Raw genomic sequence first — 57,671 nt, 5'->3', positions numbered from 1 at the left:
GAAGCAGAAGGGCGCCCGGCAGGTCAATGTGCTGCTGGCCACTCTGCCCAAGAGCAAGACCGGACCCATTGAGCGCATGAAGCAGAAGATCGATTCAGCCGTGGGCCGCCACACCTACAGCATGCGGTTAGGAATCGTCGAGCCGGTCTTCGGCAACATCCGCGAGACCTTGGGCCTCAGGCGCTTTTCATTACGGGGCAGGGCAAAGGTTAACGGTCAGTGGAACTTGATGACGATGCTGCACAACATCTTCAAGATCCATCGATACGGATGGGCGACATAAGGGGAGGCAAGGGCCGAAAAGCGCCTTGAAAGGGGCACCGCCCGGGAAAAACTCGCGGGATATCAACCATAAGGTGCTCAGGGTTGAACAGGTGGTTTTCGCGCAGTGAATTTCAAATTTTCCCGAGGAGGGATAAGACGGCCTCTGCCGGGATGGTTTTTCTACAAACTCGTTAGGGATCGCCTAATAAAAATGGCCAGCTCGGATTTCAGAGTTGGCCATTTTGCTTTTTAGGTCATCAGGTTATGGGAAAATATAAAAGTTCTTACAAATTTTCCTGGTCAGTAAAACATAATGCCTCCATCAAGCCAAGAGGCACGTTGGGGGGCATTTTCTTTTTCAGGCACTTACTGTATTTGGAAAATAAAGTCGGGAAATGAAAAATAAAGTTGGAAATGGCCATCCCGTGAGTTCGGGATGGCCATTTTTCTATTCAAGACATCAGGGCGCTTCGTTCGATGAAGAATTAGCCCCGAAACTTAGTGCTCCTCTGCCAGTTCAAGAAGCGGAAGAACTGGTACTGCACTTCCTGCGATTCCTTTCACCGATCCGTAAAAGCCGATGGCATTGTTGAGGACCTTGTCCAGTTGCTTTTCGCGCTCCTTCCAGATTTTTTCCATGGCGCGACGCTCTTTTGCGATGCCTTCTTGCATGTTGCTGAACCCCTCGACAATGGCCTCAATCTGCATCTTGAATTCGGTTCCGGTCAGGTAACCATAGAGGATCTCCATCTTGTCGCCCTTGTTCGTCTGGGCTTTCTGGGCCTCGCCAACACGGCAGATACTGCTCCGAAGAGCTAGTGCCAGACCCTTCATGCTCGGGTAGTCACAAATCCAAACACCATTAATCTCGCCAATTCGTTCTACTCCTTCAGGTAGGACTTCCGTGACAAGAACGGCAATGTCGGCGCCGACACTTTGTTGGTCCTGTTTGAGCTTTTCGATCCAGTTCTTTTGGAAGGCCTTGGTGCGCTTGCTTTCGTAGATGATTTTGCCAATCGGATCACAGTTGCGATCCTGGACGGTGTGGATCGAATCGGCGCCTGTGCAGCCTTTGGGGACTTCCTGTATGTTGTCCAGAAGGAACAGGTTGCGCAGGGTTTCCTCGATGGCCAGTTCTTGGACTTCACCCTGGATCTGCATAGATCCCTGCTCGGCCTTACGCTTCATTTCGTCTAACTGCTTGCGTAAAACATTCAACTGCTCGTCTTTTTCCGCCAGCTTGAATTGGATTTTTTCACCTTCCTGAAGGCGGATCTGTTCTTCTATCTGCTGTGCAAAGTGGTTTTTCTCGCGTTCAAAGCGAATTTCATATTCTTTCTCGCGCTCTCGGTCTTTGCGTTTGAGCTTCTCAAGTTCCAGTTCTTTGTCCTGGAGCTGTTGAATTTTTTGCGTTCGCTCTTTAAGTTCCTCTTGAAGCGTCTGCAGTGCGGTCGCATTCTCGTTTTGAAATTCGGTCTTAAGTTCTTTTCGTAATAGATGTTCGCGTTCGGCTATTTTGGCCCGGACCTGTTTTTCCTGCTCTCGTTGCCGTCGGGCGAGGTCTTCTTCTTGTTTGTTCAGGGCTTCCCGCTCTTGTGCGGCCTGTTGCTCCATCTCGGACTTGGCCACCGCAATTCGCTGGGCAATCTCTTCCTCCATCCGATTCTGAATGACATCTTCAATATTGAATTGGTTATGGCACTTTGGACATTCAATCGTTTGCTGGTTTTGGTTCATGGCAATCTCCTCTATGAAAAATATGGATTATTGTTTTGACTGCTGGGACTCAAGAGCGGTTCCGGCAGTCCCCCCCCTCCAACTGTTGAAGGTATTTTTCTGTTTAGCAATCATAATGCCAAAACTGTAACCATCTGTTATTGAATGCGAATGTGTGCTTGTGGTTGTTTTTTGAGTTTTCTGTATGGAATTTTATTTATAAAATTGTAAATTTATTTATACTTGCTGCAAACATCGGAAGGGATCATCTATGTCTAGAGTTATGTTTGCGTGGATTGGGGGGCATGATTTTGATGCTGCGAGAGGTGTCGGCGAGGGGCTTGGGCCCATAGCGGGCGCAGCTATCGCAGAGCATTTTCATGAAATCGCCTTGTTGAACAACTACGGACCCGATCGAGATGTAGATGGTTATGTTGAATGGCTTAAGGGGAAATGTCAGAGCGATATATTGGTGACCCCGGTCACACTGTCCAGTCCGATTGATTTTGGGGCGATCTACGTCGCCGCAAAGGCCCATGTTGAAAAGATACTTAAGGCCAGTCGGCAGAAGAGCACGCCCGTGTTCCATCTGAGTCCAGGGACTCCAGCCATGTCTGCGGCGTGGATCATCCTGGCCAAGGGCCCCTTTCCTGGCGCCGAGCTTATTCAGACCTCGGTCATGCGTGGACTGGAGCAGGTCGAAATGCCTTTCAATATTTTTACTGAGTTTATTCCGGACTTGGCGAGGGGGGCTGACAGTCGCCTTGTTCAACTGAGTGAGGGGTTCCCGCCAGAAAGCCCAGCCTTTGAAGCCATTGTTCACCAGTGTGCCGATATGAAGGATATCGTCAGTCGGGCCAGGTTGGCTGCAAGAAGAGATGTTCCTGTTCTGATTGAAGGTGAAACGGGGACGGGAAAAGAGCTTTTCGCGAGGGCAATCCACAACGAGAGTCCTCGCGTTGCAGGGAGTTTTGTGGCAGTCAACTGCGGCGCGATCCCCCGAGACCTTTTTGAGTCAGAGTTTTTTGGGCATAAGAAAGGGGCTTTTACTGGGGCCCACCGGGATCATGCTGGTTACTTTGAGCAGGCCAACGGGGGCACGCTTTTTCTGGACGAAATAGGCGAAATGCCACTTGATGCGCAGGTGAAGATTCTTCGAGTATTGAATGACGGCATGTTGAGGCGGCTTGGGGATGGGCAAGAGAGGTCGATTGACGTCAGGATAATTGGTGCTACCAATCGCAGTCTCCTGTCGGAGATTGCTGTAGGGCGATTTCGTGAAGATCTTTTTTATCGACTAGCCGTTATTGTGCTCGGGCTTCCACCGCTCAGGGAGAGGCATGGAGATCTCAGCCTTCTTCTGGATGCAATCCTGGGGCAGGTCAACAAGAAGTTGTCTGACGGTCCAGACTACAGTCATAAGAAATTTTCTGTAAATGCAAGAAATATTATGATTCGGCATGGTTGGCCCGGAAACGCAAGGGAGATGTTTAACACAATTATGCGCATCTGCGTCTGGTGTCAGGGCAAAACGATAAAAGAAGAAGATGTTCGCCAAGCACTTCTTCCTAGCCCTCAGAAACAGAATGCTGATATGCTGCAAAAACCTTTGGGGGAGGGGTTCAAACTTCAGGAATTACAGGCTTTTTTGTCTTCACATTACATCCAAAGAGCCCTAAAAGAGTCGGGCGGCAATAAGAGCAAAGCCGCAACCTTGCTGGGGCTCAAAAACTATCAAACCCTCAACAATTGGATCGAAAAATATGGTCTTGATTGTTGATTGGCACAGCCGTTGCTCAAAAGGGTCTGCAAGAGAGGGAAATGCGAATGGCAAGAAATGAACGGACAACTTGTAAGGATCTGATTGAACCCGTCCTGACCCGAGTCGGGTGGGACTGGGAAGAACAGCTCCACATAGGCCCAGGACGGGTTAATATTACCGGCGAGAGCATGTACGATGAGTCGCAGGCGATCATTGCTGATTACCTGCTCCGTCACCGCGGCATTCCGCTGGCAATATTGGAGGCCAAGGCCGAAACTGAGTCCGCTGCCGATGGTATGCAGCAGGCGTCTCGGTATGCACGGCGCTTGATGATCCGCTTTTCCCTTGCCAGTAACGGTGCGGATTGGATTCTTACCGATAATGACTCCGGTGATTTCGAGACATTTTCTGCTCCACCCAGTCCCGAAGACATTATCAGGCGATTGGGTGTAGAGGTCGATTGGGACCGCTGGGGCGAAACCTTCACAGCCGGCTATCACGTCGATCAGGTTACCCGTAAAAATGTACGCCCCTACCAGGAAATGGCTATCTCAAAAGCACTCTGGAGTTTTGCTCAGGGAGACGACAGAGCCTTACTTCTGATGGCCACCGGCACCGGCAAAACCTTCACCGTGTTCCAGCTAATCTGGAAGATGATGAATGGCGATGCTCTGCCCAAGCAGCATGTATTGTTTCTGACCGACCGCAACAGCCTTAAGGGCCAGGCATTCAGAGCTTTTCAGGCATTTGGTGCATCTGAGCGTGTAGCCATCGATAAAGAAACTGTCGCCAAAGGCAACCACTTGGTGGGCAAGATCTTTTTTGCCAACTACCAGACTCTTGATGAAGAACTGGATGGCAAGAAGGTCTATGAGCACTATGATCCCGATTTTTTTGATCTGGTCGTTATCGACGAATGCCATCGCTCCGGCTTCGGCGACTGGTTCGGTGTTTTTGAGCACTTCGAGAGTGCTCTCCAGCTCGGCCTTACCGCTACGCCACGAGAACTTGAAGAGGTTAAGCGCGAACTCTCCAGTGAAGAGCAGCGTCGCGATACCTATCACTATTTCGGTGATCCGATCTATACCTACAGCCTCAAACAAGCCGTAGAGGATGGTTTTTTAGTTCCCTACCTGCTTGAAGAGCGCATCACCAATGTCGATGAAGAAGGATTCGTCGGTCCTGATGGGAAGCACTACAAAACCCAGAATTTTGAGCGCGAAATCCGCATGCCGGATCGTACCAAAGCCATAGCCAGTGACCTGTGGGAAACCCTGGGTAAATACGGTTTGCGCGATGAAAAAACCATTGTCTTTTGCGTGGACGATACACATGCCGCCTTCATGGCTGCCGAGCTTCGTCGCCTTTCCGGAGATCCGGATTTCGCTGCACGCATTACCCGTGCCGAGCGCAACAGCCATCAACTAGAACGCAACTTTGCCATCGTTGGGCCAAGCAAGCCACGAGTGGCCGTTACCGTTGACCTGTTGACCACCGGCTTCGATGCCCCAGACGTGAAAAATGTGGTTTTCGTCCGGCCGTTGCGCAGTGCCATCCTTTACAAGCAGATGAAGGGGCGCGGAACACGCCTGTGTGAAGACATCAACAAGCGCTACTTTACGATCTTTGACTATTCAGGAGCCAGCCTGCTTGAAGATGCCGAATTTGATGGACATCCCGCCAATCAGCAGAAGCCCAAAAAGCCATCCAAGCCGAAGAAGACGACGAAACAGCCAGAAACCAAACTTGTCGGTGAGGGGATCTCGGTCATTATCTCGGATACCAACCGCTATGTCTGTCTGGCGGATGGAAGCAAGATCCCATTTGAGGAATATACCGATCAATCCCGTGAGTTCATTCAGAGCATCACCACCAAGAATCTCGATGAACTGCTTGGTATCTGGATTGATAAAAATGGCCGTCAGGACCTGCGAGAAGAATTGCGCGATCATGACATTTACCCCTCGGCTTTCCGCCACTACCTTGATCTGCCGAACACTGACGATGTCGACATCCTCGCTAAAATTGGCTTCGATCTGGTGCGGGTTCCGACCCGCCATCAGCGGGTGGATCGTATCTGGGATGAAGACATTCAATGGCTGGACTCGGAACTTGGCATCGTCGTTCCTGGTCGCGATGCCGACCGGTTTGACGGGAACCACCTGAAATATAATTTTTGGCAGACCGCTCTCGACCACTATGGTTTGTACGGAATCGATGACCTTGAGAAAGCCCGCACCTATGGTGCCCCGCAGTTCGCCGAGCAGTTCGGCAGCTTTCAAAACCTCACAGCCAAATATGGCGGGGCGCCTCAGCTTAAAGCTGACCTGGAAGCCGTCAAAAAACACCTTTACGTTTCAATGACAGTTTAAGGATAAGAACCCAAATGAACAAAATAATCGATAACCGTCGTCAAGAAGTTCAACAAATCGTCAAAAACGCCTGCGACGAACTTAACGTTGCCGGAGTTGACGCCCGCAATTATGTCGAGCAGCTCGCCTGGCTTTTCTTTCTCAAAGCTTTCGATGAGGCCGAGTCACGCCGCGAAGAAGAAGCGGCCTTCGATGATGGCTGCTACGAGAGGCGTCTTAGTGGCGAATTTGCTTGGCCGGAATGGACCAAGCGTAACCCGGATGACATGCTGGAGTTCGTTCAGGGTAAGCTCTGGACCAAGCTGACTAGCCCCGACCCCAAAAAAGGATTGGGGGATGACCTGCTGGCCCAGCGGTTCCGGCGCATTTTTGACAATGTCCGTAACTACTGTCGTCAGGGGGTCACCTTTGCCCGCGTTGTAGGGCAGGTCAACAAGCTCCACTTCGCCGACGATACCGACGTTCACGTTTTGTCGGAAATCTATGAAGATCTCCTCAAGCGCGTTGCCGCGGACTCGGCCGGTTATGCAGGTGAATTCTACACTCAGCGTCACGTCATCCGTGCCATGGTCCATGTGACTCAGCCTAAAGCTGGAGAGCGGGTTTATGATCCCGGATTTGGCACCGCAGGCTTTTTGGGCGAAGCGGCCGATTATATTCGCGCTCACGGCAATCTGTCCGGCAAGCAGCTCGATGAATTACAGAAGCAGACCTTCTACGGCATCGAATTGAAACCCCTGACATACCTGCTCGGTACTATGAACATGATTCTCCACGGAATCGAAGGTGCTAACCTGGAACTTGGCGACACCCTTGAACTCCACAGCCAGAACGTGAGCGAAAAGGACAAGTACGACGTTATCCTGTCCAATCCTCCCTATGGTGGCAAGATGGCTCAGTCGCTGCAAACCAACTTCCGAGTGAAGTCGAGCGCCACCGAGTGCTTGTTTGTTCAGCACATTATGGCCAATCTCGCTAAAAGCGGGCGTGCTGCGGTGGTGATTCCAGAAGGTGTGCTGTTCCGAGGCGGCCCCGACCAGAAGGTGCGGCAGGAACTGCTCGAACGTTTCAACGTCCATACCGTTCTGTCGCTTCCGGCGGGCTGTTTTTTACCCTATACGGGCGTTAAAACCAATATCATTTTCTTTGATCGCCCTAAAACCGATCCTAGTGGGGAGATGGCAACAAAGAATGTCTGGTTTTACGAACTGACTAACGATGGTTTTGAGTTAAAGCAAACCAGAAAACCGATTGAAGGCAATCAGTTTCCGGATTTCTTGGACAAGTGGGGTGAGTATATCGAGGGCGAAAATTCTTGGATTGTTTCAATCGAAGATATTGCCGAGCGGGGCTACGATCTTACAGCAAAAAATCCAAATCGCAAGGACGACTATGAGCACCGTCCCGCTTTGGAGCTGGTGCAGTCAATTAAGGCGAAAGAGGAACGGATTATGGATTTGCTCGGCGAACTCGAAGCGATTCTTGAGGACTGAAAATGTTCACTATGAGTAATGAGGTTTCTAGCTTTGAACTTAAACCACTCGGCGAATGCGTCGAGGTTCTAGATCGATTGCGTCGTCCAATCAATAACGATGAACGCCGTAATCGACAGGGAGATATACCGTATTACGGAGCAAACGGCCAGGTTGGAACAATCGACGAGTGGATATTTAATGAAGACCTTGTCCTGGTTGCCGAGGATGGCGGCTTTTTCAACGATCCAGTTCGTCCGATTTCATACCGCATTTCTGGAAAGTCATGGGTGAATAACCATGCACATGTTTTGCGACCCTTGAGCAATATGAACGTTGATTGGCTGAATTATTCAGTTGCTTTTCAAGATATTCGCCACATGATTAAAGGTTCAACGCTAAAAAAGCTGAATCAAAAAGAGTTGAAAAAGATTTTAGTGCCATGCCCGCCAATAGATGATCAAGTTCGTATTGTTGCCCGCATCAAGGGGGTGATGGAGCGGGTGGACGAAGTTCAAGGGCTTTATAAGGACTTGACTGCTGAAAGTAAAGTGCTGCCAGTGGCCAGTAAATATGATCTATGGAATGAATGCTCATCCGCATTTGCCATGACTCCACTCGGAGAAGCCGTAAGGTCGGCAAAGAATGGACTGTATAAACCCAAAAAGTTCCATGGTTCAGGCACTTTGCTTTTGCGGATGTTTAACATCCGGGATGGTGAAATGGACATTTCTCGATCCGAAAGGCTAGAGACAACTGAAAAGGAAACGTCCGATTTTGCCGTTCTAAATGGGGACATAATCGTCTCTAGAGTCAATAGCCGGGAGCTAGTAGGAAAGTCGGCACTCGTTCATGACTTAACCGAGCCTGCCGTTAATGAAGCAATGATTATTCGTCTGCGTATTGATAGCAAGAAGGCTGATGGTCGATTTCTCTCATGGCTCATGAATAGTCCGCAATTCCTTCATGACCTAAGGGGGCGGGCCAAGCATGCGATTGGGCAGTCGAGTATAAACCAGTCGGATTTGCTATCAACCTTACTTCCACTGCCATGCCTCGAAGTCCAACAGGAGATGATAAATATCAAGGAGCAATTTCTCCCCTTGGCCATTCAACTCCAAGATGAGATAGTAAAACAAGGACCGGCTATGGCGGGCCTTCAAGAAGCAATCCTCCGCAAAGCCTTCGCCGGAGAGCTGTAGCCCATGCCTCACGTATCGTCACAATCTCAGTTCTGGAAAGTCCTCGGCAACTTCAGGGCAAATTCTGAGTTTGGGTCGCATGAAATCGCCCCAAGGCTAGCAGCCCTGATATATTTGCGTTGGGCCGACTTTCAGGAAGCCGAGAAAGAAGCCATCGCGGCTTTTGATGACACCGATTATGAACCAGTTCTTCCCGCTGCAATGCATTGGCGAACCTGGCATTCCTATCCTCCTGAAAAGCTTCACGACCTTTTGTCCCATCAGCTACCCGCTAAGCTGGAAGCATTGGGAAATGTTCGGCATAAGCCCCTGGCCACTCATCTGCATCGTATGGCCGGTTCCGTTGCGCTATTTGGTTCGTTTAACCCGCGTTTCTTGGGACGTCTGGTTGACTGGCTAGCTGACCACCCCTTTGAAACTCCCGCAGATCGTTTAAAGCTCCTCAGCCTTTTCGATGAGTTTTTAAGTCAATCAATCAAGGGAACACAGGGTGGCGTTCGTGAAAGTCTGGACCCTAAATGGATCAGCCAATTGGTTGCGCTGCTGGGAGCACCTTCCTCAGGTGAGCGAATTTACGACCCATGTTTCGGCTCGGCGGGCTATCTGACAGCGGCCTGCGAACAAGTCACTGCCAAAAACGAACAAGGCTTTAGCCGCAGTGCTAGCCCACCGCTTTCCATAAGTGGCGTCGAGCTGAATGCCGATGCATTTATTATCGGCCTGACCCGACTCGCTCTCGCTGGAATCGACGATCCAAAGCTTGAACTTGGCAATAGCTTGGAACGGACCGCCTCCAATAATCCCAACAAGGAGGGGTTCGACTTGGTGCTGGCAAATCCCCCTTGGGGTATGCGTGTCAACGCCAACGGACTCGATCATTTTCCGGTAAAAACAAACGATGCCACTGGCTTGTTTATCCAACACTCCCTGTCGCAACTACGCCCAGATGGTCGGGCGGTTATTGTCGTTCCTCAGGGATTTCTCTTTCGAGGAGGGCAAGAGCAGAAACTGCGTCGTATTTTGCTTGAACAACACGCCGTTGAAGCTGTAATCCAATTGCCCGCAAATGCTTTTGCTCCATACACATCGGTCCGATCAAGCATTCTACTTTTACGCCGTAGTGGTCCGACAAAAAGCGTACGGATGGTCGATGCCGCGTCCTTTTTTGACGAAGGGCCGCGCAAAGAGCCAGCCATTCTTCGTAAAGATATGGCGAATGAGCTGGTAAGGCGAGTTCGTAGCCCACAACTTGCTAATAATTGTTGGGATGCCTCCATTGATGAGCTTGAAGAAGCAGAGTGGGATCTTTCGCCCCGTAACCGTGGCCAAAGTGGCCTTGAAAGTGTTCTAGAGTCCCTACGAGTTGAGACAAAGATAACCAAGCTGAGTGAATGCTGCCTGATAGTTTCTGGCCGCGCAATCAAGTCGTCAGAGCTGACTGATAATCCGCGAAGTGACATATCCCTTCCATACATCCGGATCAAGGACATTCACCGAGGACAGGCTGCAAAAGGGTCTTCATGGCTAAAAGCTGACTTTGCTCAAGAGATTGATCCGAAGTGGAAGCTTAAAGCCGGAGATGTTCTTGTCTCAAAGTCAGGGACTATCGGCAAAGTCGGTATGGTACGCAATGGTGCAGTAGGAGCTATTGCGGCAAGTGGTTTGTTCATTCTTCGTCCTGATCCAGGAAAGATCGATCCATACTACTTATCGGCATACCTGAACAGTGCCGAGTGTCGCGCTTGGCTTGAAAGCAAAACACGTGGGGCCGTCATCAATCACCTTTCAAAAAAGGTTGTCGATGAACTCCTTGTCCCTCTCCCCCCTCTGCAGATTCAGAAGCGCGTCGCTGAAAGTCACCTTGAGCACCAAACGGATGCACTGGCCTTCCTTTCCCAGCTATTGCTGGAAAAAGAAGGGGACCCAATCGTTAAGTGGATAGATGACGCACTCTTTTTTCTCAAGGAAGATTCCTCATCGAAACCCCATGACCTTATGCCTCTTCTGGTTGCTCTTGGTAGTGCCTTCAATAAAAAAAGCAATTTAGCTTCCCGGAACATTTCTGAACATCCCCTCTCTGTCTGGGTCCAATCTTTGGACAAAGTTTCTCAAATATTGAATGGCACAAATGGAGTTCCTCTCGGGCCTACATATTTTTCATTGCTTCAACAAACGTATGTGGCTCTCAAAGAGTCTTTAAATGATATCAAGGGGCACATGCCCGCGGACAACCGCGCACGGGAATTGTCTAAGTTTTTTGATGGTCGAATCCAGGCTGCGATTGCCTGGCTGGTTGAAGATATCAACGTGACCGTAAGTTGCGATACCTTAGCACTCTTCCGTGGAGACCATGAATCGATTGAAATTGTAATTGCAAACGAAAGTCCTCTTCCCGTACGCAATTTTTCTTTCAAGACAACACCAGATTGGGGCAGTGAAGAAATTGGCTACCTGGCTGAGAGATCTGAAAAGACAGTTCAGATTAGCGGAAAAGTACCCAATGAATGCGAATCATTCTCACTGTTTTTCGAACTTCAATACGTGTCAATGGATGGTCGACAGCTAGAGGGCGTGGTTGAGTTACCGTTTGAGTTGGGGGCAAGGCACTATGTCGAAAGAGAAGCTGCTCCTGATATGGGGGCTAGTCCGTATGTCTGCGGGGCGCCGATTACACCCAAACGAAGTGATGTTTTTTTTGGACGTGATGAGCTACTGGAAAGCATTAGACGGCAGATCAGGTTGACGGGTAACGTCGTTCTTTTGGAGGGAAACCGTCGCGCAGGGAAAACCTCTATTCTTTCGCACCTTTCCGGCAAAAATGGTGTCGAAGGATGGCTCGGAGTATACAGTAGTTTGCAGGGGGCTGCGGGGAGTGAAGACGGTGTAGGAGTGCCGACCGTTGAAGTGTTCAGAAGCATCGCGAGATCAATCGCAAAAACTACTTATGAACTTGGCCTTGATACTCCTTTGCCAAACGGAGAAATGCTACCTGCCGACAAAAAACCTCTAGCGCTACCAAAAGCTTGCCGCGAGGGGATATCGGCGGAGCCATTTGTCGAATTTGAATCCTACCTCAATGTCATACTTGATTTGTTGGAGGAACAGAATCTGGGCTTATTATTGATGCTCGATGAGTTCGATAAGCTCCAGGAAGGAATCGAAAATGGAGTCACTTCTTCGCAAGTGCCAGAAAATTTTCGTTATTTAGTTCAGACATATCCTCGCTTTTCGGCGATTCTCACGGGCTCGCGGCGCCTAAAACGATTACGGGAAGAATACTGGTCAGCCCTATATGGTCTCGGAACTCGGATTGGCGTCACCTCCCTTGATGCATCAGCGGCAGAGCGTCTGATTACGGAACCAGTCAAAGACCGACTGACTTATTCCCGAGAATCAATAAAACGGGCCATTTATCTCACTTCTGGCCAACCATTTTTGCTGCAATGCTTGTGCAATCGTATTTTCGAAATGTCCGCACAGCTCAAAACGCGTTCAATTACTCTGAACATTGTAAATCGTTCAGGCTTGTCGTTGGTCGAAGACAATGAGCATTTTGCCAGTCTATGGGACTACGCAGGATCAGACCGGCGACGCTTTCTTTTGGCCCTTTGTCATAAAGAAGCTGCAGGACCAGACCCGCTGCGTCTTGGGGTCATCCAAGAGCGGTTGCTGAATGCCGGTATTGAGGTGAGTGACGATGATATCATTTCCGATCTCGAATATTTACAAGAGTTGGAATTGATTGAGTGGGCTGGAGAATCCACTGGCAAGTATTACAGGCTCGCCATCCCGCTGATGGGCGTTTGGATTGATAAACAACGTGATATGGATGTGGTGTTGTCCAGGGCAAAGATCGAATCGGAGGGGTCGCATGATTGAAAATCAATTTCCCATTTGTACGCCAGAAATTCCCCCCATGTTGGGGCGCGACCAAGTTATGCATCGCCTGGTCGCTGAACTTACGAAGGTTAGCCCGAGCCATCTCTCGGTAGTTGGGGCCAGGTTCTCGGGCAAGAGCGTAATTTTAAAAGAATTAGCCAAAAGAATGCGTGCAGATGGGACACCGTACTGTGCTGTCATTGAATGGGACCTTGGTCACAAGACTCCAAAATCCGAACAGGAATTTATCAGTTCGTTATGCAGCCGCGTAGGGGAAGGGCTCAAGGATGCAGGTCAAGATGAATACGGAGACTATCTTCTTTCTGTGGAAGATGACCATTATGCGGAGCTAAGCAATGTCGTTGACTCTATAAATGGAGAAAACCTGAAGTTTCTTATGGTTTGGGACGGATTTGACAAGCCGCTGTCTGGAGGCAATCTAGGGAGAAACCTTTGGGACAACATGCGAGAGCTTTGTTTGAAGGACGCAGTCCGATTGGTTACAGCTACTCGTCGACAGTTGCATGATCTTATCCGAGATGAGAAATCGGTAACAAGTGATTTCTGGAACATTTTCAACGGCATCATCAGAGTCGCACCCTTTGATGACGCAGACATCGATTCAACCCTTCAGAGCCTTGGCTCCTACAGTTTTCAAAGTGGAGCAAAGACAGAGCTTAATAACTGGTCAGGAGGGAATCCACCTTTATTGTTGGCGCTACTTAATGGCATCTGCTCCCAAAAAACATCTGGGAAAATAGATAACAATGACATTAACAGGGCTGCTGAGTACGCATTGCCACAAGTCGAGCCAATCCTGAAGACACTTTGGGCGGATTGCTCCCCTGAGGCTCAAGATCTTTATGCTGCATTGGTAGAGAATGGGAACTTGGCTCTGGCTGATACTGGGAAGGAAGAGGATCAAGAACTTGCCGAGAAGGGCTTTGTTTCAGTAAAGGGGCAGAGGGTTACAGCTTCTTGCCGTTTGCTAGAAAGAAGCATTCATGGTGCAGGGCCAGACGCCGGCAGCATGGCACGCCTATTTGGTAGCTGGGACAGCTATCTGGCTAATATTCGAGCATTGTTGGAGCGCCGTCTGTCACACATCGCCAGATTTGATGAGCGTCTATTTCGTCTGGTCGCTCGTGCCATAGAGGACATCCCAGCGTATCCAGATGACTGCCTTAATAACTTGAACGGAATCAGAGAACGTGCACTAAATATTATTTGGCAGAGAGAATTTGGGTCCTCACTTGTTGTGCCACCTGAAGTAATTAGCTATTGGACCGAACCTGCTCGAAGCGGACTGCGGTTGATAAAGGATATGATGGACAGAAATTCCTGGGAAATCCCTGGAGACCTTGGGTTGCAGTTACGAATGCTTCAACTGCTCACGGGTAGCTATAATGGTTTTGCTCCTAAGGCTAAAAGAACAACAAAAGATACATATGTTCTGCTTAATGCAATTCATAGTTATCGAAATCGAAATCAACATGCTGATGGGCAGGATATAGATTTGGGGGTTGCTGTGGCGGCAATGATGACATGCATAGAGCTTCTTGCGTGTCTGGCTAGAGAACAGCCGCAGACCTAGTAATTATTTTAATCTTTTTGCACAGACATGTTCTTTGCGATCCAAAGGGAAGATGTCTCTTCGTTCGCGATACCTCGTCTACTGGCTTGAATTCGGTGGATTGAAGATATCCTCTAATGCAGAAACTACCTAGGTGCCCGAGCGCCGTTCAATCAGAATTGTCTTCCGGTTACCGAAGGAGTAGGTAGGTGTTGCTTCAGAGAAAAACGAAGGCCACCCCATCAGTTTGGGTGGCCTTTTGCATGTTTGAAATATGTCGTTGAAAAACGCTCGGCTTTTACGCCTATATCACGGGGGATGTGTTCTGCTCTCTCCGAGCAGAACACCAGAAGGCCCCAAAGGGGGGAACCGTCGAGCCCGCTAACTCAATTGGGTTAATTCTCCATTTCCGACTGAGGCAAAACGATACTTAATATCGCTATTAAGAGAGACAGTCGAATGCCCTTTTTTGTTTCTCCATATTGCTGAATGCCTCAAGCTCAAGGGTGTATAGTTAGGTGTGGCTGTTTGCGTTGAATTGGGGTTTGTCTCTCGTCTTAGACACCTATTTTAGAGTCTTCAGTGTCAGAATGGATAACGGTTTGCAGGTCGGCAATATGTGTTTTAGTGAAGTAAATGCTAGCATTTTTGTTAGCAAGGGTAATGTCTACATGATTGTTATTAGATTCAAAGAGGGAAGTTTTAATTGTTTCTATAGAACCATTAGCATGTTGGAACATAGCGGCATGGTTTGGACACAATGCTATATAGTTCTGTGGATATCTTTTTTTAAGTTCTGGTAGCAATTCCACCTTTTCAAAATAGTAACTGTCATCATGAAGCTTGAATGGCAATTCCTTTTTGCACACCTGGCAGATCGTCCGGTCGTTGTCATCGGTGTACTGCTGGCGAAGATACTGGTCAGCTTCTTTTTTTATCTCTCCTTGACCGATCGAAACGGTTCGTGTGCGTTGTTCCTTAGTGCGCTCCGGCGCACCCGCGGCCTGTTCCCCAAGTCGCTTAGCTCGGCGTTCAGGGTGTTGGGGTTCATGCTCAGGCAAGTCGGACACATTTCGACTATGATATTCCGCCTTGAAACTCTGTCGCTCCTCTTCGGAAAGACCGACAAACCATTTGGCATCTTCGATTGAATCGGGGTCATCAGTTCCAAGAACATCCTTCGCAACAGCTCGTTTTTTGATATGTTCTTCTGTTTGCTGGCGGATTTTTGCTCCAAAGCCTAATGCCTTGAGCCATTCATAGTCCTCATCGTAAGGAAACCCTTTCGGTAGCTTTTCACGATATGCATTTTCTGGAGTAACAAATTCTTCATTTCCTTGGGGTACCCAGCGCATTCGCCTTAATATCAAAACTAACGAAGATGGCTGTTCTCGAATGCGATACTGTTGGTTCGGTCTGAACTGTGCCTTCAGTATATTAGGGATAGCATTTACCATTGTTTTCCATAATAATCTTGATAAATTTTCTGAAGGATCTACCAGTAATTCCTCCAGATATTGAATCATCCAATCATTGTCAATGGCCGTGCTAGTCCATCTGACATAAGGTTGATAGTAGTCTTGACGAAGAACATCTTTAGATGTGTGCTTGTTGGTGGATTGTTGGAAAATAAGTAACTTATGCTGTACTCGGACTGCTTGAGCAAATCTTCCTATTCTTTCAATGTCGATTCCGGAGTCCTGATAGCTATTCGCCAATGCAGAGCGTAGCCCTTTTTCGCCTATTACCTTATAATAAGAGGAAAGGCCTGTGTTTTTAAAAGGTTTGTCTAAGTAGAGCTTTCTCGGCTGGCACCATTTGTGATTTTTTTGTCTGAAAATGTATTTATTTGTAAATAAGTCCGCCCTGTTAGGCTCTTTTTCAACGAGTTCAATGAATCTTTTCAGGTCAGTGAAATAGGTTTTTTCTTGAATAAAACAATTTTCTGTTGAATAGCGTTGGTCGAGTATTGACTCTATTTTTTCAACCTCTCCAATCTCTCGAACACCAATTGATTTGAGAAATTTTTTAGAGTTAGATTGCTGAGTTTTGCTTTTGCCTGAGGAATAGACTTCAGGGTCAACACAAGGAAAAATTTCATCAGGAACCATTCCATCCGTTACGAAATAACTCTTATATCCCACACCGTAGCTGCCATCGGTTAGACGAACTATTTTAACATCATTCAACCTGTCAAGAAAATCTTCACCTGCCTCTTGTTCCCTGTAAAGCATCGCATAAAAATGCTGGTGCCATTCCATAGGTTTTTTTCTAATCCAATCCATAAAATTTTCATCAACTTCGGCCCATTCCTCTCCGTATGCCCTATCCTCTAATAAGTCTACAAACTGCTCAATATTCCACTCGGTGATTGCTAGGGCCGATATAAAGCGGTCTTGAAAGCTGTTTTTTTGAGATGCAGTGATTGCCCACTGTGGTGGCACTGCGCCATAGTCAATCAGAAACTCAAGGTCCTGCTCTGACAATAGTGACTTGAGAGATAGCTTCGCTTGAACTAAGTGTTTGGCCTGAGAGTGGGTTTTAGAATAGGTTGGTGTTACCGGCTCGTTTATCATCTCCGTGATGATAGCCTCACGGATTGGTTGATACCGTTTAGGTAAAACGTCCTGCTGGTTAGGAAGAACCCCAAGGAAGTCTCCCGTCAGCATCTCCAAATCACGTATCGAGTGCAGCGAGGCTGCGGCAAGCGCAGCGAGTTGAAAAAATAACGGCTCGTTTGCGGGGGTCTCCTTGACACTGGCACGGCTGAGTTCTGGGACAAACGGGGCATGGAGATGAAAACGTAACCCTGAGACCTCTTTTTCTGCAGGAAAAAATACAGCGACTCGCCCGGGATTTGCTTGGACTATTTTTAGTTGCATGAAGAGAGGTTTCTTGGCCTCAAACTCAGTAATATTTGGCAAAAAATCGAGTTCAAAGGCAATGGTTACATTCTGTTTTTCCAAACCATCAACAGGGTTGCAGAAACGTAGGAAATGGGAAGCCCTCGTTTTTTTGCCATCGACCTGCTTCAGCACCTCAATATGGTTTAGTGAGTGTTCAATCCGCAATACCTCCCCAGCCGGCTTGCCTCTTACCTGCCAGCGGATTGATTCTAGATCCGAGAGGAACAAGAGGGCCGTCTCGGCCAATTCCTCAAGCCCTTCCTTGATCTCCTCATACGCATTTTGAGGCGCTTTTTTGGGATTGTTAAAAGGAAATTCGAAACACGTCTTATCGCCCACCCCCGAGTTCGTTTCCAGGGCAGCGGGCAGGACCAGTTCGGTTATTTCGAAAGAGAATGTGGGAGACCAGATTCGGGGGGTTTCCGAGTATGCAAAAACCGCCTTAAATCCGACACCGAATCTGCCGATTTTATCGTTATCGGCCGCTTTGGTCCCTTCCCCGATATCCGTAATCGCATATATGTCCGGGGGCTCAAATGGGCGGCCATTGTGCTCAAAGAAGAGACCATTTTCTTCCAAGCGAAAAGTGGTCTCTGTCGCCCCAGTATCTTCAGCATTTTGCAGAAGCTCGTAAATGAAATGAGCACTATCGGGGTAAAGGTCCTCAACAATTCTACGGATACCTTTGTGTTTCTTCAGGACTCTGGCTAAATCCACCCTTTCGCCTCGAATCTCATCAATGATGCTCATGACTGCCCCCCCCCCACAATTTCCAAAGTTCCGAACACCGCGGGTACTGCCAAAATGTCAGCTCGTTCGGCGGCCTGCTGAACCTGTTCCATGTGACGTGAAAAGTCAGCATTGGCGCGAGCAAGTTCCCCTTCTTTCATCAGCCGAATCTTGTCGTTTGTGGCTACCGCTAGCTGATCCCCTATGGCCTTGCATCGTGCTTGATGACTTACCGTCAGACTTTGTGCCCGCAGTTCCACGATTTGACGATTTTCTGCAATATGATTGCCGCGTGCTTCCGTCCACTTGAGGTGGTGTCGCATGTCTAGAGTATCGCGCTCGGAAATGCTCAGTGGGCTATGTTTTCTATTGTCTGAACCCATTTGGAGAAGCGTGAGCAGGGCATTTTCTATTTCTTGCCTTGCGGCTACAGCGATGAGTGTTTCGTCAGATTTAACGCCCTGCTTCTTCCAACGGTAGATGGCAAAATGATGCTCCCCTGGTGGAAGGTCGGTGTGTTGGACCGAAATTGCAACATCTACCGGGTCATCAAGCCTCAGGCAATGCGCGGCTTGCCTCACTAGGGGGTGAGCCACAGATAGGTGTATAGCTTTGGGGTTCTCTGCTGCTACCTCTTGGTCGAACGTTATCGAGATCGTCGGGTGGGCCCCCTTCAGCCACTTTTCCCATTCCCTGGCCATGGGCTCATTGGAGCGCTTCAGTTTTTTGTAGTCGGCAAGTAGTTTGTTGCGTGCTTGCTGGCTTATACGCAAAGTCTTCAGAGGTTTTTCTCCAAGCAAATGTTCGACCTCTTCTTCAAGCCGCTCCGCAAGATATGTGCGCACGCAGCCCTGTATGGCTTCTTGTGAAAGCCAGAAGGTTTCCGCGGCTTCAATTTCCTCTTGCCAAGTCTGTTTCGGTACATTTAAGCCAAAGAGTTCGGCCTGTTTGGTTTCAAGCTCTTGCTCTTCGCGCACCTGTCGGATTCCGTTGTCAGCAAGCTGCTTTAATCGCTGCTCACGCTCTTCTGTGGTCAAAACGAAACTATCTGCTATGTCATGTATTTTTTGAGTGATCTCCCCTAGGATTTCTTCGCTGCCACCGACAGCATGCTGAAATACACCAATTCGCCACAGGCAGCGCCCGTAGATGTCGGCATCGACTGTTCCGGGGGTGACGAAGTTGATAATGGCGACCGTCTCGCTCTGTTGCCCATATCGGTCAATACGGCCAATCCTTTGTTCAATTCGCATCGGGTTCCAAGGTAGGTCGTAGTTGACCAGGAAATCACAGAACTGAAAATCGAGACCCTCACAGCCGACTTCAGACGAAAGCAAGATGTCAATCGCCTCATCATGCTCTTTGGGCAATGCAAACCGGCGCCGCAGTTCAGCACGCTCGTCATCCGGCACGTTGCCGTGGATCAACCCATAGCGTAACCCTGTCTTTTCGGTGTGCACCGCAAGATAGGCCAGAGTATGTCGGAATGTGCTAAAGACCAGGGCTTTGTTGTTTTCCAGTTTGCTTTTGTCGACCAGTATCTCCATAAAGGCTTCGATCTTAGGGTCATACGGTTCCAGATGACGTGCCTTTTCCAGCAAATCTTCCACGTCAGAGCGAACCTCGCTGACAAAGCCTAAATCAATATCGGTATCGTTGTCGCTAGCCTCCATCGACTCAATCTGATCCAATTTGCCGACCAAAAGGTCTTGGAGCATCGGCGCCAACCCGTAAAGGCAGCTCGCAGCTTGTCGACGGATGGTAGTCATCATAAATTTCACATTCTTTTGGCCGTGGCAGAAGGTCAGAATGCGTGCGACTATGTCCAACAACTCATTGTGGAGTTCCTTTTGGTCCGAGGTGAAGTCAACAGTAACGGTTTCTGGCTTTCGGGTGGTGAACTCGCCGATGTCGCGGCGTCGCGTTCTGTTGATCAGCGGGCTGAAGGTGTAGAGAGACTCGATGGCGTGGGTGAGTTCAACCCGCTCTTTATCGCCAAGGTCGTCCTCCCCCAATTTGTCATAGACATTCTGAAAAGTGGGTGACTCACGCAGGAACAGTCTGCCCCATTCCGTCTGAGCGACATCATCCAGACAGCCGCGAGCATCATGCTGCCAACCATCTTGTCCTGTTCGGCAATGCTGAACCGCCTGATTGATCAGCCCGTTTGGCTCAGCCATCTGCCTGAAACTAGCATGGTCGATGATCAGGTCTGGGCGAAGGACATTCAGCAGGGTGAACAAATCCGAACTGCCAAGTTGAACCGGTGTCGCCGTGAGCAGCAGTACGGCCTGGGCATGGTCGCAGAAATACCGAACCCCTTGATGTAAAAAGGTGTCTGAGTTTCTGATGTGGTGCGCTTCGTCCACGATCACCAGATCGAACTTTGGGGGCGGTTCAAGGCTTAATAGCCCCTGGTCTCTTTTCTTTTTCCGGCCCTCTGGCCCAAAGACGAGCTTGGAGTCGAACAGGGAAAACGGGAGGATGGCTTTTGAATACTGATCCGGCCATTCCCCATCCAGATGTGTTTCGTTTAGGCAGTGGCGCAACAACGGACCGTCCAAGGCTGTGAAGTTTTCATCGAAGCGCTTCATTTCATTGGCCCACTTGCGCTCCGCCACCAGAGCCTTTGGGCAGATCACTAGCACAGAACTGAGTTCCATTCGGGCCCGCAACTCCTTGATAATCAGACCGGCCTCGATGGTCTTTCCCACCCCGACTTCATCTGCTATCAGCAGGCGAGGTCGATCAGACCGGATTAGCTTCATTACGGGCCTGTACTGATAGGGGACGAATTGAACGCGTCCCGAGCGGAGAGAAAAAAGATTTGTTGTGCTTGGTGAAAGAATTTGTAGGCTGGTCAAATGGGCCTGGAGTTGTTTGACGGTAAGGATCTTGTGTTCTTCAGAGGCCTCCACCGGGGTGAGCAACTGACTCTCATAATATGTGGTTTTAGAGTTGTTGTGAAAAACACTATAGCGGCATTCCCCGCCCCCTGGGATTATCTCAAGCACTGGCATCAGCTCGGAAGGGTTTGATCGTAATGCGACCAGGTCGCCCACCTTGAATAGGGAGGCCGGCTTTGCACTCATTTGCTCGGATGCGCTCACGGGTGTCATTTTCGATTCAGGAGCAATGGCAACAACTTGTTGAAGCGATGACGCAGATGGTTCTGGTGTCACCGAACAGATCGAATCTGCCATCGCAGCTACCGCTTCAGACTTGGTTGCTTCCACCGTGTCGATAGCAACCTGTCCAGCCCCCAACATTCCCATCAAACGTCCCAGGGTGTCGGCATCACGGTAAATCTCACTTGCCGGCATCGTTTCTGCCGAGAGATGGGCCCATTTGTTGCGCACGGTTTGCAACTCTTTCAACCACGTCCGCCCTTCTCGTGGCAAGTTAAGGGTGTTGGATAATTCAAACCAGTTCTGATCCATAATCCGCAGCAGTGCTGCGAAATCAAGTTCCTGTAGAGTCTTGAACCCGCGATTTTCAACCATTCGCTGCTGCTGGAAACTAAGGCGTCCAACAACATGTTTATTCCACCAGTCATCGGCCAATTCTGGTAATTGCACTGAAAGATATTGAGATAGTTCGACCGTGGCCATGTGAAGAAGGTTGTTCATAAATTTTAATCCCATTTTTCAATATGGTTTTTAAGAGTTTGAGCACTATGAAGGCGATTTATGGATTATTGAATTAACATATGGTCGTTGTGTTCGCTTTGGTTGGAATATTTTGTTATGCAAACAGGCTATTTTTGATTATCTTTGCGCTCATCCTTTAGCCAAGGTAAAAACCTCGGACTGACAAAACAAAGAGCCATACTTACACCATATTTTCAATCTTATCTGCTACTGCGGTTAGCTGCGAGGAGTCCAATCCGCCGTTTTCATCATCGAAGGTCGTAAAAAGATTGACGCCTTCAACAAACCCATTTTTCTGGTACCAAGCTTTCTTCCACTCCCAGGAGCGCTGATAATCAACTCTGAAAAGCATCCCCAGGTGTTCCCAGATGATGAGGTCCCCGGCCGGATCAACGAATGAAAAATCGGGTCGCAGGCGTCCTGGTTCAGATGTCCCTTCCAGGACCCGTTCATACTCATAGTTCAAATTCATTTGGAAAAGTTTGTTGGCTATGACAAGTTCCGACTTACTGCGAACCATATGCCCTTTATCAGTACGGTGAATAAGATGGTCGGCGTAGGGTATCAAGTCTGACCGCTCCCTTACGGCGCCTTGCCCAACAAAAAGATTGGTATTGCGTCGGGCAGTTTCGGACTTTTCTGGTCTCGTCAGATCGTAGAGGGCGCTGACGTTGTCACCTTCGATCAATAGGATCAGTTTTTCCTTTGCCCTCGTCAATGCTGTGTACAGTAGTTCCCTTGAGACTAATGGACAATCTTTAGGGAGGACGACGAATACTTTTTGGAATTCACTGCCTTGGGATTTGTGGATGGTTAAGACGTATGCGAGTTCCAGAGGCCCTTTCCCCCTGGGGAAATCCTTACCTCTGTATCCAAAGGTTTTGTTGGGGCGTCCTGCAAAAGCAATGTTGAGGAATTTGCTCGTTCCTGTTGCTGCCATTCCGATTTCGCCATTGGCCAAGTATTCCTCGCCTTCATTTTGACCATCAAAAAACTTTCTCTTCTGGTTTCGTGTTTGGATTATCTTGTCCTTGCAAACAATTTCCTCGTCACTTAAGGAAACCTTCCCCCAGCCTTGACGCGAGTTAAGCAATTCCTTTTTTCGAAAATGTTGCTGAATCCAGCGGTTCAGGGCATAAACTCCATAATAGTGCCTTCGAACCGGTGAAAGAACCTGGAAATTCTCTGAGCCATCAGGAGAATCGAACGGTACCCATCCTTTTTCATCCAAACCGAGCGCAGCGTTAAATCCGTCAACGTCTTCGGCTCCATTCAGATCAAGGTACTTTTGGAATTGAGACAACATTGTAGCCCGCAACTCGTCGGGAGAATTCCAGAAGCAAATTTCAAGATCATTGAATGACGAGCCCAACTCCATTTCACTTAGAACCCTGTCAGAGTCCACCATCTGTGGCTCCCGAGAAAACCAGGATGCCAGGCGGAGGGTGTCCGAGGGGGCCCCCACCGCAGTGCGCACTTCCACGAAAAGACGCGCTAGGGAAGAGCCCAAAACTCTTGAATTGGGATCGTCTTCCAGCGCCATCTTTTCAAGATAACCAACAAGGTCCGCGAAGGGCCTTCCAACCCCGATAGGTGGTAACTGGTTAGGATCACCGACAAGGATCAACCTCTGGACATGTGCTAGGTCAAGTGCTTCGAAAACGGCCAAAAGGTCATCCATGGTAAGCATTGAACATTCATCTATGACCACCGTCTTTTCTTTTCGGTATTTCTCCTTGCCTGAGAAAAGAGGACGCTGCCGAATGCCATCAAAGCGGCCTAGGCCGTAAAGAAACTGCGCGATCGTCATGGCCTCAGCGTCGGCAGCCTTGCCGAGGCGTACCCTCGCTTTTCCGGTAGGAGCCAACAAAAGGATTCCATCTTGGACAAGATCCTCGCACCTCAAAAGGGCGCCAAGAACCGAGGTTTTTCCTGTGCCTGCCTTTCCTGTCAACGCACTGAGCTTATGGGTTGTCAGCCTTTCCAATGCGTAGGATTGTTCTTTTAATGCCTGGATGTGGCGATCGTTTTTTTCGTCAAATAAACTCTTGGACTCTTCAATGGATTTTTTGACCAAGGCCGTCCAGTCAGATTTTAGGGAAGGGAGTTCTTTTCTTGCCCTTGCCGCGAGGATTTTTCTAAGACTTTCCTCCCTTCTCTTCAGATCACAAAGCTGCAATGCGGCAACTCCGCTCTTAGTGGAATCTTTGCTCGGGATTTCAAGGATCACAATCTCGTCAGATAGAAACTCCCGATTGGCGAAAATCCAATCCTGACCTATGTGGAAGCCATTTCCCTGGTTTATCAATTCGAGGAGTTCAAGGGTTTCTGTAATGCTCAGCAAGGCATCGCCTTCGACTGCCGCCTGGGATAAAACAGTGACCAGGGCGGCCCGAATTCTTCTGGCATCGCCCAAAGATCCTATATGGGATGGTTCAGGAACCGGGTGTTTTGCCCGAATGGTATCTTCTGGGAGTAAGGCACGATCAACCGTACCCAGAGTAACAGGCGGCTCTTTGTCATCGCCCAAATCGCATTCAACAATGCGATAAGGGTTGCCAATAATTTCGGCGTCATTTACAGGCCGCTTTGTGGCCCTGTTCCGTTCGTGTTCATTGAACCAACGCTTGGTTTGTTTGGGCGAAAGGTCCATCCGGGAAAGGAGCAGAAACAGCTCTTTTCTCTCGTCGGAAAGGTTGATCCAGGTTTGCCGGACAGCTTTCAGGTCCGCCTCATAGGCAGGCTGGGGAGGCTTCATCTCTCCACGGATAATTTGGTCGATTTTCCCCCAAGGGTTTTCTTCGGAGGATAATGCCCCAGACGCCATAAGCTCTAGGTGAAGCGAGGTGCCAAGCCGCATACCCAATGCTTCGAGCGCAGATCCCGTACCCGGAAACGCCCCCCTGCTCTCCCAGATAGAGGCGATTTGCTGGTTGAGCCATTCTTCCCGTTGGGGCCAGGGGCCTTTTGCGATGCCATGTTCGCGAATTTTGCGGACCGCTTCTAAGCACTGAACGATGGTAGCCAACGCAATATCTGCTCGGGCAAGTTCTGCGGCATAAGAAAAGGAACGGATTTGGGTTGATTCGGGTACGATGGCGATTTCTTTTAGAAGGCGGCGACGACGTTCATCTTCTTCAGAATCGCCTGTCGGTTCGAGGTACTCATGGTAGGGCATGAGGAAACCATCGGTTCCCTCTGGCCTGATGGAGTGGCGGACAACCCGGTCCCAAAGAGGGTAGGTGCTGCTCTGGTCTGATTCGTATAATGTTGTCTGCCCAACGGAAAGGATGCGACCAACCCCGACGACCAACCTTGAAATCGACTCGTCAACGGGCTGCCCTTCTTTGCAGTAAAAAAAGACCAGGGAATGTTCGGGGGATATTCGACCGAACATGAGATCTAGCAAAGCCTCTTGGCGTTCGCGCCCAAAAACCCAGGGAGATGGGAATGGTGACACCTTGTCGGATGGCAGGGGGGTTGGCAGGCCTTCCTCTACGGTTTTTTGATGCTCTCGGAGCATCCAGCCGAAGGGAACGGAAAATGTGGCAAACCTCGGCACTTTTACCGTAGTTGGTTTGAGGTGACCATGGGTGTCCTTGGTTTTTTTGTTTTTACTATACGGGTGGCGAAATTCCCGTGACCATTCTTGGGAGTTCATAAAACCAGCCGATTCGGCGATGCATGAGGGTAAATCATTTTGGGACAGATCCGACCAAGAGCAGCCTTGTGCTTTGTCTTCTTTTGCGCCCTCACGCTCTCCCCTGATCCTGTCAAGGGATATGCAATATGAGTTATTGGATGGCTTAAGACATATTGTCCCGGTCCAATTGCTGTCGTGCCAGGCTACACGTTGTGTCAAATGAAACATCGCATTCCCTCCCGAAGTTTGAAAACAAATTGCAATGGCACTCTTTCACAAAGCTGAAAGCGGTTAGGGTTCGACTATTTTAGCTCCCAGCCGGGGCTGGCTCCTCTAGGGCGACACTTGGCTTCCACTGAGACCCGAAAAACGAGTAATCGAATTTCTTGTTGCGCACAAAACTCAAAAGCGCAAAACCACAAAAAAGCCCCACAGCAAATTGCCGTGGGGCTTCTCGTTAAATCACCCTGCCAGACCCATCATCAGGTCCGGGACGTCTCTTTGCCAGGAAAGCTGCTCCTCAATATCACTGCGTTGTCCGGCCAACCAGGTCAGGACCTGACTCACTGCATAGAGGTTTTTGGCTGCTTCCGAAGAGCCGGGAACAGCATCTAGGAATTCGACCTCTTTCTCTGAAGGCGGCAGTTTCTCCGTGAATGGGACGACATGCACATCCTTGCCTTTTCTGGCGATGTGAAATGCCCTGGTCGCGGCTTTGATGCCCCACTTTTTCGCAAGGGGGCCATCGACCCATTCGACTAGCTTTTGTTCCCCTAAAGGCGTCTTAACCCATCTTTGCAGGTTGTCTTTTTCTTTTATGGCTCGATCAATCCCGTCCTCAAGCAGTTCATACAAGCCCTCGACTTGCAGGCTCTGGGTATGCCTGCTTCGAAAATCGGTCCGGGCTGATCCAACGATCATTCCATTGCTGCACACGAACCGAATCCATCCCAAGACGGCTCTAAACTTGGTGCTTCCATCAACGGAATTGAAACACCCGAGCCTCAGCGCGAGGCGGTGACCGTCGCCAGGGTCAAGGCCATATTCTTCTGGAAACTGGAGATGCAGGCCGACGCGCTCTCCGTACTTTGTGATTGTCAAATCTGCCTTGACCTTCTCAGGGGCAATGCCAGCCTTTTTAATTGCCTCGATAGCCTTGTCGAGAACCTCTGCGTGCTGAACAAGTTGGTATTGTTTGGACACAACACCGACCGGGATTTCTTCGTCTCCCTCATTCAGGGGGGTCCGGACGATCACATCGAGGAAGGCGTTGCTTGGCAGGTCGTTGGCTCCATCGACCGAGACGGTCGAGAACGGGCGGCGGACAAAGGTAGGAAGGAGCCCCCGGATTTCTGTAATGGTTCCGAAGTGGTTCACTGTAGGCGAACCAAGCCATTTCAATTCCCTCTGCAGCAAGTCAGGAGATGCCATGTTTCCCCTCCTCTTTAATATTGAAATCCTCCCGTGTTAATTGCACAACTTGAACCGTGCTCCACGCCTTTCACCCGTTTGAACAACTTCGCCCTCAAGGGGCTTGGTGGAATCGAAGTCTTTTGTTCCGACGACCCTCCAACCAGCGGCCTTAAGCTTTGGGTCGATGATTTTGCGACGAGTCAACCAAGCAGAATTGGATGGGGATGCAGGCCCTCTTTTAACCATTCCTCCCCCTTGAAAAATTCGAGTGAAAAAGACAAGGGTTTAATATGACACGAATTTTTATCATTCTGAGCGCAGAAAAGCAAGAAAATGATGAAATGTTTATTAAGTGGCGACAGTCCTGGATCTCTCGAATGGGGTTCCAGGAAAAAGTCGAATTTTCGCGCGGTCGATTTTGGAATAAGCGCGTATTCGGCGTGGAAAATGGTGTGAGGGGTTAAGGAGCTTAAGCTTCTCAAGCACGGCCGAGACCGCGAACGCGCCGTCGGTCAGTGTCTGGAAGACCTGCGACGCCAAGGCAACTATGTCTTCCAAGATGTCCTGGGCGACGGGATTACCTGGACAATGTCATCATCGGCCCGAAGGGTCTGTTTAACGTCGAGACAAAAACGGTCAGCAAGCCTCGCTGTGAAGCCAAGATTGTTTACGATGGGGAAGAAGTGCGAATCCTCGGAGCGCGGCCCGATCGCAACCCTATTGTGCAGGCCAAGGCCCAATCCAATTGGCTCAAAGGGTTCTTGATAGAAGAGACGGCGAGGATGGTTGCTGTGCAATCAGTGGTACTCTATCCCGGGTGGTTTGTTCAGGGGCCTCAGAAACATGCAAACGCTGCCGTTTGGACATTGAGCCCCAAAGTGCTAAATGTCTTCATATCGAAACGCTCCTGCCAGCATCTCCGATGTGGACATCCAGCTCTTCAAGTCCTACCTTGGCCGTCGCATACGAAAGCCATCCTGAGGCCCCCCTCGTAAAGGTTGAACCTCACCTCCACTCCACCACAGTCGGGCTTGGCCATGTGTTTAAAATCAGGGATTTGGGTTACGCACTTAACTCCACCACCCCCTACATCTTGTGGTTACAGTGACAGCTCTCTAAACCCATCGATTTCGATGGATTTAGAGAAGGGCCCCTAGGGCCGAATGTGGGTGGAAGGGGTGGCGGAAAGCGCTAGGTCTCGCCGGCAAACCGCCTACCTTTCGTGGGTACAGTTGCGCACTTTTCGGCAAGGGGCAAGCGAAAATCCCCCTGCCTCACTGGTGAGCAAAGGGGCGCTGTCGGGAGATTTTTCAAGGGAGCGCTACATGGTGGAATCTTGGTTGAAAACTGTTCAGTCTGCACCGCGAATATCCGCGAGCGTTATTTCAACCCATCTGACCAGTCTTACGCGAGTGTCCTCATCTACCGGGAGGGTCCTGATACGCTCAAGCAGGGTTTCCCCGTCTATGAGACTCTCAATCAAGAGGGTCGCAACAAAGACCCGATCCTTTTCCCTGTACGCAACGAGCTTGCTTGCGGCAAGATCATGGGCTTCGATACATAGACCTTTATGCCCCCTCGTTCCGACTGGATCAGAAACCGTGACCGTTCTATCGGCCCACCCCTCTGGGAGCGTGGCGGCTTCAATAGAAACGCCATGAACGTAGAAGCCATGCGTTACATGGAACTGAGAGTCTAGGCCTAGTGCCCCATCGATGTGGTCTGTCATTTCTGGTAGATTTTTTGACTGAACGTCGACCTCAATTGACGCCCTTAAACTCTCCGGCGCATCGGGGTAGCTACCAAGAATGGCCTGTGAACCGAAAATGAGAAGTTCATCGTCGCCTGAAACAGTGCAGGCGGCACGAATGGCGTGTTCAAGTTGGTCGTACCTCATCGTTCATCCTCTATCTGCTTGAGCATCCGATCGCGCTCAACCGGCGTCAGGACCGCGAAAAATGGAGAACTCCTTCTCAGGCGCTCTGCGCGAGAACTCCTAGAACCCAGTAGCTCCCTCAACCGCTCAGGCGAGTACGTCTCAAGAAGCTGTCGCCACTCACCTATGTCACTATCCGCAGTCCCTTGCCCCTCTTGTAGGAGCCGGCTTGTGTAATGGAGGGCCCGCCGAATTATTGACGGGTCGGATTTGATCAGATCTGCGATGGCCAGCGACATTCTCAGCGACCGCTCCGCTGACTCTGTATGACTCTGAAGGCCAAATGCTCGACCTGCATCTGGACTCGACCCCGCTCCCCACAGCATCACTGCACCGTCAGGAATCCCTGGGCTGTCTGCGCGGGTGAAAACGCCGAGTTCAACAATGAGATTGAACCGTTTTTCAAGGCCTATTAGTCGTGTTCGAAGTTCAGGTCCAATCCAGTTGATCGCCCGAGTTTCAGCAATCACCCCCACTTCAAGAGCATGGAAAGTCTCGGCTGGTTGGTCAAGCATCCAAGCAACTTGTATCTCGGGTATCCCCACTGCATCTCGGAGTTCACGGAGCAGTTCCTCGTGCTGGCGTTGCTCCATCATGAAAAGCTCGCGAAGAAAAGGTAAAAACGGATTCCCTTCCTTCGGCGCGAACTTTTGAGCACGTCCGGTGCCAAGCCTGGCGGCCACTCCAAGTCGCTCTAGTTTCTCCAGCGACCTGCGCGTGCCAGCCCGTGTTAGTCCTGCCATCTGTGCCGCATCAGTGACGCCAACAGGGCCGTTCACGTCATGAACCAACACTCGGATTAGGCGCACCATGGCGGGGGTGCCAAGCGCACCATCAAGGGGGTATCTGAGGGTACTACGCTGTAGAGGTAATGGCATTAATGTCTCTCCACGCCTAAGGGCACTAAAGTATCCAATTGGATACTGCAATACGCAAATGGATACTACATTATCCAATTGAAGATGTCAAGCCAAAAGAGATTCGTGTGAACCGGTAGGGATTGCGGCTCAAGTGGCAACGACTGCTGCTTACCTAGAAGATGAGAAAAACTCTCCCCCTGAGAGGCGTAAGGGCTTGCCCAGCCAGCACGGCGCTTTCTTGAATTGCGAGTGGAATCTTCGAGGAGCTTAGTGTCCACTTTGGGATGTAAAAAGGCGCCATGTGGGCACCGTGAAGTGGTTCTGTGGTCTGGGCTTAGAAAGGGATGTCGCCCAAGCCTTCCAACGCTGGGATAGCGCTGGGGAGGATCGTCGGATGGTTCTCGGAGGTGGCTCGTTTGGTGCCACCCCGCATGCGGCCCCGCATGTAGGTGCGCAGGCCTAACTCGATCTCCTTGGCCGGGAAGGGAGGATGGACGACCGCGTTCTGGAGCACGCGGAAGATCAGCAGCGTCCGGTGCCTTGCCGTACGGCGGTTGAAGCGGAAGGTGAACTCCTCCAGGTAGCGGTCGAGCTGCTCGGGATGAACCGCTCCCTGGTAAGCACCGAGGAGAACCCGCTTGACCAAGGAAATCACGCGGTGACACAGCGGCAGAGGTCCTTCCCCGACCTTTTCCTCACTCTCGCCGCCAACCAGGGCTTGATGGTCGAAGCCGTGGTCCTTGAGCCGGCTGTACCCGCGCCAGCCATCGGTGCGGATCAAGCTTCCTGGGGCGATGTTGGCCATGGCGAAGCCGGTCAGGCTCGCACCCGATGCGTCGGGGATGCGTTGAAGGCGGATGCGGCCGAAGCCCTCCTGCTTCCCCTTGTCCTCGACCGCCACGGCCACCAGTGCCTTATCCGCAGCCCCGCGCCCCGGTTTGCCGGGCTCTGGAGCGCCTACATAGGTCTCATCGACCTCGACCAGGCCCCCGAGCAGATCGCGGTCCGGCCGAATCATGGCCTGGCGCAGCTTGTGGAACCACTCCCAGGCGGTGTGGTAGCTGCCCAACCCCAGCTCGCGCTGGAGTCCTAAGGCGTTGCTGCCATGCTTTTGCACGGTCATGTACCAGATAGCCCGAAACCACAGGGCCAATGGCTTGCGGGTCTTGTGAAAGATGGTGCCGGCGGTCACCGAGGTCTGGTGGCGGCAGGCGGTGCAGATATAGCGCTCGCGGTTGGCGCTCCAATGTCTGTCGTGGCCGCACTTCGGGCAGACAAACCCGTCCGGCCAGCGTAGCTTGGCCAAGTAGTCGAGGCAGTCCTCCTGCTTGGTGAAGCGAGCCTCGAATTCGAGGCGGGTCTTAGGGAAAGAGCTGAACATGAATGCGGATTTTACATTGACTGCCGCCCATGTCAAGCAAGGTGCCTCCTTCACCCCAATATCTTGGGGGTGATGGAGTAAAGTGCATAACCCAATCAGGGATTTATGGTGAAAGGTGTGTCTTCCAGCGTAAGGGCACTATAGGCGTTTTGTTGGGTTTTTAGTGTGTCCTGTGCGGGACATGTCACCGAGTCTAGACTCTCATTTTTGAGGAATTCAAAAAAGTTGTTGACTTTTCACTCTAGCTGGCTATAGTAGTCCGCGAGGTGAGAAGACATGCAAAATGACGCTGCACAGAAAATCAAGAACGAACTCTTGGCCATTGAGGGTGGTGAACCCACCCATTGGGCGAAAATCGGTCGTTTGCTTGATGCGATCGAGAAGACCGAGTTCTGGAGGGCCGAGGCAAAATCGTTTACCGAATGGCTACGATCCCATGCCAGCATGTTTGGAGTCAAGGAAGCAACTCTTTGGAGGTATTTGTCTGCAGGTCGCTATATTGAGGAACTCGAAGGAAAATATCCTCTGTTTTTGGGGCGGGATGACTTGCCCATTGAGGAGCTTTTAGGGGGGGTAAGCCCTGAAAATATCGAAATTCTTTCAAAACTCTCCCGAGTAGCGCCAGAAGATGTTTGGGGGCCTCTTGTGCAAAAGGTAATTGAGGGGAGTATAACACGGGGTGAAATCAGATCCTTATGGAAAACCTTCCGGCCTGTTTTGGAAGGCCGTACCGCACGAGGAAAAGGGGTCAGTGCCCCTAAGTTTGATTCGAAGAGTGAAAGGCAAACGGGCAAGCTAACAGAAGCGATGATTCGCAATGCCCTCCTTAAGTCAAGTGGGGAGTGGACGGGAGCGGGACCGAAAGAATTCTTCACCATTTTGCCAGATGTGGAGCTGAAGAGCGAGGCGCCCATTACCCTTAGGAGGGCGATTGATTTTGTCGCCATAGTCGGAAAAGAGTCTGGAGTAGAGCTGCATGGTGTCGAAGTCCAAACAGGTCTTGGGCCGGGTTTTTGGCCAGACGCCGAATTATTCACCCTTTATTGTGATTACCTTTGGGTCGCATACCCGAGTGATTTCGGGGTCTCAACTCGGGAAATTCCCGAACATGTAGGGGTCCTTTCTGTTGGGAAAGAGCGAGTGGATATTTTGAGATTGGCGACCACCGTGAGGAAAGTTCGTGTCAAATCGGGTGAGTTTGCAAAGCAAATTTTGGTGAGAATTTTAGGGAAGTAAATTTTTTTAAGAAGGCTACTCTGGCCGGCTAAAGCATAACGCAAAATAAGGGCTCATGCCTCCCCCGAGGGTGAACGCGGGGTTGGCAGCAAGAAAGGGGGGGAGATGGGAAGAAGGCGAAAGGTTGACCAGGAGAAGGTACAAAAAAAGCGCCTTAAGGAAGGTCGGGGCCAAGGCAGGGGTAAAGATTATTTGCCCTACCTTAGGGTTCAAGATGTCCCGTCACTAGGTTTTGTTACTCGAGCGAAAGGTTGGAAAACAGGACGAGTTCATCACCTGATGTCCAATCATGAGTTCAACTATTTTTTACTTCTAGAATGGTCAGGCAATGTGGTCGATATCAGGGAACAGTATCCTTTACTCCCGATCGAGAGCACCATTGAGATAGCCGATAGGCTTGGTATAAAGCATCCGGCCGATCCAAGAACGAAGCAGCCGGTCGTTATGACGACAGATTTTGTAGTTGATTTGGAAGCGGATTCGGGCTTGGTTCAGTTGGCCAGGGCGATAAAGCCTGCAGCGGATCTGGCCGGTAAAAGGACTGTTGAAAAATTGGAAATCGAGAGGACCTTCTGGGCTGAAAGAAAAATCGACTGGGGCCTTGTCACAGATCGCCAAATTCCAAAAGTTTTGGCGAGCAACCTTCGCTCCCTACATGCTGCGTGGTACCGAAACAACCTTCCTAAGGATGCTATTAGGCAATTGGCGAGGATTGAAGTAACCCTTTTTGACAAGGTCGCCAAGGGGGGGCAGCAAATGGCATTAAGTGCAAAGCAAACAGATGAGCTCTTGGGCCTTGCTCCAGGATCTTCTCTGGCAACGGCCAAGTATCTTTTGGCTCGAAAGATGTGGAAGACGGATATGAAAAAGTCCTTGAACTACTCCTCGACACTAAATATTCGCAGGCGATAAGAGCGAGGCTCGTTGTGGAAGAACTGCTTAGTGTAAACGCAATAGTTGAGTGGCTGGCTCCAGACGATCGGAAGGGGGAAATGTTTCGTGTCCTCTATTTTGATAAAAAAGAGGACCAAATAGTCATTTTCCCTTTGCCGGGAGATAAAGATTTTCCATTTGTCTCAGACTTGAATTCAGTTTTGGAAGCCCTCAATAATGGCGAAGCGTTTATTAGGCCAAATGACCCATACGGTTCTCCGAAGCAGCAGGATTCGCAATTCAAGAAGAAAGATTTGGCTCGGAGGGATAGGGCCTGGAGGGCTATTGAGGAACTAGTTCACGAAGAGCCAGAAATTTATTGTTTTGAGGGGAGAGGAAAAAAAGTCGCGGCAGCGGCTAGGCGGGCCGAAACCACGAAAAAATACATCATTAAATGGATGCGTGCCTACTGGCGGAGAGGCAAGGTGAAGAATGCCTTATTGCCAAGCTATGAAAATTGTGGGGGGAAAGGCAAAGAAAAACCATGCCCTGAGGAATGCAAACGGGGTAGGCGTAGAAAGATAAAGACAAGCGAAGAAGATTTTGGTGTGAACATCACGGATCTTGACAAGTCTATAATCCTGTTATCCATTAATAATTTTTACAATTTAAAGGAAAGTCATTCGATCAGGAAAACATATGATTGGATGATGGCCGAGTATTACAATAAAGGTTACGAGGTAAAAAATGGCACAAAGTTTCCAATTTTGCCTCCTGTTGAGGAACGTATGACAATCGACCAGTTTCGATACTGGTTTAGGAAAATCTTGGATCTTAAAAAATCGCTTGTTTCGCGAAAAGGCACTAGGGGGTTTAATCTCCGTCACCGCGAAATATTGAAAAGCTCCACGTTGTCAACATCTGGTCCCGGGCACACTTTTCAGATTGATGCAACTATTGCAGATGTATATGTAGTATCAAGTTTAAACAGGACAAGAATTATAGGGCGGCCTGTTCTGTATTTTGTAGTCTGTGTCTTTACTAGAATGATTGTTGGGTTTTATGTTGGGCTTGAGGGGCCGAGCTACCTCGGCGCAGCAATGGCTTTATTTAATACGGCCGTAGACAAAGTAGAGTTGTGTTCAAGATATGGAATTGTAATAGAAAAGGGGGCCTGGCCCTCGTTCGGATTTTCACAGTACCTAATTGCCGATAGGGGCGAGATGATAAGCAATATCACGGATCAACTCGTCAACGGATTTGACACTAGAATAGTAAACACGCCTCCGTATCGAGCAGATTTCAAGGGCATAGTTGAGCAACAATTTAGGCGGGCAAATATAGACATGATCGAATGGGCCCCCGGATCAATCGATAAGCGTTTTCGAGAGCGCGGAGAAAGAGATCATCGCTTAGATGCCAAGCTGACAATTGATGAATTTACTACGTTGATTATTCACATGATATTGAACCACAATAAAAACCATTATTTCGAAGATTATCCCTTGTCGCCAGAAATGAATCAAGACGGTGTTAAGCCAGTGCCTTTAGATCTTTGGGACTGGGGCATGGAAAATTGCATTGGCCATATTCGTCACTGGACCACAGAGGAGCTGATTCGTGGCCTAATGCCTACTGATACGGCGTCAATCCAAGAAGGTGGAATTAAGTTCAAAAATTTATTTTATACATGTGACCGGGCCCATGATGAGGCTTGGTTTACATTGGCTCGGAATAGGGGGCGGGGCAAAGCGAAGGTGTCTTACGACCCCAGGCGGATGGATAGGATTTTTCTTCATGACCCGCACGGGAATGAATTGATTGAATGTCGGTTGCTTGAAAAATCAGAAGAATTTGGATTGCATCGGGTGGAAGATGTTGAGGAATTTTTCTTTGAGCAAAAGCCTAAAAAAAGAAAGCACAGCTCTCAGGAAATGCAGGGCAATGCCGAGTTTCTGGCAACGATGAAAGAAATAACTGGTCAGGCCGAAGCCTTAACAAACGCAGCCCTTGAAAGATCAGGGGATGTCAGCGATGCCAGTAGGGTTGCGAATATTAGAGAAAACCGTGCCGAGGAACGCAAAAATATTGGTGAAAAAGAGGCATTTGATCCAATAAAACAGGAAGAGGGTTCTAGGGAGTTTCCCGGTGAGAATTGCGCGGCTCGAGAAGATCATGACCATGTCGATGAGTCGGATGAATTGGATGTGCTTGGGGCCAGTAAAGCATCTGCTCTCGATATGCTGAAATCATTAAGGGGCTAGGGGGGGGCGATATGGGCAGCAAGAATCAAAATTTGGGTTCGGTTTTGAAGGGTAACAGGGTTAAAGCGGTGTATACAGAAAGCAGCCATTCTTCGTATCGGCACAATGCACTTATAGAGGCTCTCCACCCTATTCTTGGGCCGGACAAGGCCGCATTGTTGATGCGGAGAAAACCGATTTTCGATGAAAGTTCGCGCTTGCTCCCTGCGTGGGAGCGAGCGGAGATGGTGCAAGGGATTCTTCATTATGTTGAACCTCTTCCGTCCTTTATTGAGTTGGAGAGCCGGTTTTCCAAAATGATACGCAATGGCTATATGACAAGAAATCCCATCGAAACTGAATGGGTCAAACAGATCAACTCTGGTTTTGAGGATTTGAGATTTGACCGGGGAGGGGCAGACTATCTTCCACCAATTCGGTCTAATGCCGCAGGATGCGCAATAATCGGAGCTAGTGGTTCAGGCAAGACTACCGCTATCGAGAGCGTTCTGGGCCTCTATGACCAAGTGATAGAACATTCCAAGTACAATGGAAAGGCCTTCATCCACAAACAACTCGTTTGGCTGAAACTGGAGTGTCCTTCAAACGGGTCTACAAAGGCCCTGTGTTGTACCTTCCTCGGGGCTGTTGATGAAGTCCTTGGCACTAAGTACCTGAAAAAGCTAGGCCATGTGCGAAAAACAGAGGAGGACCTCATTCAGGAAATGGCTCGTATTGCGGCCCTCCATAGCCTGGGAGTTTTGGTGATCGACGAGCTGCAACGGTTAAATGAGGCACGAAGTGGCGGCGATATAAAAATGATGAATTTTTTTGTCCAGCTCTCGAATGCGATAGGGGTTCCCGTTGTGTTGGTTGGGACATTCCGGGCGTTGAAGCTTTTTCGAAAAAGCTTTTCGCAAGCCCGCCGGGCTACTGGGCTTGGTGATGAAATGTGGACCAACATGGCCCACGATGATATTTGGGATTTTTTCCTCGAGGGGCTATGGTGTTATCAATGGACAAAAACCAATACCCCTTTAACCCATGAGCTCAATGAAGCAATGTACGAGGCTTCGCAAGGAATTATAGATGTTGCAATAAAACTCTATATGCTTGTTCAATGGAGCGTCATTGGCCATGGAAAGGAAATAATCACACCAGCCATGGTTAGGAAGGTGGCTAAAGAGAAGATGAAAGTTATACAGCCAGCCTTGAATGCACTTAAATTTGGAACTGTTGATAACCTCGAAATCCTTGACGATTTGATGCCCGACAGAAAGACTATGAAGGCCTATCTTAAGGAAGCGCAAGAGAAGGTTTTGGTCGGTGAAACTCTGAAGACCCTTAGTGTGCAGCGCGAGAATGAATCAAAGGGAGGACAAGACGCCCTCCTGATAAAAACAGTGTCATTTTTGTCCATGGCAGGAATAGATTCAAAGGACTGCGAAGTGGCAGCTCGCACTGCGTTGGGGCGGTTTGCCGAGGATGCCGACGAAACCCTAGCCTTCCAGGAGGCGTTTCGGGTGGCCTGTGAGTTGATGGAAAAACGGCAAGCTGAAAAAGAAAGAAAAAGGGGGAGGGGCAAGGGGCGCAAAAAGACCGCTCCTGCTGTGTCGCTGTCTGGAGATTTGCGGGAAAGTGTAGAGCACTCCGGGGATAAGTCGCCTTATGACTCTCTGGAGGGGGCGGGCAATATGAGGCCCCCAAGTGAGTTTCTGGAGGAAGGAGGGGTGTTGTAGATGGCCATAGATACCTTTCCGGAGTTTCAACGGGACGAATTGTTTTACAGCGTGATTAGCCGGCACAAGGTTCGCTTAGGCTATCAAGACCCCAAGGATATAACCGAAGACCTTTTTGGGTCGAGGACGGCGGCAGCAACCTATGACTTTCCCTGCCGATTAAGGAGGTTTTGCAAAAGGTTGCCCAAAGATGCGGGGATTACGCCTTCCTCTATCATTAAGGACAATACGCTCTTTCCAATTTATGAGCCATTTCTGGCAAAGGCTAGGGCCAAAGATATTCGAAAAAAGATGGCCTGTTCTGATTTCGGTGGAGCCATCCATAACGCTCTTGGCGTTATGGCCAGTGGTGTTAGGGGGGTTAATGCTTTGCGCTGTTGCCCGGAGTGCGTCGACGAAGATCGAGTTGAATGCGGAGAGGCGTATTGGCACCGATCGCATCAATTTCCAGGTGTTGCTGTCTGCCACAAGCATAAAGTGCCCCTTCTTGAAAGTCATATTCGGGTAACTTCAAGGCAAAACAAGATGAATTTTCAGGCACTTGAAAAGGGGTATGACCGTGAGTGGAGGGAACTTGCGTCGGGCAACAGCCTGTCGCTGACAGACGTCTGGATTGCGGAAAAGGTTCATTGGATTTTGGGCCAAGAGCTCCCAATTTGGGGCCTTGGTGTCTTGAGAAAGAAATATGTTGCGCATTTAATCAGGCTTGGACTTGCGTCTCCACTGGGACGCGTCCGGCAACGTGAGTTTGAAAAGGAATTTGTAGCGGCCTTTGGGAAGAGCTATTTGAAGGAAGTGTGGAGTGATGTTGAGGGGGAATGCAACTGGCTCATAGCTCTGGTCAGAAAACCCCGTAAGGCCACACATCCCCTCCGGCACCTTTTGCTAATGAAATTTCTTGGGACAGAACCGGAAGAATTTTTTCCTGACTGTGGATTTGGGAATCAACCTTTTGGAATGCCCCCTTTCCCCTGTTTAAATCCTGCTTGCAGGAGTTATCGAAAACCTGCAATAGAAGAAGTGAAAATAACTCGACATACGAACAGTGGCGCTGTTGTCGGGAACTTTGAATGCGAGTGTGGTTTTGCCTACGCACGCACTGGTCCTGACACGACCGCCGAAGATAGGTTTAAGCGCACGCGGATTATTTCTATGGGGTCAGTTTGGGAAAAGGAGTTGCAGCGACTGGACAAAGACCCTTCGGTGGGATTGCGGATGAAGGCAAGATTTTTGGGGGTAGACCCTAATACTATTGTGAAATATCTGGCTAGGTTGAACGGTTCTGGTGAAATTCGCTCTCAGAAGAACGACGACGAAAAAGGTGAAAGGATAGCCGAGTATAGGAGCAGGTTGGTTTCTGCAATTGAAGAGAACCCTGAGAAAAGCCGGACTGAGATAAGGGGAATAGCGAAGGCAGATTATATTTGGCTATATAGGCATGACCGCGAATGGCTCATGGATAATCTGCCTCCAAGCATGCCAAGGAGTAAATCTTCCGACAACCGAGTCGATTGGGTCAAAAGGGACGATGACTTGTTTTCTAGAGCAAAGGAGGCCATCCCTTCTCTTCTTATTTCCACGCCCCCACAGCGGGTGACGAAAGGGAGAGTTGGCCAAATGATAAACAGCTTGGCCCTGTTGGAAAAGCACCTTGAGAAGTTGCCAAAAACGAAACAACTTATAGAAAGGAATGAAGAAACCCTTGAAGATTATCAGTTAAGGCGAGTCAGATTGGCGGCCCGCGAGTTGAGGACTCGGGGAGAAAATTTTGCACCATGGGCCATCGTGCGAAAAGCAGGATTGCGCCCAGGTTATTCAAAAAAGGTACTAAGGGAGATAGAGCGGCTGGCCTTTGCCGAGGTTTGAAAAAACAGGTTTTATCACCAAAAAACTTTAAGCTGGGTTGAGCAGCTCCTGCTGCTTGGCCCAGCTTTCGCAGAAAAGTTGGCGATTCCTAGGCAATGAAGTCAGCTCCCCCGATGGACTCGGTGGTCAAAATCCTCTTCTTACTTAAATCTATGTTACATGAAGTTATGTAGCGAATCCCAAATCCACCATATCAAAGCTGAGGGCTCCCTGATCAGTTTCACACCTCAGAATTCCCGTTTCACGGATATTCTCAAAGACCGGCTCGGCGATGCCGAGGCACCCGAACGCAGTATGATCAGAGGGCTCTTGCGGCTACCGAAGGCGTAAGTAATTATTGCTTCTAAGAAAAACGAAGGCCACCCCGTCGAATTTGGGTGGCCTTTTCTAGGTTTGAAATATGTTGTTCGAAAAACGCTCGGATTCTACACCTATAACAAGGGAGATGTGGTTCTGCTCTTTTCAAGTTGAGTTTTCCATGGGTTTCTCTTGCATGAATTTATGTAACCTCGAAACTTCCCCTAAAAATTATGAAAGTAGCTATTTCACGGAAGGGCAGAGGCTTGGGCAATATAAAATCAAGTCATAGGATCTAAGACGATTTGATATGTTTACGGACTACCTTCCAGATATATCTAAATAAGAAGTCAATCTCTTGTTTCTTAGATCTAACAAAGCGTTCGGAAACTTGACACATTGCAGGCCCGGTCAAAAAAAATGCGAAGGACCGCGAAAATATTTTTGCAAAACCAAAGGGTAATGCGTTAGGATTTATATATAGCAAGTTGTCGAAAAATAATAGTCATAACCTTTATATGAAAAAATGGGCTTGTTTAAATGAATGGGTTTGGTCTTAAACCAAAATCACAACAAAGGCAAATTGATGTACTCACCCTGTATTGATCTTGATAGTTGTCTTTTGAGGTACCATCTCTTAGTAAAGCCATTTTCAGGGAAAGTCACCCTGAGCAGCGCTGATAGTCGCAGTGACCTTTTGTTGTCAAAGCATGAATCAGGCATTGATTTCGATTTCGACTTTGGAACCTTCGGAGATACAGGTCAGTGTGAATTCAGCTCGGCGTATTTGCATGGATTTTTTGAGGGCCAGATCCCCTCCGAGATTCAAGAGGCCCTTGAGCACGAGAGGGCAGCCAGGCTGATTTTTCACAAGGATGGCGGGGTGTCTGTTTGCTGGGAATATACGGAAGAAGAGTTCGATCAGCACATTGAAGAACTGATCTTCAAGACGATTACTCAAGATGCCCACTATGTAGAGGTGGAGACAGTTGGTGATCTCGTCACCGCCTATGGCTGGGCACCAGAGGAGGTCATGGCAATTGCCTCGGAGGAACTCTCTGAAATTTTAAACTCTGATCTAGATAAAAATGACGCTGAAGACATTCTCAAGTCGCTTCAAGAGAACACTTATAGTCGGCTGGGTTAAGAAAGATTTTGCCAACGCCTTTGAAGTCAGACTAGAATTGTTGCAAATCAAATACCTGATTGAATTACTGGGAAAGGTTGCCAACTTTATTTTTCAGAAAGCAACTTTTAACGTGAAATCGGTTTCCAACTTGAATAGAACTTGCTGTGAAAGGTTGTGTCGACAAGTTGCTGAATTTACTAGGTTCGGTGGTTGCCAACTTTATTTTCCACAAACATTCCGAGCCGCCCGCGCCCCGAGCGCGGGCGGCTTTTTCGTGGGCCTTTCCCCTCCAGGGGCTTTTGCCCTAGAATGAACAGAGGAGGAGCGCCCGTCTTTCCCGGGCCAAGAATCGATCTTATGAACAAGGACAAGGGGAGCATCCTCATCCGGGGGGCCCGCCAGAACAACCTCAAGGGATTCGACCTGGAGTTGCCCCTCGGCGAACTGATCGTCGTCACCGGGGTCTCCGGCTCGGGCAAGAGCTCGCTCGCCTTCGACACCGTCTACGCCGAGGGCCAGCGCCGCTACGTCGAGACCTTCTCCCCCTACGCCCGCCAGTTTCTCGACCGCATGGACCGCCCCCAGGTCGAGCGCATCGACGGCATCCCCCCCGCCATCGCCATTGACCAGACCAACCCGGTGCGCACCTCCCGCTCCACGGTCGGCACCATGACCGAACTCAACGACCACCTCAAGCTGCTCTTCGCCCGCGCCGCCCGCCTCTTCTGCCGGGGGTGCGGCCGGCCGGTGCGCCGCGACACTCCCGACAGCATCTTTGCCGAACTGGATGAGAGGTTCGATGCGGAGACGCCCTTGCTGATCACCTTCCCGGTGCAGGTACCGGAGAACTTTACCCCCGCCAAGGTGAAGGACCTGCTCGAGCGCCAGGGTTACCGGCGGCTGCTGAAGGAGGAAGGGCGCCGGCTCGAGGTGATCCAGGACCGGGTGACGTTCGGTCCGCATCGCCGTCAGCGCATTGTCGAGGATTTCGAGGCCGCGCTGAAGCACGGCCAGGGGCGGCTCAGCGTCCACCCGCTGGAAGCGAGCCGCGAGCCGGGCCAGCCGCTGCACTTCTCCGACGACCTGCACTGCGCCTGCTGCGACATCCACTACCAGGAGCCGGCGCCGAATCATTTTTCCTTCAACTCGCCGCTCGGCGCCTGCGAGACCTGCCGCGGATTCGGCCGCACCATCGGGGTCGACTTCGGCCTGGTGGTGCCGGACGAGTCGAAGACCCTGGCCGGCGGGGCGATCAAGCCGTGGCGCACCGACAGCTACAGCGAGTGTCAGGACGACCTGGAGGAGTTCGCCGACAAGCGCGACATCCCCCTCTATCGCCCCTGGCGGGAGCTGACAGAGGCGCAGAAGACCTGGGTGCTGGAGGGGGAGGGGAGGTACGAGGACGGCCTCTGGTACGGGGTGCGCCGCTTCTTCGACTGGCTCGAGACCAAGGCCTACAAGATGCATATCCGGGTGCTGCTCTCGCGCTACCGCTCCTACGAAGTCTGCCCCGCCTGCGCAGGGGCCCGCCTCAAGCCGGAGGCACTGCTGTGGCGGCTCGGCGGTGCGGCAGAGGCCGAAAAGGCGCTGCCCGGGGGGGGGCGGTTCCGGCCGTGCGAACTCGAGTTGGAGGAGGAGGCGCTGGCCGCCCTGCCGGGGCTGACCCTCCACGACGTGATGCTGCTGCCGATCGAGCGCTGCCGCGATTTCTTCGCCGGCCTGGCGCTGCCGGCGCCGCTCGACGAGGCGGCCGAGCTGCTGCTGCGAGAGCTCCGCGCCCGCCTCGACTACCTGGTGGAGGTGGGGCTCGGCTACCTCACCCTCGACCGCCAGTCGCGCACACTCTCCGGAGGCGAGGTGCAGCGGATCAACCTGACCACCGCGCTCGGCACCTCGCTGGTGAACGCCCTGTTCGTGCTCGACGAGCCCTCGATCGGCCTGCACCCGCGCGACATGGGACGGGTGGTCGGAGTGCTGCAGCGGCTGCGGGACGCCGGCAACTCGCTGCTGGTGGTCGAGCACGACCCGCAGGTGATGCTCGCCGCCGACCGCATCCTCGACATCGGCCCCGGCCCGGGAGAGCGGGGCGGCGAGGTGGTCTTTTACGGCAGCCCGGCCGAGTTGGCCGCGGTGGAGGGTTCACTGACCGGAGACTATCTTGCCGGCCGCAGGCAGGTGCTGCCCCCCGAGGCTCCCATCGCCCTGCCCCCGGCCGCCGATACCCCGCAGCTCGAGATCCTCGGTGCGGCCGCGCACAACCTGGCCGGTATCGACGTCTCCATCCCGCTCGGCCGGCTGGTCTGCATCACGGGGGTCTCCGGCTCTGGCAAGTCGACCCTGGTGCAGGAGGTCTGCTACTACGGCCTGCGCAAGCTCAAGGGAAAGCCGGTGGAGGCGCCGGGGCGGTACCGGGAGATCCGGGGGCACGACTTGGTCGACGAGGTGGTGCTGGTCGACCAGACCCAGATCGGAAAGACCACCCGCTCCAACCCGGCCAGCTACGTCGGTGCCTTCGACGCGATCCGCAAGCTGTTCGCCGCCGAGCCGCTCGCCAAGGAGCGGGGCTACACCGCCGGCACCTTCAGCTTCAACTCGGGCAACGGGCGCTGCCCCGCTTGCGGCGGCAACGGCTTCGAGCATGTCGAGATGCAGTTCCTCTCCGACGTCTACCTGCGCTGCAGCGACTGCGACGGCCGACGCTACCGCCCCGAACTGCTGCAGGTGAAGCTGATGCCGGCCGGCGGCGGCCGGGCCTGCTCCATGGCCGACGTGCTGGAGCTGACTGTCACCGAAGCGGTCTCCTTCTTCGCCGGGCATGGCGAGGTGCGCCTTGCTCTCGAGCCGCTCGAGGCGGTCGGCCTCGGCTACCTCAAGCTCGGCCAGCCGGTGCCGACCCTCTCCGGCGGCGAGGCGCAGCGCCTGAAGCTGGCCGGACACCTGGTCGAGAGCCGCGGCAAGGGGGGTAAAAGGGCAAAGACCCTGTTCCTCTTCGACGAGCCGACCACCGGCCTGCACTTCGACGATATCGCCCGGCTGCTGCAGGCTTTCCGGCGGCTGCTCGACGCCGGTCACTCGCTGGTGGTGATCGAGCACAACCTCGACGTGATCGGCGCCGCCGACTGGCTGATCGACCTCGGCCCGGAAGGGGGCGATGGCGGCGGGAAGCTGGTCTGCACAGGCACCCCGCGGCAGCTGGCGACCCATGCCGAGAGTCACACCGGCGCGGCGCTACGTGAGTACGCCGCGCAACTCGGGGAGCTGCCCTCCCGCACCGGGGCGGTCCGGGAGGAGGGTGCGCCGGCGCCGGCGCCGGCGAACGAGATCCGCATCACCCACGCCCGCGAGCACAACCTGCAGAACGTCGACATCACCATCCCGCGGGAGAAGTTCACCGTCATCACCGGAATCTCCGGCTCGGGCAAGAGCACTGTCGCCTTCGACATCCTGTTCAACGAGGGGCAGCGCCGCTACCTTGAGTCGCTCAACGCCTACGCCCGGCAGTTCGTCCAGCCGGCGGCGCGCCCCGACGTCGATGCCATTGCCGGCATCCCGCCGACGGTGGCGATCGAGCAGCGCACCAGCCGCGGCGGTCGCAAGAGCACCGTCGCCACCATGACCGAGGTCTACCACTTTGTGCGCCTGCTCTTCGTCAAGCTCGGCGTCCAGCACTGCCCCGAGTGCGAGCTGCCGATCGAGCCGCAGTCGCTCGACGCCATCGTTGCCCGCATCCTGAAGGACCACGGCGGCGAAAGGATCGGCGTGCTGGCGCCCCTGGTGGTCGGCCGCAAGGGGTACTACACCGACCTCGCCGCCTGGGCCGGGGCCAAGGGGTTTTCGCACCTGCGGGTCGACGGCCAGCTCGCTCCCACCGTCGACTGGCCACGCCTCGACCGCTTCCGCGAGCACGACATCGAGCTGCCGGTCGGCGAACTGACCGCGGCTCCCGAGAGGGAGGTGGCGCTGCGCGAGCTGCTGCGGCTCGGCCTCGATTTTGGCAAGGGGGTGGTGCAGGTGCTGCCGGCCGGCGCCAGCGAGGCGGCGGTCTTCTCCACCGAGCGGGCCTGCCCCGGCTGCGGCCGCAGCTTCGAGGAGCTCGACCCGCGGCTCTTCTCCTACAACTCGAAGCACGGCTGGTGCGCGGGCTGCTTCGGCACCGGCCTGGTGCTGCCCGGCTTCGACGCCGAGCAGACCGGCTAGGAAGCGGGCTGGATCGGCGAGGAGGAGCCGCAGCTTTGCCCCGACTGCGGCGGCGACCGGCTTTGCCCCGAGGCGCTGGCAGTGCGCTTCGAGGGGCGCGGCATCGCCGAGCTCACCCGGCTGTCGGTGGCGGCCGCGGAAGAGCTGTTCCGCCAGCTGGAGCTTTCCGGGCGCGCCGCCGAGATCGCCCACGACCTGCTCGCCGAGCTGCGCTCGCGGCTCGGCTTCCTCAACGAGGTGGGGCTCTCCTACCTCTCCCTCGACCGCGCCGCGCCGACCCTCTCCGGCGGCGAGGCGCAGCGCATCCGGCTGGCGGCCCAGCTCGGCTCCAACCTGCGCGGCGTCTGCTACATCCTCGACGAGCCGACCATCGGCCTGCACCCGCGCGACAACCGGATGCTGCTCGACACCCTCGCCAAGCTGGAGGGGAAGGGAAACACCGTGGTGGTGGTAGAGCACGACGACGAGACGATCCGCCGCGCCGAGCACGTCATCGACCTCGGCCCCGGCGCCGGCGTCGAGGGGGGGCGGCTGGTGGCGGCCGGCACCGTCGAGGAGCTGATGCGCTGCGAGCAGTCCCTCACAGGGCGCTTTCTCGCCCGCCCCCTCGTCCATCCCCTGATGAAGCGCCGTCCCGTGGGCCGGGGCGAAAAGGCCCAGCGGATCGCCGTCGGCGGCGCCCGGTTCAACAACCTGCGCGGGGTCGACGTCGACATCCCCCTCGGGCGGCTGGTCTGCGTCTCCGGGGTCTCCGGCAGCGGCAAGAGCACCCTGGTGCGCGACGTGCTGCACAAAAACCTCAAGCGCCTGCTCGCCGCCAAGCGCTCGCGCAAAACTGAGCCGCCCGCCGAGCTGTTCGGTTGCCGGGCGATCGACGGCTGGGAGCAGATCGGCCTGGTGCTCGAGGTCGACCAGACGCCGATCGGCAAGACCCCCCGCTCCTGCCCTGCCACCTACGTCGGCTTCTGGGACGATATCCGTCGCCTGTTCGCAGAGCTGCCCGAGGCGAAGATCCGCGGCTACGGGCCGAGCCGCTTCTCCTTCAACGTCAAGGGGGGGCGCTGCCCCGAGTGCTCCGGGCAGGGCTACCGCAAGGTCGAGATGAGCTTTCTGCCCGACGTCAAAGTGCGCTGCGAGGTCTGCGGCGGTCGACGCTTCACCGCCGAGACCCTGATGGTGCGCTACAAGGGGAAGAGCATCGCCGACCTGCTCGACATGAGCATCGACGAGGCGGCTGGCTTCTTCGCCGCCCACACCCGCATCGGCCACGCCCTGCGGCTGCTGAAGCAGGTGGGGCTCGGCTACCTCACCCTCGGCCAGCAGAGCCCGACCCTCTCCGGCGGCGAGGCGCAGCGCATCAAGCTGGTCACCGAGCTGGCCAAGGTGAAGCCGAAGGATGATCTGCCGGGGCGGGGCAAGAGGCTCTCGCGCAACTCCTCGCTCTACATCCTCGACGAGCCGACCATCGGCCTGCACATGGCCGACGTGGAGAAGCTGATCCGGGTGCTGCACCGGCTGGTCGATGCCGGAAACTCGGTGCTTGTGATCGAGCACAACCTCGACGTACTCGCAGAGGCGGACTGGCTGATCGATCTCGGCCCCGAGGGGGGGGAGGGGGGCGGCCGCATCGTCGCCCGGGGGACGCCGGGGCAGGTGGCGAGGCGCAAGAAGGGGTCGCACACCGCGCCGATCCTCCGGGAGTTCCTCCGCGAGCGCGGCCCCGGGGGATAACGGCGGGTTCCCTCCGCTTCGCAGATTGATTCGGCGGGGACGAAAACTTGCCTTCGGCTGTGGACAGTCGTCCGCCTTTTCCCAATTTCATCAACTCCGCTCCGGCGGCGGCGAAAGGGGGAAACAGGCCTTACCCCGGAAAACCCAGAGGAAGCTTTTGATGTTGGAATTCCTTCGCGGTCTTTGCGGCCTTGAGAGAGCGTAGCGAAGGGGCGTGAGGCGGATGGGTCCGATTTTTCAGTGTCTCCGGGCCTCATCCTTCCCCTGCATCCGCGGGGACTCGACCCTGCCGGCGACCAGGGGATTGCCCGTCCCCGAAAATCCCGGAAGACGAAAAAGCCCCGTCGGCATACCGGCGGGGCTTTTCGGGTTTTCGGTGGGGCGGACTTCGCTATTCGACGAGGACGCCGCCGTCGGGGCCGAAGTCGAGGTTCCGGTTGAGAAAGCGGGTCCCTTTCAGGCCGGCGTCCTCGCAGGCGTAGTAGGCCCCCGCGCTGCGGCTGCCGGTGTTGCAGTAGAAGACCACGTTCTGTGCCATTTTCAGTTGCTAGATGTGCTCTTCGATCTTCTCGTCGAGGATGTTGATCGCCCCGGGGATGTGGGCCTTCTCGAACTCGTCGGCGGGGCGCACGTCGATCAGCAGCAGGCCCTCGGGCTTCTCGGCGACCAGCTTGAGGAATTCCTCCTTGCCGATTTCCCCCTCGTAGACCATCGCCTCGGCTTCGGCCGGTGCGGCCTGGCCCTCCTGCTTGGGGTTGACCATGGCGAAGGCGCGGGTCGAATTCTTTTTCCAGGCCGGCCAGCCCTCGGCGTAGGTGCGCACGTCGGTGTAGCCCATAGCCCTCGCCGCGGCGGCGGACTTGTGGGAGAGGTTGCACTTGAGGCCGCCGCAGAAGAAGATCAGCTGGGTGTCCTTGTCGGCCGGCAGCAGCCCCTTGAGCTTGTCCCACTCCTGGAAGGGGATGTTGAGAGCGCCGGGGATGGTGCCCGCGTTGTACTTGATGAAGGGGCGGGCATCGACGACCAGGGCGATGCGGTCGCGGTCGTTGAGGATCATCTTGATGTGACTGGTGGCAACCCAGGGGCTGTTGCCCTCCTTGCGCCAGCCGGGCTCCCCCTCCGGGAAGATCGAGACGTCCGTGTAGCCCATCTTTTCTACCAGGGCCGCCGCCTTGGCCGAGAGGTCGCATTTGAGGCCGCCGCAGTAGAAGACCAGCGCGGTGGCTTTGTCCTCCGGCAGTTCGTCGAGCCGCTCCTTCATCTCCATCCAGGGGAGGGAGACGGCATGGGGCAGGTGGCTGCCGAAGTACTTGATCTCCGGCCGGGCGTCGATAAGCATGTAGTGGCCCTCGGCGGGCTTCTGCGCCACCATGGCCTCGACATCGGCGAGGGTCAAGGTTTTGACCGCGGCCGCCGCCTGGGACGCCAGCAGGAGCAGGGGAAGGAGCAGGGTCAGAGCGAGGGTGCGTCTTTGCATCATCGGTTGTCTCCTGAGCATGGGGTTGGTCGAGGCTATGCCTCGGTCCTGATTTTTTAGTACGAGTCGTGCCGACGGTTTTTTCGGCAACTCTATGAAGAAAGTCATGTTAAATCAAGAATTTTTATATTTACAAGGGGGGGGCCGTCGCCGAAATGGTCATGCTGGTGATTTTACACCCTCCGCCGGGGGAAATGGCGAGTTTTTTCTGGGTTTAGGCAAGGGAAGTCCAGCCCGTCCGGGCCGGTATTACTGCAGAGAGGCGGACATCCCCTTTTCTTTTCGGACGGAAAGGGGCGGGGGGCATCAGTTCGGTCGGCTGAAATTTTTCCCCGGGGGAGATCCTATTCCCAGGTGACGGCGTCGTCGCAGTCGTAGCCCCGGCAGCCGTCGCGGGGAAGGGCCTGCTCGGGGAGGGCAAGGGGGGGACCTCCGGTCATGAGCATGCCGAGCAGGATCGGCAGGGCTCTGTAACAGAGGTAACGGTCGCAGGGGGGGCACCAGGGTCGGCTGCGGTTCTTGAGGGGCTGGTGGCAGTTTCGGCAGCGGAGGTGGATGAGATTGGTCATCGATGCGCGGACCTTTCCCCCTCCGGTCGATGTCATTGCATGGGGGCAAAAAGGTGTCGCCCCTGATCAGAAAGGGTCTTCCGGGATGTTGCGCAGGGCAAATTTCAATTATTGTATATAGTTACACTCTAGAGGAGAAGTCCTGATTGTCAAATCGGGGGGGCACGGCAGGGAGGGGGAGGGAGCGGGATGCCGACCCGCGGCGGCCTGGGGAAGGCCGCCGGGGCCAGGGATCTATTCCCGGGGACCGATGACCAGGGTCAGGGAGTCCTCCGGTGTGGCCGGCGAGGCTTTGGCCCGGCTCGGGATACCGATGGCGTCAAGGGCCTTGGCCAGGGTCTGGGCACGTTCCGGGGCCGTTTTGAAGTCGTTGATGAGGATTTCGAGGCCGGCGGCCGAACCGACTGAAAGCTCTCTGCTGAAGTAGGGGACCTCCCACCCGGCGGAGCGAAGGTTCTTCACCAGCTGCTCGGCCAGCGCCAGGGCCTCGGGGTCGGATACGGGGGCCTCCACATCGATTTCGCCGCCAGGGCCGGTCTGCAGGATCGAGATCAGCCTCTGCTGCTGCTCCGGGGTCAGGATCCTCGGTTCCGGGTCCGGTTTCGGGGCTTCGGGGGGAACCGCGGGAGGCGCTTCGGGCGGGGCCTCGGCGTGCTTGATCGCGGCGGCGGCCGATTTCCAGGCCTCCTTGACCTGGGCCCGCAGCTCCCGTTCGGTCTGCTCGTGTTTTTCCTGGGCCTCCCGAAGCTGGGTGCGCAGGGCCTGTTCGGTCTGCTAGTGTCTTCGTTGGGCCCAGTCCAACTCCTTGCGGAACTGCTCGCTGCCCTTTTCGGTGTCTGCCAGCCGGCCCTGCACCTCCGTCTCCTGCTGGACCAGGAGGGAGGCCAACTTGTTCGACGCCTTGATGTTGAAGACGACGGCGGCCGCGGCGAGCAGGATGAAGACGGCGACCGTCCATTGGGACAGGGTGTGAAATTTGCTGACGCCTTCCATGGAGTTCCACCACGAGAGCATTGGGTAATCTCCTATGAACGAGAGGATTTGATCCATGATTTCTGATCTCTGGCAATGATGCCTTGGGAGGGTTCGAGAGTGACGGGCCCCGTTCTCCGTCTTTCCTTCGGATGGACGAGAAAGCCTCAGCCCCTTGGCGGAGGCGGCAACCGTGGGAGGGCGGGCCAAGGGGTGTCGCCCTATAAAACATTTCCAATCTTTAGTATTATACCGATAATCAGGAATTTTTCACGCCCTGGTCGAAGAATATGGGGCGGCGGACGTGGGGGGGGGCGTTTCGGGCCGGTTGGGCGGGGTCGAAGGCGGCGCATGGTTTGGCGGAAGGAGGCAGAAATGCTTCGCAGCAAGTCCCCTGCCTTTGTATTGCTCCACCATCATAAGGTCTGCTTGGCTCTCGTCGCCAGCCGGTAAAGATAGTCGAGGTCGCTCTCCTTTTCGCCACCGGTGAGCATGGGCTGTAGATACGCAAGAAACCTTCCCCCCATGACGGTCACGGAGAGCTGATGGGGCGGCGGGTTTCCGTCGATGATCTGCATCAGTCCGGTCAAGCCCAGGTCGGGTTCAGCCGGGCCGGTGCTCCACGGAAGTACGTGCCGGATGTCCCGCGCATCCTTTGCCAGAAAGAAGGCTTCGCCATCCTTTTCCGTTTCGAAAAAGACCGCGATCCGGCCGGAATGGGTGTTTTGCGGCAGCCCGTAAGGGCTCAGGTCCAAAGCCTCCGTGGCCCGGAACAGGCGAATCCCTCCGCCCTCGACAATGTCCCTGATCCGTGAGAAATCACGACCGAGGGGCGCCGTCAGGGCGAAGGCGCGATTGAGCTCCCGCCCCAGCGCGCCGTCGTCCCTGTGGCGATAGGAAAGCCCCTTTTTCGCTCCGAATGTTTTGACCAGGCGGCTTCTGCGCCTGGAATAGATCAGCAGCCAAAGCCCGACGAAAGAGAAGGCCGGTATCAGGATCAGGGCGGTGTTCATGGGGTCCTCCTGTCAGCCCCTTGAGACGCGAAGAACGCCAATGCCTTCTCCCTCGTCAGGAGGACGGTGGCAATGACGGCCACAGCGAGTTTCAGGTACAGGGAGACGGACAAGCCCGAAACCAGGAAGGTCAAAACAAGGACCCCGAAAATCCAGAATAGAAAGGCCGCCAGCGCCCAGGTGCGGCCCTTAAGCATGAAGACCCCGGAGAACAACAGTACCGGCACCCCGACCAGGGCATGCACAAGCTGGAACGAAAAGGGCACAGGAATCAAGCCGTCGCCCGAGGCTGCCTGGCTCCATTCGAGGGTCAGCCGATACGCTTCGGGGTTGATGAGGAGAAAAAGCTTGGGGGCTGCTGAAAGGAGGGCATAGAAAATGGTAAACCATGAAATGATGCAGACTGACAGCGGTCGTGTGGTTGATGTTTTCATTTTGGGTGCAGCGAGCCTTTTAAAGGGGGCGACAGCGCCTGGTGGATTTCGACCCTTTTTCCCTCAACAGCGATTGCCTTCCCCGGGGGGCTTTCGGCAGATGTCAAACGATGAAAACCTGATCCCCTTGGGTCCTCCCCGTCTGAAAGCGGAATGCTGTCTTCAGGGTTGTCCCTCTACGGCTGGCCCGGCTCTCGCGCCAAAAACTCCAGGATCGGCAGGTCCTCGATATACAGCTCCTCGATCACGCCCCGGCCGTCCTTCACCCGTACCATGACAAAGGCGTCCTGCCGCCCCCGCCTGGAGCTGCGGCGATAGGCCCGTTCGATCTCCGGGGCGATGCTCTCCTCGGCGTAGAAGCGGTCGAAGGGCATCTTCAGCCGCACGGTCTTTCCAGAGGCGGAGCGCACCTTGAGGCGCAGGTAGTCTCCGGCGGCGGGCGGCTCTCGGTGGGCGCGCTTCAACATGGCGAATCCCTGCTCGTCTTTGCCCAGCAGCACATAGGCCCACTGGCCTTTTTTAAATTCTGCGCCGGCTTCGACCGAGGCGTTTCCGGCCTCGACGTTGAGCCTGACGAAGCGGCCGCGGAAGGGGTCGTAGGGATCGACGGGGGCGGTCTTGAAGCGGTAGGGGACGCCATGGGTGAGGGTGGTCTCCCGCTGGTAGATCATGCTCGCCGGCACCAGCAGCTGGAGGGCGGCGAGCAGCAGAAAAATCCAGATAGCCTTGATCCGTATCGTCATTGCGTCACCTCCCTGCGCTTGATCAGGATGTTGGTCAGCAGAAAGCCGACGCCGATGGCGATGAAGGCGATTCCCTTGGCGGTAAAGGGCAGGTCGGTGTCGAAGAAACGGGCGACGATCAGCAGCGAGATGATCCCCAGGCCGCCGTTGACCCGGCTCGTCAGCCCCGCGCGGATGCCGGAGAAAAGGGTGCTGGCGCCGAGGAACAGCAGAAAGAGGTTGAAGACCAGGACCGAGCTCTTGCCCGGCAGGTAGCCGGCGAACAGCTGGAAAGCGAGGATGAAAAGGCCCGCCAGGCCGAAGGGCAGGCCGCCCGCGCTCTTCTGGCGCAGCACCATGATTCCGAGCAGGGCCAGGTTGGCGGCGAGCAGGCCGGTCAGGACGTTGAAGCCGAGCAGGTGGTGGAACTCCTCAAGGGGGAGTCGCATGACGTGCGCCCCCCACAGCTTGCCGAAGGAGAGGGCGAGGCCGACGACGGTGATGCCGAGGCAGCCGAGCAGGAGCAGGGGGCGGCGCCGGGTGGACCGGTCTCGACCCTGCCAGGTTCGATCGGCGAGGTAATAAAGGCTGAAGAGCAGGGCGAAGGTGGCGAAGGTCAGGCGGTGTTCAAATCGGTGCAGGGAGAAGCCGACGGCCAGGGGCAGGCAGAGGGCGAGGGTCCAGCTCAGCCACGACCGGGCGGTGGTGCGCACCCCTTTCCTCCACAACCGCCACAGGAAGGGCGCCGGCAACAGGACGAGCAGCCAGTAGAGGGCGACGGGCTCATGCGCGAAGCGGGCGGTTCCCATCCAGGCGGTGATGCCGACCCAGTAGAGGGCTGCGGGCATCGCGGCGCGCATCAGGTAGACGAGGGGCAGTCCGAGCAGCATCCAGACGAGCAAAAAGCGCGGCAGGTCGCCGGAGATGTGGTAGGTCTGTCCGACCAGGGCGATCGAGGCGCCGACGGCGACCATCAAAAAGGTCGCGGCGCCTTCCTGCCATGCGGTCGAATCGGGGCGGCGGCTGATGGCCAGGCCCGCCAGCAGCTGCCCGAGAACCAGGGGGGCGAAACAGAGGAGGGTGCGCACCGGCCGGCCGAGTTCGGCCCAGTTGTGGGCGAAGATCAGGATGATGCCCAGCCCGACCAGGAGCGCGCCGAGGACGGCGCAGATCACCAGCGCCAGCGGGGCCTTTCTGCTCGCCTTCGGCGGCGGCCCGTAGAAGCTGCCGATCCGCTCGGCCGCCTCTTCGTCCACGACCCCTTCGGCCACAAGGTGCGGCAGTTCCCGGTGGAGCCAGGCCAGGTGCTCCTTTTTTTGGGTGCGGGCCTTGCCCGGGGAGACGGGCGGGGGGGCGGCGGGAACGGGGGGCGGCGGAGACTCAGCGGGTGCGGGTGGGGCGTTCCCTGTCATCGGCTCCACCGCGCAGATGGCGCCGGCCTTCTCCAGGGCGGCACAATAGCGGCTGGCGGTCGCCTCGTCGAGATCGGACTTGAGGACAAAGCTCTTGCCGGAAAAGATCCGCTCGGCCGCGGCAGGGCTGAGCTTGCAGACTCGCTGGAGGTTTGCCTTGACCTGCTCCACGGTCTGGCCTTCGGCGATCCGACCGCGAAAGGCGATCTTGTATTTCTGTTCGGTCATTCCTTCTCCATGGCCTTTCAAGGGGACACAATACCGGTTTTAATGTTTCCTTCGCCGTCCCGCCCGCTCGGGGCGCAGGGATCTGCCGATCAGGGTCTCCACCTCGAGGGCGAACCGCTCGCCTCCGACCGGCCTGCCGGTCCGGGTACCCCGCTGGATCTGGCGACTCTTTTCCGCGTCATCCTCGCCCCGAAGGAACTCCTGCCAGTCCCCGACCATATCGGGCAGCATTTGGTTCCTCACCAGGGGGTCCTCTTCAACGAGGCCTGCATGGAAGCGGGCGCTGGACCACCGGTAGTCCAACGCTGACGGGACCATCCGCGCCGCAACAGGGTTGCGCTCGACATAGCGGGCGGCCGCCAGCAGATGGGGCTGGTCGAGAACGCACGAGTGGAACCGGCCCTGAAACAGATACCCGCGGACCCCTTCGGAAAAGTTCTTCATCCTGGTGTAGCGCCGGTGGGCCTCCCCGATGCCTCGGGCCAGGGATTTCTCCTCTTCCGGAACGGCAATCAGGTGGATGTGGTTGCTCATCAGGCACCAGCAGAAGATCGTGACGCCGGCTTTTCGGGTTTCTTCGGCAAGGAGCTTGAGGTAGGCAAGGCGGTCTCCGTCATCGGCGAAAACATCCATGGAGCGGACGCCACGCTGGGTGATGTGGTGGGGATAGCCGGGGACGACGAGTCGGGAGATTCGGGCCATGGCAGAGGTTAGCCCATGCAAATCTGGAAGGCAATCAAATTCTAATTGTCGGTACTTTGGGGGGCGGGGTTGACATTAAAATCGGTATTGTGTCCCCCGAAGCTCAGGATTTCCCGGATTTCGGATTTGCTGGGCAGAAAAGGGCCCCACCTCCGCGCAGGAGGCGGGGCCTTTTCGCGTCTCCCGCTAGCTCGCCATCTGCAGGGGGGGCGGGTCTTCGATGCGGCCGTCGCGCACCCGCACCAGGTGGGTCGCCCGGGCGGCGATCTCGGCGCTGTGGGTGACGAGGATGATCGTCTTGCCCTGGCGGTTGAGCCCTTCGAGCACCTCCATCACCTCGGCCTCGGCGGCCGAGTCGAGGTTGCCGGTCGGCTCGTCCATCAGCAGCAGCGGCGGGTCGTTGGCCAGCGCCCGGGCGATGGCGACCCGCTGCTGCTGGCCGCCGGAGAGCTGCCCCGGCCGGGCGTCGGCCTTCTCGGCCAGCCCGACCGTGGCGAGGAGCTCGGCGGCCCGCTCCTTCTGCCGCGCCTCGGGGGCCCCGGCGAGCATGAGGGCGGCCTCGACGTTCTCGGCGGCGGACAGGCTCTGCAGGAGGTTGAAGAACTGGAAGACGAAGCCGATCTTGCGCGCCCGTAGGGCCGCAAGGCGGCGGTTGCCGAAGCGGAAGATCTCCTCCCCGTCGACCGTCACCGTGCCGCCGGTGGGGTGGTCGAGGCCGCCGAGCAGGTGCATCAGGGTCGACTTGCCGTGCCCCGAGGGGCCGACGATGCAGGTGAAGCTGCCGCGGGGGATCTGCAGGTCGATCCCGCGCAGCGCCTCCACCCGGGCGGCGCCGCGGCCGTACTCCTTGACCAGGGCGCTGGCGGTGATAATCGCGTCATTCATAGCTGATCGCCTCCACGGGAGAGAGTTTCGACGCCTTGACGGCCGGGTAGAGCCCGGCGGCCATGGCGACCAGGGTCGAGAAGAGGACGGCGCCGCAGAAGGTCAGCGGGTCGATGCTGCTCTGCGAGCCCTTGACGAAGGAGGTGGCGGCGTTCTGGCCGATGTAGGGGGTCGCCAGCACCGCCGCCAGCCCCCCGAGCGCCGCCCCGCCGATGCCGCCGAGCAGGCCGTAGACCCCCGACTCGAGGAGGAAGAGGCGGAAGATGCCGGCGCGGGTCGCCCCCATCGCCTGCAGGATGCCGATCTCGCGCCGGCGCTCGTAGGTGGCGGTCATCATGGTGTTGACGATGCCGAAGGCGGCGGCGAGGATCGCCACCGCCGCGATCAGCTGCAGGGTGACGTTGACCGTGCCGACGATCGACAGGACCGAGTTGCGCATCTGCTTGTCGGAGACCACCCCGAGGGCGACCGCGTCCCGGATCCGGTTGGCGTAGAGCTCCACCTCGTCGAGGCGCTCGACGCGCACCGCCACGTAGGAGACCAGCCCCGCCTGCCCGTAGAGGCGCTGGGCCACCGGCAGGCTGAGGAAGACCGTCAGGTCGTCCTTGCCGCCGGTCTCGGCCAGCACCCCCAGCACCGGGATCTGCTCGCCGCGGATGCGCACATCGCTCCCCGGCTGCAGCCCGAACTGCTCGGCGAGCACCGCGCCGAGCACCGCACCTTCGGCTGCCTCGGTGGGGAAGTACTCCCCGGCCGCCAGCTGCCAGTTCTTGAAGCGGCGCGTCTCCTCCGGGAGGACCCCCATCACCGAGACCGGGCGGTTGGCGATCGCCGAGCGCTCGGCCAGGTAGGGGATGGCGGTCATCCCCTCGATGGCGCGGATCGCCGCGACCTCCTCGGCGTTGATGTTGGTCGGCATCTGCTCCCCGGTGAGGATCGAGACCTGCTCGTAGGCGCAGCTCCCCTTGGGGGTCACCACCAGGTTGGCCCCGAGGGCCGCCGACTCCCGCTCGATCTGGCTCTTGAGGCTGCCGCCGAGGGACATGAAGGTGACGAAGGAGGCCATGCCGATGACGATGCCGAGGAGGGTGAAGACGAACCGGCCGCGCCGGCGCAGCATGTTCTTGAGGACCAGCTTGCCCGAGGTCATTGCGGCACCCCCAGGTTGTGGCTGGCGAGCACCTGCACCCGCTCGGCCCGCAGCAGGTAGCCCAACGGCTCCCTGGCGAGGGCGCCGAAGGCCTCGACCTCGTCGCCGATGGCGGGGCGGGCGCCGGCGACCTTGACCGGCAACAGCACCTTCTTGCAGTTGGGGGTGGTGCACTGCAGCTCCTTCTTGTCCATGATCCCCACGAGGGTGGCGTCGTCCTGGGCGTAGGCGTAAACGATCCCGACCACGGCCAGCGAGCCGCTGAAGGCGCCGGGGTCGGAGATGATGTCGTTGACCTGGAAGGCCGGCGCTTCCGGCTTGCAGCCGGCGGCCAGGGCGACGACGAACAGAGTGACGATACAGAAGACGAACGTGCGCGAAAGGGTTTGCATAAACGCATCTCCACGGATGTTTTAAGGGCGAAAAAGAGGGGGGCGGGCACGGGGGCGCGGCGGCCGGTGGACGCACCACCGCCGCTGCCTGCCGGGCCGGGCGCGGGTATGCCTGCGAAGGATCAGGCGGTTTCGGGGGGGTAGTCGATGGAGCGGATGTGGTCGGACGGGTGCACGGTCGCCAGGAGCCACTGGGGGGCGTCCGGGTCCCGGAGGGAGGCGTCTATCGGTGTAGTGTGGTGGAAGAGGACGGCGCTGCAGGAGAGGCAGTTGCAGTCGAAGCACTCCCCCTCACTGACCGGCGGCGGCGCCGGCGGCGCGGCATCGGCGGCACAGCAGAGGTCGGGCTGGCTCGACCCGGGCGGGGGCGCCGCAGCGATGGCCGCCGCCGAGAAGACCAGCAGCGCCAGGAGCAGCGCCAGCGGCGCGGCAATTTTCTTCAGGACCGTCAACATGACAGATCCATTCTATCCGCGCCCCCGGTGCAAAGTCAATCCGCCGCGAGAGAAACCGGGGCAGATCATTTTTCCCTCTGAAGAAGCGTGCCCCCCTGCGCCCCTGAAAGGATCGCTGGGTACGGCGGGAAGCTTGAGGCAGAAGGCAGGGGAGGGGACGGTTTATCCGACGATCAGCAGGGCCAGGTAGGGGACGAGGTTGAAGACCAGGAAGACGATCTTGAACAGCCCGAGGAAGGAGTAGATGAGCACGTCGAAGGTCTCCCGGGGGATGGGGAACCACACTCGCTGGGTGCGGAAGACCAGGTCGGGCGTCAGCAGGCACATGGCGCTCCAGAACAGCAGCAGGCCGCCGTTGATGATCGAGCACCACATGAAGAACCTTGTGAGGGTCGGGATGTCCATCGTCTCTCTCCGTCTTCTTCGATCGTTCGGAAACCAGGGGCACTTCCCGGTTTTAAGGTTTTGAAACTGTTTGATTATTCAAGAAGGGGGCACGGCCAGGCGTGACCCCAGCTCTTCCCGGGCAGGGCGATTCACCGCGGGCCGGCCTCCTGCTGGTGGCTGAACCGCCGGACGATCCCCCGCTTGAAGGGGACGGCGGAATACCCCAGGATCAGGACCAGCGCCGGGGTGTTCCCCTCGGGGATGCCCAGCCCGGCGCACAGATCCCTGTTGCGCTGCAGGATGGGGGGCGCGCCGCCGACCATGCAGCTGCCCAGGCCGTGGGACTCGGCGGCCAGCATGGCGTAGGTGCAGGCGATCACAGCGTCCGCCTCACCGGCGTAGGGGGAGTAGTGGAAGATCAGCGCCGCCGGGGCGCCGTAGAAGACCGTGTCCCGCCCCTCGTCCCAGCTCTCCAGGTATTTGTGCGCCAGGGGCACGATGAAACTGCTGAACTGCTCGTAGCGCGCCCGGCCGATGAAGGGGCGCATGACCTTGAGGATCCCGGGACGGAAGATCTTCACCATCCCCCGGTAGCCGGCGACCACCTCCCCGGCCAGCTTTCGCACCGCGTCGGCCCCGTCGACGGTGACCACGCCGACGTCCCACGGCGGGACGCCCATGGGCGCGGAGGAGGCCACGGCGACCACCTCCGCGAGGAGCTCCGGCTCCACCGGACGCTCCCGGAAGCGCCGGACGCTGCGCCGCGCCGCGAGGAGGGCCTTGAGGGAGGCGGCGTCGGCCCGC

The 57,671-nt window shown here is 54.6% G+C and carries 37 protein-coding genes and 2 pseudogenes (1 of these 39 running past the window's edge); 15 read left to right on the top strand and 24 right to left on the bottom strand.

Annotated elements, in window-relative coordinates:
• On the top strand, positions 1 to 283 hold the final stretch of the coding sequence (locus C0617_RS03710; RefSeq protein WP_291315673.1) for an IS1182 family transposase. 1,256 nt of this gene lie to the left of the window's left edge; 283 of the gene's 1,539 nt are visible here — the last part of the coding sequence; its start codon lies beyond the left edge, outside the window; it ends in the stop codon at positions 281 to 283.
• Between the two features lie 479 nt (positions 284 to 762).
• Here the strand turns inward: C0617_RS03710 and C0617_RS03705 are convergent, their stop codons facing one another.
• On the bottom strand, positions 763 to 2,001 hold the full coding sequence (locus tag C0617_RS03705) for a DUF2130 domain-containing protein (RefSeq protein ID WP_291315672.1): 1,239 nt from the start codon (positions 1,999 to 2,001) through the stop codon (positions 763 to 765).
• 250 nt (positions 2,002 to 2,251) lie between these two features.
• Between C0617_RS03705 and C0617_RS03700 the strand changes: the two genes are divergently transcribed.
• Genes C0617_RS03700 through C0617_RS03675 form a run of 6 tightly spaced genes read left to right on the top strand, consistent with a single transcriptional unit; the run spans position 2,252 to position 14,261 of the window.
• On the top strand, positions 2,252 to 3,760 hold the full coding sequence (locus tag C0617_RS03700; protein ID WP_291315671.1) for a sigma-54 dependent transcriptional regulator: 1,509 nt from the start codon (positions 2,252 to 2,254) through the stop codon (positions 3,758 to 3,760).
• A 47-nt stretch (positions 3,761 to 3,807) separates the two neighbouring features.
• Entirely contained in the window at positions 3,808 to 6,114 is a 2,307-nt protein-coding gene (locus C0617_RS03695) for a DEAD/DEAH box helicase family protein (protein ID WP_291315670.1), read from the top strand.
• Between the two features lie 14 nt (positions 6,115 to 6,128).
• Complete coding sequence (locus C0617_RS03690) at positions 6,129 to 7,607, top strand: N-6 DNA methylase (RefSeq protein WP_291315669.1); 1,479 nt, start codon at positions 6,129 to 6,131, stop codon at positions 7,605 to 7,607.
• An 11-nt stretch (positions 7,608 to 7,618) separates the two neighbouring features.
• Positions 7,619 to 8,788: a restriction endonuclease subunit S gene (locus C0617_RS03685; protein WP_291315668.1), complete on the top strand. Its 1,170-nt coding sequence runs from the start codon at positions 7,619 to 7,621 to the stop codon at positions 8,786 to 8,788.
• Positions 8,789 to 8,791: 3 nt separating this feature from the next.
• Positions 8,792 to 12,667, top strand: coding sequence for an N-6 DNA methylase (locus C0617_RS03680; protein ID WP_291315667.1), 3,876 nt, complete (start codon positions 8,792 to 8,794; stop codon positions 12,665 to 12,667).
• A complete protein-coding gene (locus C0617_RS03675) occupies positions 12,660 to 14,261 on the top strand; it encodes a hypothetical protein (RefSeq protein ID WP_291315666.1) in 1,602 nt (533 codons plus the stop codon). The genes C0617_RS03680 and C0617_RS03675 overlap by 8 nt, the downstream gene beginning before the upstream one ends.
• Before the next feature lie 536 nt (positions 14,262 to 14,797).
• Here C0617_RS03675 and C0617_RS03670 read toward each other — a convergent pair.
• The 4 genes from C0617_RS03670 to C0617_RS03655 form a co-directional block, all read right to left on the bottom strand.
• Positions 14,798 to 17,896: a hypothetical protein gene (locus tag C0617_RS03670; RefSeq protein ID WP_291315665.1), complete on the bottom strand. Its 3,099-nt coding sequence runs from the start codon at positions 17,894 to 17,896 to the stop codon at positions 14,798 to 14,800.
• On the bottom strand, positions 17,893 to 21,504 hold the full coding sequence (locus C0617_RS03665; protein ID WP_291315664.1) for a helicase-related protein: 3,612 nt from the start codon (positions 21,502 to 21,504) through the stop codon (positions 17,893 to 17,895). Before C0617_RS03665 ends, C0617_RS03670 begins: the two co-directional genes overlap by 4 nt.
• Positions 21,505 to 21,706: 202 nt before the next feature.
• On the bottom strand, positions 21,707 to 25,396 hold the full coding sequence (locus C0617_RS03660; protein ID WP_291315663.1) for an ATP-dependent RecD-like DNA helicase: 3,690 nt from the start codon (positions 25,394 to 25,396) through the stop codon (positions 21,707 to 21,709).
• A gap of 234 nt (positions 25,397 to 25,630) precedes the next feature.
• The gene (locus C0617_RS03655; RefSeq protein WP_291315662.1) at positions 25,631 to 26,599 is read right to left on the bottom strand and encodes a DUF932 domain-containing protein; all 969 of its coding nucleotides are present in this window, start codon (positions 26,597 to 26,599) and stop codon (positions 25,631 to 25,633) included.
• A 497-nt stretch (positions 26,600 to 27,096) separates the two neighbouring features.
• Between C0617_RS03655 and C0617_RS16975 the strand changes: the two genes are divergently transcribed.
• Entirely contained in the window at positions 27,097 to 27,576 is a 480-nt protein-coding gene (locus C0617_RS16975; RefSeq protein ID WP_365888883.1) for a nuclease-related domain-containing protein, read from the top strand.
• 356 nt (positions 27,577 to 27,932) lie between these two features.
• Here the strand turns inward: C0617_RS16975 and C0617_RS03650 are convergent, their stop codons facing one another.
• The 3 genes and pseudogenes from C0617_RS03650 to C0617_RS03640 all read right to left on the bottom strand — a co-directional run.
• Positions 27,933 to 28,478 carry a DUF6036 family nucleotidyltransferase gene (locus tag C0617_RS03650; protein ID WP_291315661.1) on the bottom strand — a complete coding sequence of 182 codons (546 nt, stop codon included), beginning with the start codon at positions 28,476 to 28,478 and terminating at the stop codon, positions 27,933 to 27,935.
• Positions 28,475 to 29,113, bottom strand: a complete 639-nt coding sequence (locus C0617_RS03645; protein ID WP_291315660.1) for a hypothetical protein — start codon at positions 29,111 to 29,113, stop codon at positions 28,475 to 28,477. The genes C0617_RS03650 and C0617_RS03645 overlap by 4 nt, the downstream gene beginning before the upstream one ends.
• A 757-nt stretch (positions 29,114 to 29,870) precedes the next feature.
• Positions 29,871 to 30,758 (bottom strand): annotated as a pseudogene (locus C0617_RS03640) (IS1595 family transposase); the annotation flags it as partial.
• Positions 30,759 to 31,034: 276 nt separating this feature from the next.
• Between C0617_RS03640 and C0617_RS03635 the strand changes: the two are divergent.
• From C0617_RS03635 to uvrA, 7 genes and pseudogenes are all read left to right on the top strand, one after another.
• Positions 31,035 to 31,994, top strand: a complete 960-nt coding sequence (locus C0617_RS03635) for a hypothetical protein (RefSeq protein ID WP_291315659.1) — start codon at positions 31,035 to 31,037, stop codon at positions 31,992 to 31,994.
• 105 nt (positions 31,995 to 32,099) lie between these two features.
• Positions 32,100 to 32,906: a TnsA endonuclease N-terminal domain-containing protein gene (locus C0617_RS03630; RefSeq protein WP_291315658.1), complete on the top strand. Its 807-nt coding sequence runs from the start codon at positions 32,100 to 32,102 to the stop codon at positions 32,904 to 32,906.
• A complete protein-coding gene (locus C0617_RS03625) occupies positions 32,843 to 35,131 on the top strand; it encodes a Mu transposase C-terminal domain-containing protein (RefSeq protein ID WP_291315657.1) in 2,289 nt (762 codons plus the stop codon). Before C0617_RS03630 ends, C0617_RS03625 begins: the two co-directional genes overlap by 64 nt.
• An 11-nt stretch (positions 35,132 to 35,142) precedes the next feature.
• Positions 35,143 to 36,849, top strand: coding sequence for an ATP-binding protein (locus C0617_RS03620; RefSeq protein ID WP_291315656.1), 1,707 nt, complete (start codon positions 35,143 to 35,145; stop codon positions 36,847 to 36,849).
• On the top strand, positions 36,850 to 38,715 hold the full coding sequence (locus tag C0617_RS03615) for a TnsD family transposase (protein ID WP_291315655.1): 1,866 nt from the start codon (positions 36,850 to 36,852) through the stop codon (positions 38,713 to 38,715).
• A 997-nt stretch (positions 38,716 to 39,712) separates the two neighbouring features.
• Positions 39,713 to 40,159 (top strand): hypothetical protein, encoded by a 447-nt coding sequence (locus C0617_RS03610; RefSeq protein ID WP_291315654.1) that lies wholly within the window; start codon positions 39,713 to 39,715, stop codon positions 40,157 to 40,159.
• Positions 40,160 to 40,498: 339 nt separating this feature from the next.
• Positions 40,499 to 46,069: pseudogene (gene uvrA, locus C0617_RS03605) on the top strand (excinuclease ABC subunit UvrA).
• Between the two features lie 391 nt (positions 46,070 to 46,460).
• Here uvrA and C0617_RS03595 read toward each other — a convergent pair.
• From C0617_RS03595 to C0617_RS03520, 16 genes are all read right to left on the bottom strand, one after another.
• The gene (locus tag C0617_RS03595) at positions 46,461 to 46,607 is read right to left on the bottom strand and encodes a hypothetical protein (protein ID WP_291315652.1); all 147 of its coding nucleotides are present in this window, start codon (positions 46,605 to 46,607) and stop codon (positions 46,461 to 46,463) included.
• A 9-nt stretch (positions 46,608 to 46,616) separates the two neighbouring features.
• Positions 46,617 to 47,549, bottom strand: a complete 933-nt coding sequence (locus C0617_RS03590; protein WP_291315651.1) for a rhodanese-like domain-containing protein — start codon at positions 47,547 to 47,549, stop codon at positions 46,617 to 46,619.
• 341 nt (positions 47,550 to 47,890) lie between these two features.
• The gene (locus C0617_RS03585; protein WP_291315650.1) at positions 47,891 to 48,115 is read right to left on the bottom strand and encodes a hypothetical protein; all 225 of its coding nucleotides are present in this window, start codon (positions 48,113 to 48,115) and stop codon (positions 47,891 to 47,893) included.
• 234 nt (positions 48,116 to 48,349) lie between these two features.
• Positions 48,350 to 48,628 carry a hypothetical protein gene (locus C0617_RS03580; protein ID WP_291315649.1) on the bottom strand — a complete coding sequence of 93 codons (279 nt, stop codon included), beginning with the start codon at positions 48,626 to 48,628 and terminating at the stop codon, positions 48,350 to 48,352.
• Positions 48,629 to 48,889: 261 nt separating this feature from the next.
• Positions 48,890 to 49,129 (bottom strand): hypothetical protein, encoded by a 240-nt coding sequence (locus C0617_RS03575; RefSeq protein WP_291315648.1) that lies wholly within the window; start codon positions 49,127 to 49,129, stop codon positions 48,890 to 48,892.
• A 374-nt stretch (positions 49,130 to 49,503) separates the two neighbouring features.
• Complete coding sequence (locus tag C0617_RS03570) at positions 49,504 to 50,100, bottom strand: hypothetical protein (RefSeq protein ID WP_291315647.1); 597 nt, start codon at positions 50,098 to 50,100, stop codon at positions 49,504 to 49,506.
• Complete coding sequence (locus C0617_RS03565) at positions 50,097 to 50,534, bottom strand: hypothetical protein (RefSeq protein WP_291315646.1); 438 nt, start codon at positions 50,532 to 50,534, stop codon at positions 50,097 to 50,099. Before C0617_RS03565 ends, C0617_RS03570 begins: the two co-directional genes overlap by 4 nt.
• Positions 50,535 to 50,710: 176 nt before the next feature.
• Positions 50,711 to 51,277, bottom strand: coding sequence for a GDYXXLXY domain-containing protein (locus C0617_RS03560; protein WP_291315645.1), 567 nt, complete (start codon positions 51,275 to 51,277; stop codon positions 50,711 to 50,713).
• The gene (locus C0617_RS03555; RefSeq protein WP_291315644.1) at positions 51,274 to 52,896 is read right to left on the bottom strand and encodes a DUF2157 domain-containing protein; all 1,623 of its coding nucleotides are present in this window, start codon (positions 52,894 to 52,896) and stop codon (positions 51,274 to 51,276) included. The genes C0617_RS03560 and C0617_RS03555 overlap by 4 nt, the downstream gene beginning before the upstream one ends.
• 39 nt (positions 52,897 to 52,935) lie before the next feature.
• Positions 52,936 to 53,598 (bottom strand): transposase, encoded by a 663-nt coding sequence (locus tag C0617_RS03550; protein WP_291315643.1) that lies wholly within the window; start codon positions 53,596 to 53,598, stop codon positions 52,936 to 52,938.
• Between the two features lie 186 nt (positions 53,599 to 53,784).
• Positions 53,785 to 54,483, bottom strand: coding sequence for an ABC transporter ATP-binding protein (locus C0617_RS03545; protein ID WP_291315642.1), 699 nt, complete (start codon positions 54,481 to 54,483; stop codon positions 53,785 to 53,787).
• Positions 54,476 to 55,633 (bottom strand): ABC transporter permease, encoded by a 1,158-nt coding sequence (locus C0617_RS03540; protein ID WP_291315641.1) that lies wholly within the window; start codon positions 55,631 to 55,633, stop codon positions 54,476 to 54,478. The genes C0617_RS03545 and C0617_RS03540 overlap by 8 nt, the downstream gene beginning before the upstream one ends.
• On the bottom strand, positions 55,630 to 56,025 hold the full coding sequence (locus C0617_RS03535) for a hypothetical protein (RefSeq protein ID WP_291315640.1): 396 nt from the start codon (positions 56,023 to 56,025) through the stop codon (positions 55,630 to 55,632). Before C0617_RS03535 ends, C0617_RS03540 begins: the two co-directional genes overlap by 4 nt.
• A gap of 122 nt (positions 56,026 to 56,147) precedes the next feature.
• Positions 56,148 to 56,480, bottom strand: a complete 333-nt coding sequence (locus C0617_RS03530; protein ID WP_291315639.1) for a hypothetical protein — start codon at positions 56,478 to 56,480, stop codon at positions 56,148 to 56,150.
• A 162-nt stretch (positions 56,481 to 56,642) separates the two neighbouring features.
• Positions 56,643 to 56,885, bottom strand: a complete 243-nt coding sequence (locus C0617_RS03525; protein WP_291315638.1) for a DUF6868 family protein — start codon at positions 56,883 to 56,885, stop codon at positions 56,643 to 56,645.
• 131 nt (positions 56,886 to 57,016) lie between these two features.
• On the bottom strand, positions 57,017 to 57,671 hold a 655-nt coding region (locus tag C0617_RS03520), incomplete at its 5' end, for a nitroreductase family protein (RefSeq protein ID WP_291315637.1).

The organism is Desulfuromonas sp. (genome assembly GCF_002868845.1).
Taxonomy (GTDB): Bacteria; Desulfobacterota; Desulfuromonadia; order Desulfuromonadales; family BM501; genus BM501.
The sequence above is the reverse complement of the archived record's forward strand: the minus strand, read 5'-3'. Positions and strand labels throughout refer to the sequence as shown.

Excerpts from the sequence above, each read along its gene's own strand:
- C0617_RS03555 (WP_291315644.1), bottom strand. The coding sequence starts at position 52,896 with ATGACCGAACAGAAATACAAGATCGCCTTTCGCGGTCGGATCGCCGAA.
- C0617_RS03585 (WP_291315650.1), bottom strand. The coding sequence starts at position 48,115 with ATGACCAATCTCATCCACCTCCGCTGCCGAAACTGCCACCAGCCCCTC.
- C0617_RS03650 (WP_291315661.1), bottom strand. The coding sequence starts at position 28,478 with ATGAGGTACGACCAACTTGAACACGCCATTCGTGCCGCCTGCACTGTT.
- C0617_RS03675 (WP_291315666.1), top strand. The coding sequence starts at position 12,660 with ATGATTGAAAATCAATTTCCCATTTGTACGCCAGAAATTCCCCCCATG.
- C0617_RS03630 (WP_291315658.1), top strand. The coding sequence starts at position 32,100 with ATGGGAAGAAGGCGAAAGGTTGACCAGGAGAAGGTACAAAAAAAGCGC.
- C0617_RS03545 (WP_291315642.1), bottom strand. The coding sequence starts at position 54,483 with ATGAATGACGCGATTATCACCGCCAGCGCCCTGGTCAAGGAGTACGGC.
- C0617_RS03565 (WP_291315646.1), bottom strand. The coding sequence starts at position 50,534 with ATGAAAACATCAACCACACGACCGCTGTCAGTCTGCATCATTTCATGG.
- C0617_RS03570 (WP_291315647.1), bottom strand. The coding sequence starts at position 50,100 with ATGAACACCGCCCTGATCCTGATACCGGCCTTCTCTTTCGTCGGGCTT.
- C0617_RS03655 (WP_291315662.1), bottom strand. The coding sequence starts at position 26,599 with ATGGCATCTCCTGACTTGCTGCAGAGGGAATTGAAATGGCTTGGTTCG.
- C0617_RS03645 (WP_291315660.1), bottom strand. The coding sequence starts at position 29,113 with ATGATGGAGCAACGCCAGCACGAGGAACTGCTCCGTGAACTCCGAGAT.
- C0617_RS03575 (WP_291315648.1), bottom strand. The coding sequence starts at position 49,129 with ATGCTCTCGTGGTGGAACTCCATGGAAGGCGTCAGCAAATTTCACACC.
- C0617_RS03560 (WP_291315645.1), bottom strand. The coding sequence starts at position 51,277 with ATGACGATACGGATCAAGGCTATCTGGATTTTTCTGCTGCTCGCCGCC.
- C0617_RS03615 (WP_291315655.1), top strand. The coding sequence starts at position 36,850 with ATGGCCATAGATACCTTTCCGGAGTTTCAACGGGACGAATTGTTTTAC.
- C0617_RS03535 (WP_291315640.1), bottom strand. The coding sequence starts at position 56,025 with ATGCAAACCCTTTCGCGCACGTTCGTCTTCTGTATCGTCACTCTGTTC.
- C0617_RS03705 (WP_291315672.1), bottom strand. The coding sequence starts at position 2,001 with ATGAACCAAAACCAGCAAACGATTGAATGTCCAAAGTGCCATAACCAA.
- C0617_RS03635 (WP_291315659.1), top strand. The coding sequence starts at position 31,035 with ATGCAAAATGACGCTGCACAGAAAATCAAGAACGAACTCTTGGCCATT.
- C0617_RS03685 (WP_291315668.1), top strand. The coding sequence starts at position 7,619 with ATGAGTAATGAGGTTTCTAGCTTTGAACTTAAACCACTCGGCGAATGC.
- C0617_RS03680 (WP_291315667.1), top strand. The coding sequence starts at position 8,792 with ATGCCTCACGTATCGTCACAATCTCAGTTCTGGAAAGTCCTCGGCAAC.
- C0617_RS03525 (WP_291315638.1), bottom strand. The coding sequence starts at position 56,885 with ATGGACATCCCGACCCTCACAAGGTTCTTCATGTGGTGCTCGATCATC.
- C0617_RS03660 (WP_291315663.1), bottom strand. The coding sequence starts at position 25,396 with ATGTTTCATTTGACACAACGTGTAGCCTGGCACGACAGCAATTGGACC.
- C0617_RS03670 (WP_291315665.1), bottom strand. The coding sequence starts at position 17,896 with ATGAGCATCATTGATGAGATTCGAGGCGAAAGGGTGGATTTAGCCAGA.
- C0617_RS03595 (WP_291315652.1), bottom strand. The coding sequence starts at position 46,607 with ATGGCACAGAACGTGGTCTTCTACTGCAACACCGGCAGCCGCAGCGCG.
- C0617_RS03620 (WP_291315656.1), top strand. The coding sequence starts at position 35,143 with ATGGGCAGCAAGAATCAAAATTTGGGTTCGGTTTTGAAGGGTAACAGG.
- C0617_RS03530 (WP_291315639.1), bottom strand. The coding sequence starts at position 56,480 with ATGTTGACGGTCCTGAAGAAAATTGCCGCGCCGCTGGCGCTGCTCCTG.
- C0617_RS03665 (WP_291315664.1), bottom strand. The coding sequence starts at position 21,504 with ATGAACAACCTTCTTCACATGGCCACGGTCGAACTATCTCAATATCTT.
- C0617_RS03695 (WP_291315670.1), top strand. The coding sequence starts at position 3,808 with ATGGCAAGAAATGAACGGACAACTTGTAAGGATCTGATTGAACCCGTC.
- C0617_RS03590 (WP_291315651.1), bottom strand. The coding sequence starts at position 47,549 with ATGATGCAAAGACGCACCCTCGCTCTGACCCTGCTCCTTCCCCTGCTC.
- C0617_RS03690 (WP_291315669.1), top strand. The coding sequence starts at position 6,129 with ATGAACAAAATAATCGATAACCGTCGTCAAGAAGTTCAACAAATCGTC.
- C0617_RS03540 (WP_291315641.1), bottom strand. The coding sequence starts at position 55,633 with ATGACCTCGGGCAAGCTGGTCCTCAAGAACATGCTGCGCCGGCGCGGC.
- C0617_RS03550 (WP_291315643.1), bottom strand. The coding sequence starts at position 53,598 with ATGGCCCGAATCTCCCGACTCGTCGTCCCCGGCTATCCCCACCACATC.
- C0617_RS03700 (WP_291315671.1), top strand. The coding sequence starts at position 2,252 with ATGTCTAGAGTTATGTTTGCGTGGATTGGGGGGCATGATTTTGATGCT.